General features: G+C 68.9%; 47 protein-coding genes (1 of these 47 running past the window's edge). 15 read left to right on the top strand and 32 right to left on the bottom strand.

Annotated features, from left to right (window positions below):
- The 10 genes from QHF84_RS45810 to QHF84_RS45765 form a co-directional block, all read right to left on the bottom strand.
- Positions 1 to 819: the 5' portion of a hypothetical protein gene (locus QHF84_RS45810; protein ID WP_281319950.1), read on the bottom strand. Its footprint begins 252 nt before the window's first position; 819 of the gene's 1071 nt are visible here — the first part of the coding sequence; the start codon lies at positions 817 to 819; its stop codon lies off the left edge, out of view.
- A gap of 187 nt (positions 820 to 1006) precedes the next feature.
- Entirely contained in the window at positions 1007 to 1441 is a 435-nt protein-coding gene (locus QHF84_RS45805; RefSeq protein ID WP_281319949.1) for an STAS/SEC14 domain-containing protein, read from the bottom strand.
- Between the two features lie 192 nt (positions 1442 to 1633).
- Positions 1634 to 2362: a molybdopterin-binding protein gene (locus QHF84_RS45800; protein WP_281319948.1), complete on the bottom strand. Its 729-nt coding sequence runs from the start codon at positions 2360 to 2362 to the stop codon at positions 1634 to 1636.
- Positions 2363 to 2372: 10 nt separating this feature from the next.
- Entirely contained in the window at positions 2373 to 2645 is a 273-nt protein-coding gene (gene xseB / locus QHF84_RS45795; protein ID WP_281319947.1) for an exodeoxyribonuclease VII small subunit, read from the bottom strand.
- Positions 2642 to 4858 (bottom strand): HEAT repeat domain-containing protein, encoded by a 2217-nt coding sequence (locus tag QHF84_RS45790; protein WP_281319946.1) that lies wholly within the window; start codon positions 4856 to 4858, stop codon positions 2642 to 2644. The genes xseB and QHF84_RS45790 overlap by 4 nt, the downstream gene beginning before the upstream one ends.
- A gap of 58 nt (positions 4859 to 4916) precedes the next feature.
- A complete protein-coding gene (locus QHF84_RS45785; RefSeq protein WP_281319945.1) occupies positions 4917 to 5900 on the bottom strand; it encodes a hypothetical protein in 984 nt (327 codons plus the stop codon).
- 3 nt (positions 5901 to 5903) lie between these two features.
- On the bottom strand, positions 5904 to 6152 hold the full coding sequence (locus tag QHF84_RS45780; RefSeq protein ID WP_281319944.1) for a hypothetical protein: 249 nt from the start codon (positions 6150 to 6152) through the stop codon (positions 5904 to 5906).
- Positions 6153 to 6196: 44 nt separating this feature from the next.
- A complete protein-coding gene (locus tag QHF84_RS45775) occupies positions 6197 to 6697 on the bottom strand; it encodes a DUF2589 domain-containing protein (RefSeq protein ID WP_281319943.1) in 501 nt (166 codons plus the stop codon).
- A gap of 9 nt (positions 6698 to 6706) precedes the next feature.
- The gene (locus QHF84_RS45770; protein WP_281319942.1) at positions 6707 to 6997 is read right to left on the bottom strand and encodes a hypothetical protein; all 291 of its coding nucleotides are present in this window, start codon (positions 6995 to 6997) and stop codon (positions 6707 to 6709) included.
- Between the two features lie 56 nt (positions 6998 to 7053).
- The gene (locus QHF84_RS45765) at positions 7054 to 7689 is read right to left on the bottom strand and encodes a DUF2589 domain-containing protein (protein ID WP_281319941.1); all 636 of its coding nucleotides are present in this window, start codon (positions 7687 to 7689) and stop codon (positions 7054 to 7056) included.
- 915 nt (positions 7690 to 8604) lie between these two features.
- Between QHF84_RS45765 and QHF84_RS45760 the strand changes: the two genes are divergently transcribed.
- On the top strand, positions 8605 to 10473 hold the full coding sequence (locus QHF84_RS45760; RefSeq protein ID WP_281319940.1) for a radical SAM protein: 1869 nt from the start codon (positions 8605 to 8607) through the stop codon (positions 10471 to 10473).
- Between the two features lie 54 nt (positions 10474 to 10527).
- On the opposite strand, the gene QHF84_RS45755 is transcribed toward QHF84_RS45760, so the two are convergent.
- From QHF84_RS45755 to QHF84_RS45745, 3 genes are all read right to left on the bottom strand, one after another.
- Positions 10528 to 10893, bottom strand: coding sequence for a hypothetical protein (locus tag QHF84_RS45755; RefSeq protein WP_281319939.1), 366 nt, complete (start codon positions 10891 to 10893; stop codon positions 10528 to 10530).
- A 140-nt stretch (positions 10894 to 11033) separates the two neighbouring features.
- On the bottom strand, positions 11034 to 12239 hold the full coding sequence (locus tag QHF84_RS45750; protein WP_281319938.1) for a hypothetical protein: 1206 nt from the start codon (positions 12237 to 12239) through the stop codon (positions 11034 to 11036).
- An 82-nt stretch (positions 12240 to 12321) separates the two neighbouring features.
- Positions 12322 to 13656 carry a DUF6688 family protein gene (locus QHF84_RS45745; protein ID WP_281319937.1) on the bottom strand — a complete coding sequence of 445 codons (1335 nt, stop codon included), beginning with the start codon at positions 13654 to 13656 and terminating at the stop codon, positions 12322 to 12324.
- Positions 13657 to 13791: 135 nt separating this feature from the next.
- On the opposite strand from QHF84_RS45745, the gene murA reads away from it, so the two are divergent.
- The 4 genes from murA to QHF84_RS45725 all read left to right on the top strand — a co-directional run bounded on the left by murA (position 13792) and on the right by QHF84_RS45725 (position 19507).
- The gene (gene murA / locus QHF84_RS45740; RefSeq protein ID WP_281319936.1) at positions 13792 to 15063 is read left to right on the top strand and encodes a UDP-N-acetylglucosamine 1-carboxyvinyltransferase; all 1272 of its coding nucleotides are present in this window, start codon (positions 13792 to 13794) and stop codon (positions 15061 to 15063) included.
- Positions 15060 to 15701, top strand: coding sequence for an ATP phosphoribosyltransferase (hisG, locus tag QHF84_RS45735; protein WP_281319935.1), 642 nt, complete (start codon positions 15060 to 15062; stop codon positions 15699 to 15701). Before murA ends, hisG begins: the two co-directional genes overlap by 4 nt.
- A gap of 61 nt (positions 15702 to 15762) precedes the next feature.
- Positions 15763 to 18054, top strand: a complete 2292-nt coding sequence (locus QHF84_RS45730; protein WP_281319934.1) for a hypothetical protein — start codon at positions 15763 to 15765, stop codon at positions 18052 to 18054.
- A gap of 19 nt (positions 18055 to 18073) precedes the next feature.
- Positions 18074 to 19507: an Ig-like domain-containing protein gene (locus tag QHF84_RS45725; protein ID WP_281319933.1), complete on the top strand. Its 1434-nt coding sequence runs from the start codon at positions 18074 to 18076 to the stop codon at positions 19505 to 19507.
- Here QHF84_RS45725 and QHF84_RS45720 read toward each other — a convergent pair whose 3' ends face one another.
- The 7 genes from QHF84_RS45720 to QHF84_RS45690 all read right to left on the bottom strand — a co-directional run bounded on the left by QHF84_RS45720 (position 19508) and on the right by QHF84_RS45690 (position 29304).
- The gene (locus QHF84_RS45720; protein WP_281319932.1) at positions 19508 to 21100 is read right to left on the bottom strand and encodes a hypothetical protein; all 1593 of its coding nucleotides are present in this window, start codon (positions 21098 to 21100) and stop codon (positions 19508 to 19510) included.
- 130 nt (positions 21101 to 21230) lie between these two features.
- Complete coding sequence (locus tag QHF84_RS45715; RefSeq protein ID WP_281319931.1) at positions 21231 to 22754, bottom strand: NCS1 family nucleobase:cation symporter-1; 1524 nt, start codon at positions 22752 to 22754, stop codon at positions 21231 to 21233.
- 24 nt (positions 22755 to 22778) lie between these two features.
- A complete protein-coding gene (gene preA / locus QHF84_RS45710) occupies positions 22779 to 24170 on the bottom strand; it encodes an NAD-dependent dihydropyrimidine dehydrogenase subunit PreA (protein ID WP_281319930.1) in 1392 nt (463 codons plus the stop codon).
- A gap of 3 nt (positions 24171 to 24173) precedes the next feature.
- Complete coding sequence (locus tag QHF84_RS45705) at positions 24174 to 25553, bottom strand: FAD-dependent oxidoreductase (protein WP_281319929.1); 1380 nt, start codon at positions 25551 to 25553, stop codon at positions 24174 to 24176.
- Positions 25550 to 26956, bottom strand: a complete 1407-nt coding sequence (hydA, locus tag QHF84_RS45700) for a dihydropyrimidinase (protein ID WP_281319928.1) — start codon at positions 26954 to 26956, stop codon at positions 25550 to 25552. Before hydA ends, QHF84_RS45705 begins: the two co-directional genes overlap by 4 nt.
- A 24-nt stretch (positions 26957 to 26980) precedes the next feature.
- A complete protein-coding gene (locus QHF84_RS45695) occupies positions 26981 to 27856 on the bottom strand; it encodes a nitrilase-related carbon-nitrogen hydrolase (RefSeq protein ID WP_281319927.1) in 876 nt (291 codons plus the stop codon).
- Positions 27856 to 29304, bottom strand: coding sequence for a CoA-acylating methylmalonate-semialdehyde dehydrogenase (locus tag QHF84_RS45690; protein WP_281319926.1), 1449 nt, complete (start codon positions 29302 to 29304; stop codon positions 27856 to 27858). The genes QHF84_RS45695 and QHF84_RS45690 overlap by 1 nt, the downstream gene beginning before the upstream one ends.
- A gap of 295 nt (positions 29305 to 29599) precedes the next feature.
- Here QHF84_RS45690 and QHF84_RS45685 point away from each other — a divergent pair, with 295 nt between their 5' ends.
- The 3 genes from QHF84_RS45685 to QHF84_RS45675 all read left to right on the top strand — a co-directional run bounded on the left by QHF84_RS45685 (position 29600) and on the right by QHF84_RS45675 (position 32806).
- Positions 29600 to 30805 (top strand): PAS domain S-box protein, encoded by a 1206-nt coding sequence (locus tag QHF84_RS45685; RefSeq protein WP_281319925.1) that lies wholly within the window; start codon positions 29600 to 29602, stop codon positions 30803 to 30805.
- Positions 30802 to 32034, top strand: coding sequence for a PAS domain S-box protein (locus QHF84_RS45680; protein WP_281319924.1), 1233 nt, complete (start codon positions 30802 to 30804; stop codon positions 32032 to 32034). The genes QHF84_RS45685 and QHF84_RS45680 overlap by 4 nt, the downstream gene beginning before the upstream one ends.
- A gap of 118 nt (positions 32035 to 32152) precedes the next feature.
- Positions 32153 to 32806 (top strand): CAP domain-containing protein, encoded by a 654-nt coding sequence (locus tag QHF84_RS45675; protein WP_281319923.1) that lies wholly within the window; start codon positions 32153 to 32155, stop codon positions 32804 to 32806.
- Here the strand turns inward: QHF84_RS45675 and QHF84_RS45670 are convergent.
- The 3 genes from QHF84_RS45670 to purM are packed head-to-tail and all read right to left on the bottom strand — an operon-like array spanning position 32803 to position 35749.
- Complete coding sequence (locus tag QHF84_RS45670) at positions 32803 to 33747, bottom strand: hypothetical protein (protein WP_281319922.1); 945 nt, start codon at positions 33745 to 33747, stop codon at positions 32803 to 32805. The two genes, QHF84_RS45675 and QHF84_RS45670, sit on opposite strands and share 4 nt — an antisense overlap.
- A gap of 5 nt (positions 33748 to 33752) precedes the next feature.
- The gene (locus QHF84_RS45665; RefSeq protein WP_281319921.1) at positions 33753 to 34655 is read right to left on the bottom strand and encodes an SPFH domain-containing protein; all 903 of its coding nucleotides are present in this window, start codon (positions 34653 to 34655) and stop codon (positions 33753 to 33755) included.
- 41 nt (positions 34656 to 34696) lie between these two features.
- Positions 34697 to 35749 (bottom strand): phosphoribosylformylglycinamidine cyclo-ligase, encoded by a 1053-nt coding sequence (purM, locus tag QHF84_RS45660; protein WP_281319920.1) that lies wholly within the window; start codon positions 35747 to 35749, stop codon positions 34697 to 34699.
- 50 nt (positions 35750 to 35799) lie between these two features.
- Between purM and QHF84_RS45655 the strand changes: the two genes are divergently transcribed.
- Entirely contained in the window at positions 35800 to 36222 is a 423-nt protein-coding gene (locus tag QHF84_RS45655) for a (deoxy)nucleoside triphosphate pyrophosphohydrolase (protein ID WP_281319919.1), read from the top strand.
- 44 nt (positions 36223 to 36266) lie between these two features.
- A complete protein-coding gene (locus tag QHF84_RS45650) occupies positions 36267 to 37643 on the top strand; it encodes a flavin monoamine oxidase family protein (RefSeq protein ID WP_281319918.1) in 1377 nt (458 codons plus the stop codon).
- 19 nt (positions 37644 to 37662) lie between these two features.
- On the opposite strand, the gene QHF84_RS45645 is transcribed toward QHF84_RS45650, so the two are convergent.
- From QHF84_RS45645 to QHF84_RS45625, 5 genes are all read right to left on the bottom strand, one after another.
- Entirely contained in the window at positions 37663 to 38304 is a 642-nt protein-coding gene (locus tag QHF84_RS45645; protein ID WP_281319917.1) for a hypothetical protein, read from the bottom strand.
- 128 nt (positions 38305 to 38432) lie between these two features.
- Complete coding sequence (locus QHF84_RS45640; protein ID WP_281319916.1) at positions 38433 to 38588, bottom strand: hypothetical protein; 156 nt, start codon at positions 38586 to 38588, stop codon at positions 38433 to 38435.
- A 57-nt stretch (positions 38589 to 38645) separates the two neighbouring features.
- On the bottom strand, positions 38646 to 40325 hold the full coding sequence (locus QHF84_RS45635; protein WP_281319915.1) for an ATP-binding protein: 1680 nt from the start codon (positions 40323 to 40325) through the stop codon (positions 38646 to 38648).
- A 10-nt stretch (positions 40326 to 40335) separates the two neighbouring features.
- Positions 40336 to 41568: an adenosine deaminase gene (gene add / locus QHF84_RS45630; protein WP_281319914.1), complete on the bottom strand. Its 1233-nt coding sequence runs from the start codon at positions 41566 to 41568 to the stop codon at positions 40336 to 40338.
- A 59-nt stretch (positions 41569 to 41627) separates the two neighbouring features.
- On the bottom strand, positions 41628 to 42797 hold the full coding sequence (locus QHF84_RS45625) for a vitamin K epoxide reductase family protein (protein WP_281319913.1): 1170 nt from the start codon (positions 42795 to 42797) through the stop codon (positions 41628 to 41630).
- 178 nt (positions 42798 to 42975) lie between these two features.
- Here QHF84_RS45625 and rnr point away from each other — a divergent pair, with 178 nt between their 5' ends.
- Positions 42976 to 45315 (top strand): ribonuclease R, encoded by a 2340-nt coding sequence (rnr, locus tag QHF84_RS45620; RefSeq protein ID WP_281319912.1) that lies wholly within the window; start codon positions 42976 to 42978, stop codon positions 45313 to 45315.
- Here the strand turns inward: rnr and QHF84_RS45615 are convergent.
- The 3 genes from QHF84_RS45615 to QHF84_RS45605 form a co-directional block, all read right to left on the bottom strand.
- Positions 45312 to 45773, bottom strand: a complete 462-nt coding sequence (locus QHF84_RS45615; RefSeq protein ID WP_281319911.1) for a hypothetical protein — start codon at positions 45771 to 45773, stop codon at positions 45312 to 45314. The genes rnr and QHF84_RS45615 overlap by 4 nt on opposite strands.
- Before the next feature lie 61 nt (positions 45774 to 45834).
- Entirely contained in the window at positions 45835 to 46803 is a 969-nt protein-coding gene (locus QHF84_RS45610; protein WP_281319910.1) for an FHA domain-containing protein, read from the bottom strand.
- 46 nt (positions 46804 to 46849) lie between these two features.
- A complete protein-coding gene (locus QHF84_RS45605; protein WP_281319909.1) occupies positions 46850 to 49204 on the bottom strand; it encodes a methyl-accepting chemotaxis protein in 2355 nt (784 codons plus the stop codon).
- Between the two features lie 554 nt (positions 49205 to 49758).
- Here QHF84_RS45605 and QHF84_RS45600 point away from each other — a divergent pair.
- Positions 49759 to 51495, top strand: coding sequence for an ATP-binding protein (locus QHF84_RS45600; RefSeq protein WP_281319908.1), 1737 nt, complete (start codon positions 49759 to 49761; stop codon positions 51493 to 51495).
- 82 nt (positions 51496 to 51577) lie between these two features.
- On the top strand, positions 51578 to 54292 hold the full coding sequence (locus QHF84_RS45595) for a hypothetical protein (RefSeq protein WP_281319907.1): 2715 nt from the start codon (positions 51578 to 51580) through the stop codon (positions 54290 to 54292).
- Between the two features lie 9 nt (positions 54293 to 54301).
- Here the strand turns inward: QHF84_RS45595 and QHF84_RS45590 are convergent, their stop codons facing one another.
- Positions 54302 to 55537: an aminotransferase class V-fold PLP-dependent enzyme gene (locus QHF84_RS45590; protein ID WP_281319906.1), complete on the bottom strand. Its 1236-nt coding sequence runs from the start codon at positions 55535 to 55537 to the stop codon at positions 54302 to 54304.
- A gap of 88 nt (positions 55538 to 55625) precedes the next feature.
- Here QHF84_RS45590 and QHF84_RS45585 point away from each other — a divergent pair, with 88 nt between their 5' ends.
- Together QHF84_RS45585 and QHF84_RS45580 are read left to right on the top strand one after the other, a co-directional pair.
- Positions 55626 to 56537 (top strand): hypothetical protein, encoded by a 912-nt coding sequence (locus tag QHF84_RS45585; RefSeq protein ID WP_281319905.1) that lies wholly within the window; start codon positions 55626 to 55628, stop codon positions 56535 to 56537.
- Between the two features lie 44 nt (positions 56538 to 56581).
- Positions 56582 to 57118, top strand: a complete 537-nt coding sequence (locus QHF84_RS45580; protein ID WP_281319904.1) for a thioredoxin family protein — start codon at positions 56582 to 56584, stop codon at positions 57116 to 57118.
- The last annotated feature ends 553 nt before the right edge of the window (positions 57119 to 57671 follow it).

Genomic DNA, 57671 nt, shown 5'->3' with positions numbered 1-57671 from the left:
GCAGGATCCTTCCACGACCGGCTGGCAATCCGTGCCGCAGTCCCCGGGGCAAACCCAGCACGTCTCGTCGCCGTTGCACGCGCCGTCGCCGCATTTCGGGGGGCACACGCCGCAATCCATGGGGCAGCCGGAGCAGGTCTCGCCGCCGTTGCAGAGCCCGTCGCCGCACACGGGCGGGCAGATGCCGCAATCGACGAAGCAGACCTTGCACGTCTCGGCGCCATTGCACATGCCGTCGCCGCACACCGGGGGGCAAACCCCGCAATCCATCGGACAGGTCTCGCAGGTATCGTCGCCGTCACAGATGCCGTTGCCGCATACGGGAGGGCAAAGGCCACAATCGCCGGCGCAGGTGGAGCAGGTCTCCATGCCGTTGCAGGTTCCATCGCCGCAGCTCGCCGGACACATGCCGCAATCGATTGCGCAAACGGCGCAGCTCTCCATGCCGTCGCAGGTTCCATCGCCGCAGAAGGGCGGGCAGATGCCGCAATCCATGGGGCAAACCGCGCAGCTCTCCATGCCGCTACACGTCCCGTCGCCGCAGGACGGCGGGCAACCCCCGCAATCCGCGGGACAAACGGCGCAGTTTTCGGTCCCCTGACACATGCCGTCGCCACACGCGGGGGGACAGTCCCCGCAATCCGCGGGGCAGGACGAGCACGTCTCGGTCCCCTTGCACGTGTCGTCTCCACAAAACTCGGGTATCGGGGGCGGCGGGGCGGGAGGGCTCGTCCCGTCTCCCTCCGCGACACACGCCGGCAGAAGCCTCGAGGCGGCGAGGGACGCGGCGAGCGCCCACGGAAAACGAAGTCGAAGCATGATCGGTCTCCTGGCAGGGTGGACATCCGAGCGAAACGGCAACCCGCGTGCCATCACCAGGAGCCCTCCGAGAGGCGGGAGGCCACACAAAAGGCGGTCGATTCAGCGCCGGAGACGCCGGATCCGCAGGCTGGAGGCATCGGCAGGCGCTTGCTCGGGCCGTCGGTGGCAGCAGGTCTCGCGGCGCTCAGCGCGCGTCGAGCTCGCGCCTTCGCTCGGCGATCCACGCGCGGGCCTCCGCCTCGGTCGTGAAGAACCGCGTGGGATTGTCGCTACCGCCGTACAGCAGGGAGATGGCGCGGGTCACGAGGCCGGCGAGGACCCGCATGTGCGGCGAGGCGCCGACGACGGCCGTGCCGCGCAGCGCGAGGTCCTTGCCGCCCTCGGCCGAAGCAGTGCGCGCCTCGCGCGTGATACGCCCCATCTTCGACATGTCGACGAGGAGAAAGACGCGAGGTTTTCCCAGGGTGAACGCGCGCGACACTCGGCTGAGCTCCGCCGAGGTCGGGCCGTCGAGATCCCCGAAATAAGCCAGGTACGAGAGATCCGGCGGCTCCCAGCGAAAAAGATGGGCGCCGATCCGGATCTCCGACGGAGCGTCCTCGCGGGAATCGTTTGCCATGGCAGGATCAGGACAGGGCGAGCGGACGACTGGCTCCGCATGATCCTACCTCGGCGTGATCCAAAGCTTTTCGGGTTTTCGAAGGAGCCGAGGACGATCGCTCGTCACGGCCTGACGCAGGGGCATTACATCGAGGTTTGGCCGCATCCGACCACACGCATGGAGCCGACAGTCAATGCAATGGCGGGATGATCACTCGACCCGGACAACCGCCTCTTCCGGCAAACTCGCCGCGAACGCATCCCGCGCCGTCCGCACCTTCTCCGCGTCACGCCCGTCGAACGTCAGCTTCGTCCGATATTCGAGTGCGCTCCACCGCGGATACGAGCCGATCTCCACGTCCGGGTGCTCCGAGACCACGCGGTCGAGCATCGGCTTGATCGTCCCCTCGTCCAGCGTCGTGAACACCGCGTGCGAGATGAACGGCCTGTCCGCGCCGAGCTCCTCCGTGATCAGCGGGATCTTCGCCTGGAAGATCTCCGGCACGCCCGGCAGGATCCACACGTTGTTCATCACCACCGTCGGCCACGGCATCGACTTCGACGCGGCGAGCCGCGCGCCGTGCGGCATGCGCGCCATCAAGAGGTGCCCCTCCGTCAGCTTCTCGCCGTAGTAGGTCCGCAGCATCGCCTCCATCGAGGGATCGCTCACGACATGCGTGCCGAACGCTCGCGCCACGCCGTCGATCGTGACGTCGTCGTGTGTCGGGCCCACCCCGCCCGACGTGAAGAGCCAGTCGTGCGTCTTCGAGAGCGTCCGCACTTCCTCGGCGATGACGTCGACCTCGTCGAGCACCATCACCACGCGCCGGAAGACCACGCCGAGCGAACGCAGCGCCCGCGCGAGCACGACCACGTTCGCGTCCGCGATCTTGCCGCTGAGCAGCTCGTTGCCGATGATGAGCGCCGCCGCCGTTCGCACGGGAAAACTCCTAGCTCTCGAACTCGCGCACGATGGGCTTGCCCTGCGCGTCGATGCCGAGCAGCTCCTCGACCCGACGCTCGGCCCGGTCGAGCCGCTCCTTCGCCGCACGCGCCAGGCGCACGCCCTCCTCGAAGAGCGCGAGCGATCGCTCGAGCGGCAGCTCCCCGCCTTCGAGCTCCTCCACGATCGCGGAGAGCCTCCGCGTGGACTCCTCGAACGAGAGCGCAGACGCCTGCTCCGCTCCGGCAGGCTTGGTCATCGAAGCCGTCTCTTGGCTCATGGCGACCCAGCGTCCCCCGGGATGGCCTCGGGCGCAAGCGTGAGCGCGGCAGGGCCGTCCGGCAGGCCCGGGACGAGCACCACGCCGTCCGGATCCGCCACGATCGGCACGGCCACGCCATCCGACCGGACGAGCCGCGCCGCGCGCCCCTGGATCGACGCGAGCGCCGAAGGCGCGTTCGCCACGAGCGAGATCCACGCGACCGGGCCACGAGGCACCGTCAGCGTCGGCAGAAGCGTGCGTCCGGACAAAGCCGCGCGCGCGAGGGCGCGGACCTGGTCGTCCGGATCGAGGTCGCGCGCGAGCTCGAGCGTCACCACGCGCAAGGGCTCGCGACGCGCGGAGAGCGCACGCACGACGGCGCGGCGCACGGTCGGATCGTCCTCGAAGCGATAAGCGTTCGCGAGCAGCGACGTCGCGTCCGGCTCGGGGTCGAGCGCGAGGCCGAGCGCCGTGTGCGCGCGGATGACCGGGTCGGTGCCGGCGAGCAGGCGCTTGATGCGGCTGCGAATCGCCTCGTCGTCGCGGCTCGGCAAGGCGCGCGCGGCGAGCGGCGCGAGCGGGCTCTCCCCTTCGGCCCAGCGCGCGAGCAGCGCCGTCGGCAGGCCCGCGCCGCTCGGATCCGCGAGGAGCGCGACGCCCGCCGCGACCTCGATCGCCGAAGGTGCGTCCCCCTTCGACGCTTGGGGCTTCGGGTCGCCTTCGGCGCCCTGCGCCCCAAACCCCCGCCCCGCCGCCTTCGCGCCGAGCACGCGCGCGAGCTCCGCCGGCGCGTCGTTCTTGCCGATCGCCGCGCGCGAGAGCGAGGCGCGCGCCACCGCGGCCACGATCGCCACGTCGCACGGGCGTTTCTCGGGGCAAGCGGCGTCGAGCGCGGCGCGCACGCTCGTCCGGCCCGTCGCGACCCGGCCGAAGACGCTCACCGCGCGGTCGGCCGGATCCTTCTCGTTCGCCATGGCATCGAGCGCTTCCCCGAGGCCGCTCGGTTCGTCGCCGAGCACGAGCGCGCGCACGAGCGCCGCGCGCGTGATCAGCCGGCGCGGCGCGCCCTTCTTCGCCGACGTGCTCCCGAGCGCCCGTTCGAGGGACGCGCGCGCGTCCTTGCCCGGCATGCGCGCGAGCGCGAACGCCGCCGCCGTCGCATGCTCGGGCTTGCCGAGCTGCGCGAGCAGCGCCGTCGCGGCCTCCGGCCCGCCCGCGCGACCGATCGCCGCGATGGCTTGCTCCCGATCGTCGCCGTCGAGCGCTTCGAGCGCCGCGACGAGTGGTTTGACCAGCGCCGGCGAGGGCGCGGTGAGCGCGAGGCGCACGCCGTCGAGGCGCGTCGGGCCTGCTGCGAGCAGCGCGGCGATCGCCTCGGCCGCGCCGTCTGCGCCGAGCCGCGCGAGCACCTCGGCGCCTGCGCGCTTCTGCTTCACGTCGTCGTTCTTCACCCACGTGCGCGCCGCCGCTTGCGCGCTCGTGTCGCCGAGACGCGCGAGCGCGAGCGCCGCGGCGGCGCGGTAGGTCGGATCCGTGTCCTCGAGCGCCTGCCGGAGCCGCGGGATCGCTCGCACGTCCCCGAGGTCGCCGAGCAGCGCCGCGAGGGCCGGCTCGATCCGACGACGCCCTTCCAGCAGCGGCGCGATCGACGCGGGCGGGTACACCACGAGCGCCGCCGACGCCGCTTCTCCGCCCGGCCCGCCTTGCATCACCGCGCCCACGAGCGCCGACAGGGCCTTCTTGTCGCGGCTCCTCGCGAGCGCGAGCGCCGCGGCCCCGCGCGCGAGCCCCCCGTGCGACGCCGCGCGCGCCTCGGGACCACCTTCCGAGAGCTCACGCATGAGCAGCGGCCGCACCGCCTCGCGATCGGCGTGCGCCGCGAGGATCCGCACGCCTTCGAGCCGCGTGCGTCCGTCGCGCGTCAGGATCGACGACTGCTCGAACGCGTTCGTCAGGGCGTCGATCGCCTCGGGCGTCCCGATCGCCCCGAGCCTGCGCACGCCGCGCAGCCGCTCCTCGACCGAGCCCGACACGAGCAGCCGCTCGGCCACGGGCACGCCGAACGAACCACGGAGCGTCCCGCGGGGCGGAACGGAAACCTCGCCGTACTCGTCTTCATCGACGGCCCTGCGCCCGACGCCCACCGCGATCCCTTGCGCGCTCGCCACGACGGGCGCGAGCGAGAGCGCGGCGAACGTGAGCGACGCGAAGAGGGCGAACGAACGGCGCATGACGGGGGCAACTATCGACGACGGGAGGCGGGTTGTCACGCCTCATCCTCGGGGGGTTCTAGGCCCGAGCGAGCGCGGCCCGGAAGTCGCGGAGGCTTTCGTCGAGCTGCCTCGGCGTCACCTTGACCTCGGCGAAGACGCGCTGGGTCCCTGCGGGATCGGTCTTCAGGTTCGCGATGATCGTGTCGAGATCCTTCTTGGCCTCGAGCACGGCCACGCGCAGCTTGTCCTTGGGCCCGAGGTCGCTCGTCGCAGCGCCGCGAAGCTTGTCCAGGCATTCGGCGAGCTTCACGCCCCGGAGGTTCGCCACACGGGAATCGTCCCTCGGCCCGCCGGCATTCGAATACGCGGTGAGGGTATTGCTCCCGCGCGCGGCGAGGTACTTCCACATCGCGGACGCGACGGTCGGGACCGTGTTCATGGTCGCCTTCGGTTGCAAGCCCACCGCCGCGAGGACCTTCTTGTACGACTTGCTGTAATTCTCGGCCGCGCGCGGCTCGACCACGCTTCCGGGGTCCTTCCCCTGCGCCTGCAAGGACTTGCTGGCGGTATTGCCCGCTCCGGTGAACATCTTGGTGAAGAAGCTCAGCATGTGCTTCACCGAAATGGCGGGGTGTCCTTCGCTCTTCAGGAACAGAGCCGACGAGGCCGATGCGACGCTCTCGAGCTGGACGAGGAGCTCCTTGTATCCCTTGAGGAATTGCCAGCCGTCTCCCGCGGTCTTGCCATGCTCGCTGAGATGGCTGGACCAGCGGCCCGGCAGCGCGTCGTACCCTTGTCTCACCTGCCCCGGATTCTCGAGCTCGATCATGTACGAGCCCTTCTCGAGGGGCTGATGAATCCAGCACGCGACGTACAGGGCCTGAAACCCGTCGCGGTCCACCCCCGACCGGAGGAGCGCGCTCACGGGTTCACTTCCTTCCCCGAACCGATCCTTCAAGTACCTGGACCAATCGGCTGGCGTCTGGAAGTCCGGGCCAAAGATCTTGTCCTTGTCGCTCCTCTTGCTTTCACCCTTGATGAGGTCGACGAGCGTGGGCATCGCTCACCTCGCCCCGGGCTTCTTCGCCTTTGCCATCTGGTCCTCGGCCTGCGCGACGGCCTCGTTCAGCGTCTTCAGCGCGTCGATCGCCTGCGCCGAGCCCTGCCGATCGATGTCGAGCTGCAGGCCACAGCCCGCGCAAAAAATGGAGCTGCCGGTCAGGATCTGCTCGATCGTCGCCTTGATCTTGAAATTGCAGCACGGGCACGGGAAACCATGATTGTCGGACTGAGCCTTCAACCCTTGCAGCATGACGATCCTCTCCTTGCTCGATGGTCCTGGTTCGTGCGATTGCGTTATTCAGGCTTGCCGGCAGGCACACCGGTGACCTGGATGCTGTTGCCGAGCAGCCCGAAGATGCCCGTGAGCCCCGCGGGTACGTCGCAGCGCGACATCGTCAGCGAGAACTTGATGTTGGTCGTCTCGGACGCGGCGTCGCTCTTCGGCTGCGCGTCCGCCGCGATCCTCGCGAGCAGCTTCGGCGCTTGCGAATCCCCCTGGCTCATCTCCACGATCTTCGTCGTGAACGAGATCTCCGCCTTGTCGATGCCGAGAATGGGGATCGGCACGAGCGTCAAGAGCGGCACGGAGACGGTGTATCGCTTGACGCCCACGCCCGGCACGACCTGCTGGTAGCTGAATTGCACCGTGCGCAGCTCGCCCTTCTCGTCGAACCCCACACTCTGGATGAAGTCCGACGTGGCCTTGGCGGCCATTCCATCCGCGTCGACGATGTCGCGGACGAGGCTCCCCACGAGCTGACTCAACGGGATCTGAGAAACGGTGTTCTCCGGCATGACGGACTCCTACACGCTCGCGTGTGGCGCTTCGGCCGTGACCCCGTGGAGCCGCGGCACGCCCGACGCGTCGATCTCGATGGATATCTTCACGACCATGAGCGGCCCCGGCTCCGCTCGATCCTGCGCCGCGATCGGCCATTCGAACGTGCACACGACGTGGGTCGGGCGCAGGCTCGAATGAAAACGCTCCACCTGCTGCGCGCCGGAGAGCTCGCGCGCAGGCACGCGAGCGAGCGCGAGCCCTCGCTCGATTTCATCGAGCACTGCGGTGACCATCCGCTCGACTCGCTCCTGCATCGACGCTCACCCCGAACCGCAACAGGTGGAGATCGCGGCCATCGCCCTCGTTCAGCTCACGTCGTCTTCCCGGGCACCGCCTTGATGGCGTCGTTCAGCATGTTGAGCACCTTCGAGGTGCCCGCAGGCATGTCGTGCCCCGTGGCGTGCACGTTGACGTTGACCGTGTACTCGACGGAGTACTTCGAATCCCTCGTCGAGCTCGAGTCCGACTTGCTCGAGTAGCTCCCTTTGAAATTGACCTTGTCGAAGAGGAAGCCGAAGGATCCGCTGGTCTCGCCTCCCGTCTGGTTCTCCGTGCTCTGCTTCGCTTCGAAGCTCGACGTGGCATTGATGGCCGCCTTGAAGTTGATGTCCATCGTCTCGACCAGCAGGTACGGAATCGGCACCAGGGTCAGGAGCGGCACCGTGAGCTGCGCCGTATCGGCGCCCCTCGAAAACGTGAACGTGACGGACATCACGGCAGTCGGGGCCTTGCCGTCCGACCCGTTGGGGTTGCCGTCCTTGTCCAGGCCAAAGAGGACACCCAGCACGTACTTCAGCGTGGCGTTCGCCGCCAAGGTCTGCGCTTCGACGCCGGCGACGAGCGGGCCGCCGATGATCGCCCCGAAGGGGATCTGGCTGAGGAGCTGCGTTGCGGCTGCTTGATCGCCGTTGTTATTCGAACCGGTACCTGTACCGTTGTCGCTCATGGGAAGACTCCTTTTGGATGCCGCCGGCCGCCGAAAACGGAATAACCACCGGAGCACCGCAAGAACGAGGTACGCGGGTCGAGATACGCCGCTTGGCCGAAAAGAACGATTCATGGCGCCCACGCACGACACACGTCGCCGTCGCGTGGGACCACGCCCGCGAATCACGGCAAAGCAGCGAGACGCAGACCCTCGAGCCAAAGAGTCGCGAGCCCCGGCTGCGGTCATCGGCCGCCCGCCGGTGTTCTACAGATACGGCCGGTCGATCCTCGGGAGCAACAGATTTTCGCCCGTTCACGGGAGCGTAACGAATTCGTACGATCCCGGCGCGCCGAGACAAACAATTTGACAGCGAAACGCGCGAGAAACCGATCCCTTTTCGATCCAGTCAAACGCAGGAGATCCTCTCGTACGGATGGACCAACGATATCGGCGCGTCGCGCTTCGCCGTGTTTCGCCGCGGATTCGATCCCCATTTCGCGCCCGGACGCACACTCCCGGCGCACCCCCCTGGATCACCTCCGATCCACGTGCCAGATCACAACACGGAGCCACGCCCCTCACCGGGTCGGTCGGCAGCGCAGTTTCCGCCGCGATCCGTGGCGTTCCTGCGGGCGGTGACGCCCCCTCGCCCGCGTCGCCATGGGCCTCCGCTCGCGCAGGCTCCGCGCGTCGCGCCCAACCGTTCCACGAGACCGACGCCGGGGCGACCGAGCGATCCGCGACCCGCCGCGCCGGGCCCCGCGTCCCTGTCAAGACCCATCTCGCCGTGTCGCCGTGAGCGCGAACCCCCGTCTCCGTCACGACCACGCAGTTTTCCGTATCGTCAGAACGGAACGAAATTGCTGGTCGGCCCGGCGGCCAGCAACTACGTTACGTCACCCGTCGGGGGGACCGAGGAGGAAAGCAGCAACGATGTTGTCCGTGCGTCATCTGGAGAAATTCGTCACGGCCTCCGCGAATCGGGTCTGGCCGGTGATGCAGACGCTGAACACGCTCGGCCCGGAGGCCCTGCCGTTCAAGCCTCGATGGAGCGATCGCCCCATCCCGCGCGGCAAGGAGCGGACGAAGCCGCCGCTCGGCTGGCCTCGGGTGACGGACAGCTTGTGCCCCACGTGCGTCAAGGAAGCGCGCGCCGAGATCCTGCGCGGCGACGCGGACTGGACGAAGCTCGTCTCGGACAACCCCGGAGAGATCAAGGCGCACATCGTCGAGCGCGACGGCCAGATCCGGATGGAGAAGGAGTGCCCGAAGCACGGCCGCGTGAGCGACGTCATCTCGATCGATCCGAAATTCCTCGCGCGGATCGAGAGCCTCTTCCAGGGCCGCGACGTGGTGATGACGCCCGATCGCATCCACCAGCACGGATCGAGCTCGATCAAGTACGGCCGCGGCGCGGTGCTCACGGTCGACCTCACGAATCGCTGCAACATGATGTGCGACCCGTGCTTCATGGACGCGAATCAGGTCGGCTACGTGCACGAGCTCTCCTGGGAGGAGATCACGCAGATCCTGGACGACGCGGCCGAAGTGCGGCCGAGGCGGCAGATGTCGATCCAGTTCTCGGGCGGCGAGCCCACGCTCTCGCCCCATTTCCTCGACGCGATCCGTTATGCCCGCAAGAAGGGCTATTTCGCCGTGCAATGCGCGACGAATGGCCTGCGCTTCGCGCAGGAGCCCGGCTTCGCCAAGCAATGCAAGGAGGCGGGCCTGCGCATGGCCTACCTCCAGTTCGACGGGGTCACGAACGAGGCGAACAGCCACCGCAAGATCGCGAACCTCTACGACGTGAAGCTCCGCGCGATCGAGGAGCTCGCGGCGGCGGGCATCGACGTCATCCTGGTCGTGACCGTCGTCAATGGCGTGAACAACGACATGGTCGGCCCGATCATCGAGTTCGCGATCGAGAACGCCGACAAGGTCACGGTCGTGAGCTTCCAGCCCGTGAGCTTCACCGGCCGCGACGAGGACATCTCCGACGAGCTGCGCGAAAAGCAAAGATACACGCTGAGCCACCTCGCGCGCGACGTGAAGGCGCAGACCGGCGTCACCGAGCCATTGCGCGATTGGTTCCCGCTCTCGGCGCTCTCGCCGTTCGGCGACGTCGTCGATCTGCTCGACGGACCGGACAAGGATTTCGGCCAGCTCAATTGCGGGTGTCACCCGAACTGCGGCATCGGCACCGTGCTCTTCGTCAACAAGAAGACGAAGCAGATGGTCCCCTTGCTCGAGTTCCTCGACATGGAGGGCATCCTGCGCGATTTCCGGACGATCTTCGACGCGGGCCGGGGCTCGAAATGGACGAAGGCGCAGGTGCTCACGAGCATCCTCCGCCATTACAAGCCGGAGAAGGCGCCGCCCGGGTTCGACGTGAAGACGCTCGTGAAGCAGTTCATGAGCCAGACGGGCGCGGCGCACGCGGGCGAGAACGACGCGAAGGAATACGAGTGGCGCGTGCTCTTCGTCGCCGGCATGTGGTTCCAGGACCTCTTCAATTACGATTTCCGCCGGACGGAGATGTGCATCATCCCCTACGGCACGCAGATGGGCGAGATCAGCTTCTGCGCCTACAACACGGGCGTCGGCTGGCGCAACGTGCTCGAAAAGATCAAGGCGAACGCCACGGTCGCCGAGTGGTACCGCAAATACGGCAGGCACCCGATCTACGCGAAAAACAAGGACCTCGCCCTGCCCGAATTCGAGAACTCCATCACCGTGAAGGAGCACGAGCTCGCCAAGCAGGAGCGGAAGAAGGCCGTCCGCTTGCCGATCGTGTCGTCCTAGGCCCTTTCCGCCGAAGGCGCCGCCCGCCGAACATGGTCGGCGCCGAACCCTCGTTCAGCCACGCCCAGACGGTCGCCCCTCGCTCGAAGCGAACCACGCCTCGATCTGCGCGAGCGTCTGAAACACGCCCGCCCCGTCGTCGGCGGCGCTGTGCGCGACGAGCGTCGCGAGCCCGTGTTGCCGCGGCGTCGAGACGAGCCACGCCGTCCGGATCTGCCGCCGCCGGAGGAGCTTCTGGCACGTGCCGAGGCCGACGCGCGCCATCACCGTGAAATCCGTGAGCCCGCGGATGTCGATGAGCACGAGCTTCGTGCTCGCCTGGCTCGCGAGCGCGTCCACGGTCTTCGCCGTGAGCTCCTCCGCGATCAGATCCCCGAGCGCACCGCCGATCTCGATCGTCACCCGATCGGGCGGAGTCATCGTGAGTTGGAAGCGGTGTTGCGCCATCGAGGCAGACCACCCACCATCCTACGCGAACCCCGCGCTCGTCAACCACCTTACGTCATCGACCCCAACGGATTCCTTCGGTCAGGATTTATTCCGTCCAAGGGACACTCACATCACTCGGGCTCGGGGCAGCCGTCGTCGTCGTCCTTGCCGTCCTCGTCTTCTTTGGTCTTGGGGCACTTGTCTTCGTTGTCCGGCACGCCGTCGTCGTCGTTGTCGCCGTCGGGGCAGCCGTCGTGGTCCTCGAAGCCGTCCTTGTCCTCGGCGAGCTCGCGGCACTGGTCGGCCTCGTCCGGCACGCCGTCCTCGTCGACGTCGCGCACGCGCGGGGCCCAGCCGATGCCGAGCATCACGCGAAGAGGTCCGGTGCCGACGCCGCCGAAAAACCCGCGCGACGCGCCGGCGAGGACCGAAAAGTCCCCGAGCTGCGCCCGCGCCCCGAGCGCCGCCTCGAACGCGGTGAGGGTACGGTTCTGGAAAGGCTCCAGGGGGTAGATCGGCACGTGCCCGTTCGTCTCGAGGAACACGGTGAAACGGCCGGCCTCGTCGATGCCGAGGGCCTGGGGCCGGAAGGAGAGGCCAAACGAGAAGGGGAGCTCGTGCCCGACACGCTGGCGGCAGCCTAAAGGATCGGTGAGAGGGATGTGGGCGCAGGCGAAACGCTCGGTCTCCGCGCGGAGCTTGACGCCCGCGGCGAGGTGGAAGCCGAGGACGAGGAGGCGGTACTCGGCGAGCAGGCGCGTGGTGCTGGTGATCGCGCCTTCGCCGAGGAAGGAGCCGCGATCGCCGGTGGGCACGGTGAACCGCTCGTGGAGGCCGAGGGCAAACCCGCCGAGGTCGCCGCCGGTGGGTTTGACGATGACGAGCTTGCCGGTGAACGCGAGGTCGCCGAGGGCCTGCTGGGGGATGTTCGTCGGTCCGAGCGTGGCGACGGAGTCGAAGTCGGGGGTGTCGCCCTTCTGGTACAGGGCGAAGGGCAAGTCGGCGCCGAAGGAGAGGCGGCCGAGGGCGCCGATGTTGGCGACGAGGTCGCCGGTGAGCTGATGGGTGAGGACGTCGAACACATGCTCGTTCGTCGCAGGATCCCGGAGCGTGATTGGTTTGTACGCGTACGAACCGTAGACGGCGATGTTCCAGTCGCCGTGCGCGGGCGTGGAGACAGGTTCGAGGAAGAGGCCCGCCGCAGGATCGGTGGAAGGATGGTACCCGCGCAGATCGAGCGAGGGCACGGGATCAGGCTCGACGGCCGCGGCCGAGCGCGCCACGAGGGACGCGGCGAGCGCGAGGCCCGTGGCAAGACGCGAAGAGAAGAAAGGCATGACGCGGGCGTAGGTTAGCCCAGGTGAAACCTCGGGGAAAAGGGGTCGATGTTGGTCCCCGGGGTTCTTCGCCCCAAACGGATCACCGATACATCCGATCGATCCGCGCCTCCGGCGACCGCGGATCGAGGAGCACGAGCACGAGGTAGAACACCCACTCCGCCGGCTTCATCAAGAGGTACACGAGGTCCGACACCCACGCGGGACGCAGGTAGTTGCACACGGGCCGGGCGAGCAGATCGTACGTTCGTCGTGCCAAACGACCGAAGCGGGGCCAGCGCTCGTGAAGCAGATCCTCGAACGCGTTCGCCACCGCGAGCTGACGGTTCACCAGGATCGGCACGCCGCCGCGCCGGCCCATCCGGAGCGGGCGCACGAGCCAGGAATGGCCACGCGCCGCCACGGTGCAGAGGTAATGGCAATCGCCGGGGATCAGCTCCACCGGGAGCCGCGAGAGCGTGTAGTCGCACGTCCGCGTGAAGACCTGGAGCGCGCCCGCCGCATGGCCCAGCCAAACCGCCTGGATCACGGCGTGCACGCCGAGCAAGACCGGCGACAAGGCGAGGGCGCGAAGCAGCGTCGGGGCGTGGATCTTCTCGGGCAGGAAGGATTGCTCCGGGCCTTCGCGATACACGGTGAGCGGCTTTCCGAGAGCCCGCGCCTCCGCGCCCCGCAGGCGCAGGCGGTGGCGGAGCTCCGCGCCGTAGAGGATCACGGTCAGGACCGGGGACAAACAGGGCAAGAAGGCCGGCGGGAACACCACGCCAATGAGCACCCATTTGCCGAAATGCACCGCGAGCAGCACGTGGATGGCCATCCCCGCGAGCATGCCCGCGTGCACGAGGAGCTCGGCCATCGGCGGGTGCAACGCCGCGCGCCTGCGCCGCGAGACCACGTACGCGAGCGCCGTCACGAGGTGAAACGCGAGCAGGCCGAAGACCTCGGGCTCGGCGAGCGGGCGGAAGACCTCGCCGCTCGCCTCGCACTCCATCACCTGGCACGTCGCGTTGACGATGTGGTTGTAGAGCAGCCCCCACGCGGGGAGGATGCTGAGGACGAGGACGTCCGCCCACGCCAGAGCCGCGCCGCGCCCGTGCGTTCGGGTGCGACGGTAGAGCTTGATGACGCCCCAGAGCCCCACGCCGACGGCCGCGATCCCGAAACAGACGAACGCGAGGCCGCGGGCTCCCGTGGAGAGCGCGACGAGAGCCGCGACGGTCGGCGAGACGTACCCGACGACGAGCAACGTCACGAGCGCGGCGTCCGCGAGGCGGCTGTGCGTGGAGGGCGAAGGCGCGGGCGCCTCCGCGAGCGGGGCCTCGGGCGGCGCGAAGGGGACCATCGCGGGGTTTGGCTGGGCCCCTGCTTCGTTCGGTGCCTCGGGCCCCTTGTCGCGTTCTTGTTCCCCGGAATCCATGCGCTCTCCGATGCCCATCGTACCTTGCGTCCTGCGAGCTGACACGCGGATCCTACCCACGCCTACATGCGCGGCCCCGGTGAACGCTCGCCAAACGTTCGCCTTCCCGCGCGAATCATGCGAAGAGTCGGAGCCATGGACGTCATCCGGATTCGCGGTGGAAAGCAGCTTCAGGGCAAGATCCGCGTGAGCGGCGCGAAGAACGCGGCGCTGCCGATCCTGTGCGCGACGCTCCTCTCGGACGGCGAGAGCATCCTGCGCAACGTGCCGGCCCTCAAGGACATCGAGACCACGGGCGAGCTTCTGCGCGTGCTCGGGCGCAACGTGATGGTCGACCCGCCCCTCGTGCGCGTCGCCGGCGGCCCCGAGGCGAACCCCGAGGCCCCCTACGAGCTCGTCAAGCAGATGCGCGCCAGCGTGCTCGTGCTCGGCCCCCTCGTCGCGCGGTACGGCCGCGCCAAGGTGAGCCTCCCCGGCGGATGCCAGATCGGCTCGCGCCCCGTCGACCAGCACCTGAAGGGCCTCGAAGCGCTCGGCGCGACGATCCGCCTCTCGAACGGCTACATCCACGCCGAGTGCAAGCGGCTCCGGGGCGCCGAGGTCGTCTTCGACATGCCCACCGTGACGGGCACCGAGAACATCATGATGGCCGCCGCGCTCGCGAAGGGCCGCACGACGCTGGTCAACTGCGCCCGCGAGCCGGAGGTCGAGGAGCTCGGCCGCGTGCTCAACAAGATGGGCGCGCGCGTCGACGGCGCGGGCACCGACGTCATCCACATCGAGGGCCGCGACGAGCTCGACCCGTTCGATCACGCGATCATCTCGGACCGCATCGAGACCGGGACGTACATGGTCGCGGCGGCCGCGGCCGGCGGCGACGTGCTGCTCGAGAACGCGCCGCTCGAGGACCTCGAAGCGGTGGTGTCGAAGCTCCGCGCGACGGGCGTGGAGGTCGGGCGCGAGGGCGACTGCGTGCGCATCCGCCGCGACCCCGACCGGCCGCTGCGCCCCGTGGACGTGATGACCGCGCCGCACCCCGGCTTCCCCACGGACATGCAAGCGCAGTTCATGGTGCTCATGTGCCTGGCGCGCGGGACGTCGCGGATCGTCGAGACGATCTTCGAGAACCGGTTCATGCACGTGCCGGAGCTGCGCCGCATGGGCGCGGAGATCGACACCGACGGGCACACGGCGCACGTGCACGGCGGCCGCCCGCTCTCGGGCGCGAAGGTGATGGCCACGGACCTGCGCGCGAGCGCGTCGCTCGTCATCGCGGGGCTGCTCGCGACGGAGGGCGAGACGGAGGTCTTGCGCGTCTACCACCTCGATCGCGGCTACGAGTACATGGAGCGCAAGCTCGCGCAGCTCGGGGCCGATACGGTGCGCATCAAGGGGCAGCCGGGGTGAACGAGGGTCCGCTCTCGATCGCCGTCCCGAAAGGCCGCATCCTCAAGGCGCTCGCGCCCCTGTTTTCCCGCGCGGGCCTCGACGTGGGCCCGCTCCTCGCCGACGACCGGCGGCTCGTGCGCGACGACGCGGCGGGCCGCCTCCGCTACGTGTTCCTGAAGCCCGACGACGTGCCGACGTACGTGGAGTACGGCGCGGTCGACCTCGGCATCGCCGGGCGGGACACGTTGCTCGAAAAGAAGGCGGACCTCTACACGCCGCTCGACCTCGGCATCGGCAAATGCCGCCTCGCGGTGGCCGGGCCGCGGGGCAAACAGGCGCCGGACCTGCCCCGCGTGGCCACGAAATACCCGCGCGTCACGGCGGAGTTTTTCGCGAAAAAGGGGATCCAGGCCGAGGTGATCCCCGTCTCCGGCTCGGTGGAGCTCGCGCCGCTCGTGGGTTTGTCGGACCTCATCGTCGACGTCGTCGAGACGGGAAAAACGCTCGAGGAGAATGACCTCGAGGTGATCGAGACCGTCGCCGAGGTGAGCACGATGCTCATCGCGAACCGCGCGGCGTACAAGCTCCGCGCGGCGGAGATCCGGCCGCTTTGTGAGGCGATCGGCAAGGCCGTGGCGGAGGCTCGGGCGCCCTGATCCGGCGTTGACCTCGCTCTCCTCGCCGGCCTACGATCGGCGCGAAAGCGAGGGATCCATCATGAACATGCGCGGAACGATGCGCTTCGCGGCGCTCGGCCTGCTCGCGGGCGGAATGGTGTTCGCCTGCAGCGGCGGCGGCAGCACGTCCCCCACGGGCACGAACACGGGCGGCTCCGGCGGCGCGGGCGGCGGGAATACCGGCGGCGGCGGGACGGGCGGAGATGCGGGGGCGGGGGGCGATTTCTTCCCGGACGCCGGATGCCCGTCTTCGCAGATCTGCGGCGACACGTGCTGCCCCACGGGCGAGACGTGCGCGCTCGGGACTGCGTGCGCCCGCGAGCAGCCGCCTTGCACGACGAACGACGATTGCTTGTTCGATAGCTACTGCGACGGGGGGCAGTGCGTCCCTTACGGCATTCCCGGCGCGCAGGCGAACGACCCGGCCTGCACGAGCCCCGTCGAGATCGGCGCGATCGTGCCCTCCGAGCAATGCCGCTGGACGGGGCCGCCGAGCGGCGACGCGCATCCGAACAGCTTCCACGTGATGGCCACGCCCGTCGTCGTCGATTTCGATTTCGACAGCGATCCGACGACGCTCTCGCCGTCCATCGTCTTCAGCTCGTTCCCCACGGCGGGCAGCTACTCGAATCCGGGCGTCCTGCGCGTCATCAGCGGGAAGGATTGCTCGCAGCAATTCAGTTTCGATGCCGCGGAGGACGCGACCATGGCGCCCGCGTCGGTGGCCGTCGGCGACATCGACGGCGACGGGCGCGCGGAGATCGTCGCGGCGCGCCACGGCGGCGGCATCATCGCGTTCCGCTTCGATCCCGCGACGAACAAGTTCTCCCAGCTCTGGCGCTCCGGCACGTGCCCCGGAGGCTCCGGCCCGCCGACCACGTTCGACACGGCGGGCGGCAACGACAAATGGAGCGGGCCGTCGATTCATGACCTCGACGACGACGGCAAACCCGAGATCATTTACGGCGCCACGGTCTACCGCGCCGATGGGTGCCTTGCCTCGAACAGCCTCGGCTTCCCGGGGTACAGCAAAGGCTACGTGCCGGTCGTCGCCGACGTCGACGAGGACGGGAAGATGGAGCTCGTGCTCGGCAATGGCATTCATCAATGGGACGCGGCGACGGGCGACTGGGTCGCCGAGGCTTATTTCACGCCGGGAAACCTCGCCGCCGGTCAGGTCGCCATCGCCGAGCTCGGGAGCTTCCCGCTCGACGCGTTCGGCGGGCAGGATCGCGCCGAGGTCGTGGTCGTGTCGGGCGGGACCCTTCGCGTGCAGACGCTCGCCGGGACCGTCGTGTTCGGGCCGGTCACGATTCCAGGCGGCGGCACGGGTGGTCCCCCCACGATCGCCGATTTCGACGGGGATGGACGCCGCGAATTCGCGAGCGCGGGCGGCACGCAATACGTCGTCTTCGATTTCGACTGCCTCGCGGGCGGCGATCCCGCGAAATGTGGAGGACAATCCCCGGGGACGGGTATCCTCTGGAGCCAGCCCTCGAAGGACGCGAGCTCCAACGTGACCGGGTCGAGCGTCTTCGACTTCGATTACGACGGCAAGGCCGAGGCGGTCTACGCCGACGAGTGTTTCCTCCGCGTCTACGACGGCACGACGGGCGCCGTCATTTACAGCGTCGCCCGTTCGTCGGGGACGACCTACGAGAATCCGGTGATCGTCGACGTGGACGGCGATTACCACACGGAGATCGTCACGGCGGTGAACGACTACGCCGGCAGCCTCAATTGCCCGGCCACGGATCCGCTCTTCGCGGCCGCGACGTTCAGCCAGAACCACGGCATCCTGGTCCTTCGCGACGAGCAGGAGCGCTGGGCGGCCTCGCGGCCGGTGTGGAACCAGCACGCGTACGCGGTGACGCACGTCGGCGATCGTGGCGCGATCCCCAAGACGTCGAGCGTGGCGATCAATTGGAAGGCGCCGGAGCTCAACAATTTCCGCCAGAACGTGCAAGGCGACCTCGAAGCGCTCGGGCAGCCCGATCTCACGGCCGGCGGCGACGTCGGCGCCGTGAAATGCATCGGGACCCTCGCGACGATCGAGGCCCGCGTATGCAACCGCGGCACGCTCCCGATGGTCAGCGGCACCGAGGTCACCTTTTATGACGGCTCGGCCGAGGGGCCCACGCTCTGCACGGCCGCGATCCCGGTCGCGCTCGGCGTTTCGGAGTGCACGATCGTGAGTTGCCAGGCCGATCTCGGCGGCAAGAAGCTCGACATCTACGTCCGCGTCGACCCGCAGACGCAGACGCTCGAGTGCCACGAGAAGAACAACGACGCGCTTTATACCGGCGTCGAGTGCGGCGCCGTGCCGAACTGACGCCCTCCCCTCGATTTCCATGTATCATCCCTCCCCGGAGGTGATGATGCACGCCCCCCGCATTTCCTCGAAAAAAAGATTTCTCGCCGCCCTCGCTTGTCTCCTTCCGACGCTCGGCGTCGCGGGGACCGCCTCGGCCACGGGCATGCAGGGCCATATCTACATGGCCCAATGCGCCGCCGAGCAGGTCACGGAGCCGCGCCTGCGCGCCCTCTTCGACGCCCACCTGAACGACCTCTCGAACGGCGCCTTCTTCCCCGACTCCGGTTACACCGCCGAGGACCACGATCAAGGCGAGATCCCGCACTGGGAGCAATACGTCCAGGGCTACGTCGAGCTCATCCGCAGCAGGTACGGCGACAAACCCCTCGAAAACCCGGACGCCGCGACGCACGTGGCGTTCTTGATGGGCCTCGCCGCCCATGGGATCACGGATTCGACGTTCGATTCGCTCCTCTACGAGCGCGCGGATCAGGTCGATCCGGGGGACATGGATACCTTCGACATGGCGATGGACATCTTCCTCGTCCACGACCATCCGCGGTATTACCTGCCCGAAATCGCGGTCGACACGGAGACGCAAAGCGAGATCTTCGAGCAAAAGATCGCCCACCCCGTCACGCCCGACGCCATCAAGAAGGCCATGTCGACGGCCAGGTCCGGGATCTTCCTGGTCGCAGAATACCTCTACATCGGCGCCGACGAGTACGGGGCGAAATTCCCCTGGGCCCGGCAGAGCCTGCGTGATCCGCGGACGCCCGGCGGATATCCGTTCGGCGCCCGGGTCACGATGGGTTATTACCGCGAGATCCTCCGTCGGCTCGACGGCAATTCATCGGCCGACGGCGTGGTCATCGGCGCCTATCCGGACGAGGCCTACCCGCTCGCCACGCTCGACAATACGCGGCCCGATGGAAGGATCGTGCTGTTCTTCGGCGAGGGAATGGACCGGGCCACGATCGACGACGCGGTCGTGACCGTGCGCGACGACGCGGGGACCGTGGTCCCCACGAAGGCCTCCGTATATCGCGGCGACAAGTGGGCGAACGTCCTCCTCGTCACGGCGCAAGAGCCCTGGAAAGCGGCCACGAAATACACGGCGACCCTGCACAAATCGATCAAGACGCTCGCCGGCGTCTCCCCGACCGAAGATATCGTCTTTCCGTTCACGACCTGCACGCCGGATTCCCCGGGCGGCGATTGCGCCGCGCAGGCCGGGCCGCCGCCCGCCTCGCCCTGCCCGAAGCTCGACGAGGCGTATTCGATGCGGCCCGAGGATGTGCCCCCGGAAGAGGAAGAGCCGCCCCCGCCGACGAACGTCAATCCCGTCGCGGAGCAGGAAAGCGGCTGCACGGCCGCGCCGGCGCGCCGCGAGACGAACGCCGGGTCGCTGCTCGCGCTCGCAGGCGCGTGCGTGGCGCTCGTCGCGCGGCGGCGCGGCCGCCCTTCCTGATCAGCCGCACATCCCGTTCGGCAAGCACCGCTCGCCGATGGCGCATTGCGTGCCGCCGCAGGTGCATTGCCCGTTGCCGCCGCACGTGCCCGCCGATCCCGCGTTGCAATCGGCGTCCGCGTCGCAGCGGCACGAGGGCGCCTGCGGGGCCATGCCGCCGCAGACGAAGCCCGTGGGGCATTCACGGCCGCACGCGCCGCAGTTCATCGCGTCCGTGTACGGATTGACGCAACCCGCCGGGCTCTGGCAGCAGAGCATGTTCGCGCCGCACGCGGCGCCGCCATTACACGAGCACCCCAGGGCCGCGCAGATTTCGCCCGCCGCGCAGGTCGTCCCGAGGCAGCTACAGAGCCCCGTATTGCCGGGGCAGGTGCCGCCCGGCCCGCACTCGTTGTTGTTGTTGCAGCCGCAGAATTTCTGCGCGAGGGGGCCGCGATCGCAGTCGAGCCCGCCGCTGCAATCGTTGCCGCAGCCGCCGCAGTTCGTGTCATTTTGCTGGGCATTGAGCTCGCAGCCGTCGTCGTTGCCCATCGCGGGCATGGCGCAGTTCGCAAAACCGAGGTCGCACGACGAATCACACACGCCAGCCGCGCAGCTCTTCGAGGCGACGTTCGTCCCGGAGCACGCGCGGCCGCAGGCGCCGCAATGGTCGATGTTCGTCGCGGTGTTCGTCTCGCAGCCGTCGTCCATCGCGGGCGCCATGGGCGTCGTGCAATCGCCGGACCCGGCTTCGCACGTGGGTGCACACGCGCCGGCCGCGCACGCGGTGGCCGACGCGTTCGCGTTCGAGCAGGCATGGTCGCACGCGCCGCAATGCATCACGTCCGTCGCCGTATCCACCTCGCAGCCGTCCGAGGGATCACCATTGCAATCGGCCGTCCCCGGCGCGCAGTCGAGCCCGCACATCCCGTCCGTGCAGGTCGCCGTTGCGCCGCCCGGACAGACGTTGTTGCACGCGCCGCAGTTCATCGGGTCGTTCTGGAGGTTCACCTCGCAGCCCGTCGCGTCCATCATGTCGCAATCATCGAACCCGCCGTCACACGCGCCGAGCGTACACGCGCCCATGTCGCACGTCTCGGCTGCGTTCGCGAGGTCGCACGTGTCGCCGCAGAACTTGCAATCGATCAGCGTGCCGAGCATGGTCTCGCAGCCGTCGGCGTTATCCATGTTGCAATCGCCCGTCCCCGGCTGGCACGGGTTCGGCGCGCAACTGCCGTTGCTACAGGTCTCGAAGGTGGTGCAGGCCGTATCACAACCACCGCAATGCTGCGGGTCCGCTCCGGTGTTCGTCTCGCAGCCATTGGCGGCCATAGCGTCGCAATCGGAGAACCCTGGATTGCACGTGCCCACGGCGCACGCGCCGTCGGCGCAGACGGGCGTCGCATTGAGCACGACGCACGGTGCGCACCCCTTGCCGCAGCCCGTGGCCGGATCGTCGACGGAGACACACGTGCCATTGCAGCTCACCTGCCCGGCCTCACACGCGGACGAGCCGCCACTGCCGCCATTGCCAGCGCTGCCCCCCGTCGGCTCGAACTGGTCGAAATCCTGGGTACAGCTGGCGATGCCCAGGCCCGCGAGGGCAAGGGCCATGAGGGCAGACAAAACACCGAACCGCATCGACGCCTCCGTCGGGAAAACCGCGACCTGGGCCACGATTATCCTGAGATGACCCGAGAGTTCAATGCTTTTGTCGATGCGGGGCGTGGCAGAAACGTGAACGTCAGGTCTCGGCCTTCACCGGCGTCGCCTCGCTCCGGCCGAAGATCGGCGCGAGGACGACGTAGAGCGCGCCCGATAGGAAGAAACCCACGAACCAGGCATAGTTGTAGAGCTTCATCCAGATCGGGGCGACGGTCATGACCTTGATCGTCCCGAGGAACCCCGGCAGGTTCGGCAGGATGCCCACCAGGAGCGCGAGGATGGCCGCCGGATTGAAGCCGCCTCGATACCAGTACGAGCCCTCGCGCACGTAGAGCTGCACGAGATCGAGCTTCGTCTTGCGGACGATGAAATAGTCCGCGATGAGGATCCCGCCGATCGCGCCGAGCAGCGCCGAATACCCGACGAGCCACGTGAAGATGTAGCCCGACGGGTCCGAGACGAGCCGCCACGGCTGGATCAGGATGCCGATCACGCCCGTGATGAAGCCGCCGGTCCGGAACGAGATGCCCTTCGGCCAGAGGTTCGCGAAATCATTCGCCGGGCTCACCACGTTCGCCGCGATGTTCGTCGCGAGCGTGGCAATACAAAGCGAGAAGAGCGCGACCACGAGCAGGACCGGGTTCTTGAACTTCGTGATGAGCACGACCGGGTCCCAGATCGTCTCGCCGTAGATCACCGCCGTCGCCGAGGTGACCGCCACGCCGATGAACGAATAGAGCCCCATCGTGGTCGGCAAGCCGAGCGCCTGTCCCACGACCTGATCCCGCTGCGAGTACGCATAACGCGTGAAATCGGGGATGTTCAACGAGAGCGTCGCCCAGAAGCCGATCATGCCCGTGAGCGCGGGGAAGAAAAACGACCAGAACTGGCCCTCCTTCTTGCCGCCCGCCGAAAACGCCGAGGGCGTGTCGAGCATCGGACCGAACCCGCCCGCCTTGCCATAGGCCCACGCGAGCAGCGCGAGCCCGAGCGCGATGAGCAGGGGCGCCTTGATGTTCAGGAGGACCCGGATCGAATCGATCCCCTTGTGGATGACCCACATGTTGATCCCCCAGAAAAACAGAAAGCATAGGAGCTGGGGGAGGCTGATGCCGAGGATGTTCGCGGGCGCGCTCTCCCACGAGGGGACGAAGACGGCGATGATCTTGAAGATCGCCCAGCCCCCGATCCACGCCTGGATCCCGAACCAGCCACACGCGACGAGCGCGCGCAGGATCGCCGGGATGTTCGCGCCGAGAATGCCGAACGACGGGCGGCAATACACCGGGAAGGGAATGCCGTATTTCGTGCCCGCGTGCGCATTCAGGATCATCGGCAAGAGGACGATCGTGTTGCCGAGGAAGATCGTCAGCACGGCCTGCCACCAGCTCATCCCCTCGGCAATGAGCGAGGAGGCGAGCATGTACGTGGGCACGCAGGCCGACATGGAGATCCAGAGCGCGGCGATGTCCTTCATCGCCCACTTGCGATCCTTGATCCGCGTCGGCTCGAGGTCGTGGTTGATGTAGGGCGAGACGATCTCGCCCTCGATCTCGTGAATGTCACCCGAGACGCGGACCGCGAGGCGTGGGTCGGTCGTCATGGAGGGAACCCCCGAATGGTAGGATCAGCCGTTACGCTTGGCGCGCTCCATCTCCGTGACGTGAAGTCCGCCGGGTACGAAATCGGCGCCGCGCTGGACGCGGTCGTCCCAGGTCTCGTGCGGTTTGTCCGAGGCCACTTCCTTCATCGTGATGCAACCCGAGACGGGGCAAACGAGCTGGCAGAGATTGCAGCCGATGCACTCCTCCTCGTCGACGAACGGCACGCGCGCGCCCGGCGTTCCGCCCTTCGCCGTGACCGCGCGGTCCGGGATGAGCTTCGGGATGTGCGTATGCCCCGCCTTGCGCGCCTGCTCCTCCGTGCGGCCGGGCAGGTGGATGCATTGGTGCGCGCCGTCCATGCAGGCGACGTAGCAGAGCTGGCAGCCGATGCATTTGTCGGTCGAGATGTCGGCGACGACGCGATACCCGAGGTCGAGCTCGCCCCAGTTCTTGTATTGCGGCGCGGCCCGGCCCCGGAGCTCGAGGACCGATTTCATGCCCTTCGAATCGAGGAAATCGTTCAGGCCCTCGATCATGTCCTCGACGATGCGGTAGCCATAATGCATGACCGCCGTGCACACCTGCACGCTCGTGCACCCGAGCGCGATGAACTCGGCCGCGTCGCGCCAGTTCGAGATGCCGCCGATGCCCGAGATCGGGAGCTTCGCGATGTACGGGTGCCGCGTCAACTCGCCGACCATGTGCAGCGCGACGGGCTTGACCGCCGGGCCGCAATAGCCGCCGTTCGTCGAGGCGTCCCCGACGCGCGGCAGCGGCACCATCCGGTCGAGGTCGATGCCCATGATCGACTTGATCGTGTTGATCAAGCTGATCCCGTGCGCCTTCGATTCGAGCACCGCCTCGCCCGGCTCGACGATGTCCGTCACGTTCGGGCTCAGCTTGACGATGACCGGCTTCGTGGCGAATTCGACGGCCCAGCTCGCGATCTCCCGGAGCACCTTCGGCTCCGAGCTCACGGCCGAGCCCATGCCGCGCTCGCACATGCCGTGCGGGCAGCCGAAATTGAGCTCGTGGCCGTCCGAGCCCGCCTCCTCGGCGCGCTGGATGATCTCCTTCCACTCCTCCTTCGTCTCGACCATGAGCGAAGTGATGACGGCGTGGTTCGGATACCGGCGCTTGACCTCGCGAATCTCGCGCAGGTTCACTTCCAGCGGCCGGTCCGTGATGAGCTCGATGTTGTTCAGGCCCATCATGCGCGTATTGCCGTAATCGATGCCGCCGAACCGGCTCGATACGTTGACGATCGGATTGCCGAGCGTCTTCCACACGGCGCCGCCCCAGCCGGCGTCGAACGCGCGCATGACCTGGTCGCCCGTGTTCGTGGGCGGCGCCGAGGCGAGCCAGAACGGGTTCGGGCTCTTGATACCCGCGAAATCAATCGATAAGTCTGCCATGTCTCAGGCTCCCACGCCCTTTTCCGCGCCCATCTCCGCGCCCATGAGAAACGCGTGCATGCTCGTGACCGCGATCTTCGCCTCGGCGACCGCGTTCACGACCTCCTTGCCGCCGTTGACGCAATCGCCGGCGCTCCAGACCTTGGGGTTTCCGGTGCGATGGGTCTTCGGATCGACGATGACCCGGCCGCGCGTGTCGAGCTCGACGCCCGGGAACGAGCGCGCGACCTCGGTCGCGCGGCTCTGGCCGACCGCGACGACCACGAGGTCCGCCCGGAGGTCCTCCTCGGTGCCGGGCACGGGCTTTTTGTCCTCGGTCCGGATCACGCGGACGCCCGTGACCTTGCCGATGTTGTCCCGTAAAACCGCGACCGGCGAGCGCTCGCAGAGCACCTTCATGCCGTCGACGCGGCCGCTCGCGAGCTCGTGCTCGTAGGCCGAGAGCTCGTGGTCGCCGCCGCGATAAACCATGGTCGCGTCGATGCCGAGCAATGCGAGCTCGTGCGCGACGTCGACGGCCGTATTGCCGCCGCCGACGATGATCGCCCGGTCGACGCCCTTGAAGCGGAGCGTCGGGTCGGCCTTGAGCCGCTCGATGAGGTGCGTCGCGCCAACCACGCCGCCGCCGTCCTCGCCGGGGATCTTGAGGCGCGAATCCGGGCCGAGGCCGAGGCCGAGCAAGACCGCGTCGTATTGCTGGAGCAGCGTCGCGACCGAAACCTCCTCGGGCGAGCCCGAAACGGGGACGATCTCCACGCCCTGATAAAGCTCGACGTTGCCGAGCGAGAGCACCCACGTGATCTCCGTGAGCGCCTCCTCGACCTTCATCTTGTACGGGGCGATGCCGAGCGTATTGAGCCCGCCCGGCAGGAGCTTCTTTTCGTAAATGGCCACCTCGTGCCCTTCGAGCGCGAGCCAGCCGGCCGCCGCGATCGACGCCGGGCCCGCGCCGACGAGCGCGACGCGCTTGCCCGTGGGCGCCTTGGGCTTGAAGAGCTGCGGATCCTCGGCGAGCGCCGTCTCCACGGCATAACGCTGGAGCCGCCCGATCTTGATCGGATCGCGGTTCCAATCGTTGTAGACGCAGGCGCCGGCGCAGAGGACCTCCACCGGACAAACCTGGCCGCAGGACTTGCCGAGCAGGTTCTGCGTGAGAATGGTGCGCGCCGCGCCCTTGACGTTGCCCGTGCCGATCTTCCGGATAAACGTGGGGATGTCGATCGCGGTCGGGCACGCCTTGATGCAGGGCGCGTCGACGCAATACAGGCACCGGTTCGCCTCGGCGATGGCCTCGGCGCCCTCGTACGGCGGCTTCTTGTCCTCGTAAAGGACTTCGAGCCGGTCCCCCTCGACGTCCGGGATGTGCGGCGAATGATGGGTCATCGGAGCTCCTTCGCAGCAGCCGGCGCCTCGAGCTTGCGCGGGAGATAACGCCCCGCGCCGCGCACGACGTCGAGCTTGCCGTCCTTGTACTGGACGCGGCCGTGGACGATGGTGTGGCTCACCTTGCCCTTGACCTCGAATCCCTCGAAGATGTTGCGATCGCAGCGGTGGTGGTGCGTCTTCGCCGAGATGACGCTCGACCCCTTCGGATCGAAGACCACGAGATCGGCGTCGGCGCCCGGCACGATCGCGCCCTTGCGCGGATAGAGGCCGAAGATCTTCGCGGGCTGCGTGGAGAAAAGATCCACGAAGCGGTTCACGTCGATGTGGCCGCCGAGCACGCCGTAGGTCCAGAGCAGGCCCAGGCGATTCTCGATGCCCGCCGCGCCGTTCGGGATCTTCGTGAAATTGTCCCGGCCCATGTCCTTCTGGCCGACCTGATTGAACGGGCAATGGTCCGTCGCGACCACCTGGATGAGCCCCGAGGCGATGCCCGCCCAGAGCGCATCCTGGTGGCCCTTCGGCCGGATCGGCGGGCTCATGACGTACGCCGCGCCCTCGAAATCGGGTTTGTCGTAGACCGAGTCGTCGAGGATGAGGTATTGCGGGCACGTCTCGGCAAAGACGAGCTGACCGCGCCTGCGCGCGTCGGTGACGGCGTCGAGCGCCTCGCGACACGTGAGGTGGACGATGTAAATGGGCTCGCCGATCAAACGCGCCATCATGATCGCGCGGTTCGTCGCCTCGCCCTCGACGGGCGCGGGGCGCGAGAGGGCGTGGTATTTCGGCTCGAGCTTACCCTCGGCCACGAGCTTCTTCTGCAATGCGACGACGACGTCGCCGTGCTCGGCGTGCACCGTGACGAGCGCGCCGAGGTCCTTCGCGGTCTGCATGACCTGGATGAGCTCGACGTCGTCGACGCCGATCGCGCCGCGATAGGCCATGAACGTCTTGAAGGAGGGGATGCCCTCCTCGCGGACGCATTGCTCCATCTCGGACTTCGTGCGGTCGCCCCACCAGGTGACCGCCATGTGGAAGGCATAATCGGCGACGGCCTTCTTCGCCTTCTCCTTCCACATGGAAAGGCCGTCGAGCAGATGCTGGCCGCGCGCAGGGATGACGAAATCGATGATCGACGTGGTGCCGCCGGCGACGCCCGCCGCGGTGCCCGTCTCGAAATCGTCGGAGCTCTCCGTGCCCATGAACGGCAGCTCCATGTGCACGTGCGCGTCGATGCCGCCCGGGAAGACGAGCTGGCCCGAGGCGTCGATGACGACGTCGTCCGCGCCCTGCTTCACGAGCCCGGACCCGACCGCCACGATCTTGTCGCCATCGCAATATACGTCACCGACAAACTTATCGGAGGCGGTGACGATCTCGCCGTTCTTGATCAGGATGCCCATCTCGTCCTCCCGAACGCCCCTCGATCAGGGCAAGAGCTTGACCATGTCCTCGTACGTCTCGGGCCTGCGGTCGCGATAGAACTGCCAGGTGCGCCGCACCTCCTCGATCAGGTCGAGGTCCATCTCCGCGACGACGAGCTCGTCTCGGTCCTCGCTGCCGACGGCCAGGAAATTGCCCCGCGGATCGCAGAAATAGCTGGTCCCGTAGAACTTGCCGATGTTCCACGGCGCCTCGGTGCCGACGCGGTTACTCGCCGCGATGTAATACCCGTTCGCCACGGCGTGCGCGGGCTGCTCGAGCTTCCAGAGGTACTGGGACAAACCGGCCACGGTCGCCGAGGGATTGAACACGATCTCGGCGCCGTTCAGGCCGAGCAGGCGCGCGCCCTCGGGGAAATGGCGGTCGTAGCAGATGTAGACGCCGATCTTCGCGTACCGCGTCTGGAACGTGGGATAGCCGAGGTTGCCCGGCTTGAAGAAATACTTCTCCCAGAAGCCGTTCGTCTGCGGGATGTGGTTTTTCCGGTACTTGCCGAGGTACGTCCCGTCCGCGTCGATGACGGCGGCCGTGTTGTAATACACGCCGGCCTGCTCCCGCTCGTAGACGGGGATGATCATCGCCATCTGGTACTTCTTCGCGTACTCGCTGAGCCGCTGGACCGTGGGGCCGTTCGGGACCGCCTCGGCCGTGTCGCACCATTTCGCGTCCTGCGAGGGGCAGAAATACGGGGTGTTGAAGACCTCCTGCAAGCAGAGGATCTGCACGCCCTTCTTGCCCGCCTCCTCGATGAACGGGAGGTGCTTCTCGAACATCGCGTCGCGGATCTGGAGCACCGAGGCGCCCGGATCATTGAGCGCGTTACCGCACTGGATGAGCCCGCCGATGACTTTCCTGGCCATTAGAACCACCTCTCGATGACGATCTTGCGCTCGGTGTAGAAATCGATGCCGGCCGAGCCGTGGGCCTTCGTGTCGCCGAAGAGGCTCGCCTTCTGGCCGCCGAACGGGAAGAAGGCCATGGGCGCAGCGACGCCGATGTTCACGCCGACCATACCCGCCTCGACGCGGGCCCCGAACTCGCGCGCGGCCTTGCCGTTCGTCGTGTAGATGCTCGCCGCGTTGCCGAATTCGCTCGCGTTCGCGAGCCGGATCGCCTCGTCGAGGTCCTTCGCGCGCATGAACGACGCGACGGGCCCGAAGATCTCCTCGCGCGCGATCACCATGTCGGGGCGCACGTCCTCGAAGATCGTCGGCCCGATCCAGTTGCCGTCCGGCAGGCCCGGGACAGAGGCGTTGCGGCCGTCGAGGATGAGCTTCGCGCCCTCCTGCAGGCCCTTCTCGACGTACGAGAGCACGCGGTCCCTGTGCGCCCGCGAGATGACGGGGCCGAGCGTGGTGGCCGGGTCCTTGCCGTCGCCGAGGACGATCTTCTTCGCGTACGCGACGAAGGCGTCACGCACGCGCTCGTACGCGTCGCCGACGGGCACGATCACGCTGCCCGCGAGACAGCGCTGGCCCGCGCAGCCGTAGCAGGACTCGACCGCGTTCTGCACCGCGCGCTCGATGTCCGCGTCGGGCATGATCACGATGAAATTCTTCGCGCCGCCGAGCGCCTGCACGCGCTTGCCGGTCTCGCCGCACTTGCGGTAGACGATCTTCGCGACGTTCGAGGAGCCGACGAACGAGACGCCCTTCACGTCCGGGTGCTCGCAGATCGCCTCGACGACCTCGCGGCCGCCGTTCACCAGGTTCACGACGCCGTTCGGCAGGCCGATCTGCTGGATGAGCTCGAAGATGCGGCGCTGCGAGAGCGGCACCTGCTCGCTCGGCTTGAGCACGAAGGTGTTGCCCGTGGCGATCGCGTACGGGAGGAACCAGAGCGGCACCATCGGCGGAAAGTTGAAGGGCGTGATCGCCGCAAAGACGCCGAGCGGCTGGCGCAGGACGCGCGTGTCGATGCCCGAGGCGACGTCCTCGAGGCTCTGCCCCATGAGCAACGTCGGGATGCCACACGCGTGCTCGACGTTCTCGATGCCGCGGCCGAAATCATTGAACGACTCGGCGAACGTCTTGCCGTGCTCGCTCGTGCAGATGTTCGCGATCTCCTCGCGGTGCTGATCGAAGAGGCCCTTCAGCTTGAAGAGGTAACGCGCGCGCTGCACCGGCGGGACGGCGCGCCACGCAGGGAACGCAGCCTTGGCCGCCTGCACCGCAGCGTCGACGTCGGCCGAGGTCGAGAGCGGGACCTTGGCCAAAAGCTCCCCGGTCGCGGGGTTCTTCACGTCGAGCAACGTGGTGCCCGCAGAAGCAACCCAGGCGCCGTTGATGAAGTTCTCGAGCACGCGCATAAAACGACGATCCTCCTCCTGACGTGGGCCTTCGCCCTTCCCCCCTGCGCGGCCAGGCCCGAGCCCCGACGGGGGCCCGCGCGAGACGCGCCGAGCACAATCAACCGTGATTTTCTCCCCGCGACAAGGCCCAAGGGCGAACCCCGTCACGGCCGCCACGTATGCCGCCCCGCGTCGACGTGCAGGCACGGTTCGGGCGCACGCAGCGCCGCGCCGATGCTTGCGAGCGTGCCCAGGATGCTCTTACGCTGGGCTCTACATGTCGGGGGCAGAAGTTTCCGCGTTCCGACGGGCGATGTTGCAAAGGCGCTCGGACGTCCTTGTGCGCCTCGTGGACACGGGCGCGGATCCCTCGTCGTCGGAGCTCGGCGAGGCGCCGCCGGAGCTCCGCGCGGTGCTCGACGCGAGCTTCGACGCGTGGATCGACACCGCGGAAAAACCCGAGGCAAGCGCGGTGGAAGCGTGGGCCCTGCGCCTCGGCGAGCTCGCGAAGGCGCGAGGCTGGACCGGGCGCAGGGTGCTCATGTGGCTCGAGCATATCGGCCAAACGCTGCTCGACGCGGTGCTCGACGCGGTGGAGGAGGGCGTGCCGGGCGCGGACGTGGGCGCGCGGAGGATCGTCGGCGCGATGAACACGGCCGCGGCGGCGTTCAATCGAGCGTTCCGGGCGAAGGCGGAAGAAGCGGCGAAACGCGCGGCGGTGCTCCGCGCGGTCGCAGAGAACGCGCCCGACGGGATCGGGATCGCCAAACCCGATGGGTCGGTGCTCTACGCGAACCCGGCGTTCTGCAGGATGATGGGCTCGGAAGAGGCCGGCCGCGGGCACTTCACGGATTTCGTGCATCCGGACGAGGCCACGAAGCTCGCGCACATCGCCGAGGCCGCGCAACGCGTGGGCTACTGGGACGGGATCCTCCGGTACAAGCGCGCGGACGGGACGTCGTTCAACGCGCGAGCCAAGGCGTTCCGCGTGAAGTCGGAGGACGGCGAGGTGATCGCGCGGTGCGTGCTCGTGCGCGACGCGACGCCGGAAGAGCGTGCCGAGGAGCAGCGGCGCGGGCTCGAAGAGGAGATGCAAAAGGCGCAAGCCGAGGCGCTGCGTGAGCTCGCCGCGCCGCTCCTGCCGCTCGCCGAAGGGGTCCTGGCGATGCCCCTCGTCGGCTCGCTCGACGCGGCGCGGACGCCGCGGATCATCGAGGTGATGCTCGAAGGAATCACGCGGACGGGCGCGGGGCACGTGATCGTGGACATCACGGGCGTGCCGGTGGTGGACGCGGAGGTGGCCGCGTCGATCGTGCGCGCGGCGAGGGCCGCCGAGCTCGTCGGCGCGGAGGTGGTCCTGACGGGCGTGCGTGGCGCGGTGGCGAAGACGCTGGTCGATCTCGACGTGGATCTCGGCGGCATGGATACGTGGAGCACGCTGCGCGCGGGCGTGGCGCACGCGATCGCCCACGAGCGGCAGAAGCGGCACACGCGTCGAGGGGCGAGGCCTCTGCGATGAGCGAGCCCGAGGCAGCGGTGGCCGCGTCGTTCGCGGAGGCGTTCGCTTCACACCGGGAAAAGCTCGTCGAGCGGCTGACGCAGGAGGCGCTCTCGGCGCTCGGCGGGACGCTCGGGGCGCCGATCGAGGCCTTCCGCGCCGATCGCGCCGTGGAGGTCGACATCGCGATCGAGGCGCTCCGCGACGGCCGCATGTCGTTCGCGACCGAGAGCTGGAAGCGCTGGATCGACAGCTCCGTGCAGCGCGGCTGGTCGGCGTCGACGCTGCAAGGCGTGCTCGGCGCGATGCGGCAGGTGTTCATCGACGTGGCCCTCGAGCTACGCGCTTCGGGCGTGCCGGATGCGACACGGAAGATCCGCGCGTTCATCCGCTCGTCGAGCGAGGCGCTCTACCTCATCGACGAGGAGCTCCGGACGCGGGTGGAGTTCCTGCACCGCAAGACGCAGATCTTCGAGGCGTTGATCCACCACGCGCCGGACGGGATGGGCGTGGCGGCGACGGACGGGACGCTGGTCTACGTGAACCCGGCGTTCGAACGGCTGCTCGGGCGCGACGATCTGCTTGGCCACTCGGTCCACGACACGCTCGCGCCGCAGGCGGAGGCCGTGCACCGCGAGCAGGTGCTGACCGCGGTGCTCGAGCGAGGCTCGTGGAGCGGGGTGCTGCCGTATCAGCGCGCCGACGGCGTGACGTTCGAAGCGCAGGTGACGGCGTTCCTCGTGCGCGACGAGCGAGGCCGGGGCATCGCGCGGTGTGCGATCATCCGGGATCTGACGGAGCCGCGGCGCGCGGAGGACGAGCGGCGCAAGCTCGCGGCCGAGGTGATCGCGGCGCAAAAAGCGGCGCTCGAAGAGCTCGGGACGCCGCTCGTGCCGATCGCGGAGGGCGTCGTCGTGATGCCGCTCGTCGGGGTGCTCGAGCCGGCGCGGGCCGAGCGGATGCTCGGCGTGCTCCTCGAAGGGATCGGGCGGCAGAACGCGAGGGTCGTGATCCTCGATCTCACGGGCGTGAAAGAGGCGCGCGCGGAGGCGGCCGAGGCGCTCGTGCGCGCGGCGCAGGCGGCGCGGCTGCTCGGCGCGGAGGTGGTCGCGACGGGGACGGGGCCGGAGCTCGCGCGCGCGTTCGTGGAGAACGGGGCGGAGCTCGGGACGATCGTCACGAAGGGGACCTTGCGCGACGGCGTGGCGTACGCGCTCCGGGTGACGCGGGGACACGGCCCGGTTCGCTGATTTGTTCTACGTCCAACGAGTGCTGCCCACGACGAACCATTACGATTACGATGGAAGCACGAATGCGGCGCCATTGAGGGATTCGAGAAACGAGGATGCGATGATAATGTCCTCGTTCATGAAAAACATTGCATGGTCCCTGCTCTTCGTGATGGGGTCGCTTTCGCTGATTGGCTGCGGCGGCCCCATGGAGGCAGAGGACGAATACGCGGACGAAGCGACCGAGGAAATGGGCGGAGCGCTGGGGGAGGCGCTCGGGACCACCAAAGACGAGGACGCGGATGCGTTTGCCATCGAAGATGGCGCGGCGGACCTCGTGGCCTGGTGCGACGACGTCGTGAGCTGGAATCAGGCCTGGTCGGATTACGAGGCGCAGGTGCTGACGCTGGTGAACCAGAAACGCGCGGCCGGCGCGAGCTGTGGAGGCGTGGCGTATCCGCCCGCGCCCGCGTTGACGCTCGACGAGCGGCTCAGGTGTGCGGCGCGCAAGCATTCGAAGGACATGGGGGTGAAGAATTTCTTCAGCCACACAGGATCGAATGGATCGACGCCGTGGCAGCGCATCAACAGCGCAGGTTACACGTACAAGACCGCGGCCGAGAACATCGCGGCCGGGTACGCCTCGCCGACCGCCGTGGTGAATGGCTGGATGACGAGCACGGGGCATTGCAAGAACATCATGAACGCCAAGTTGAAGCAGCTCGGCGTGGGGTATTACGAGGGGACGACTGGGTACAAGAAATACTGGACGCAGGATTTCGGGACGCCTTAACGGATTTTTGCGGCCCCGAGCGCGGCCACGATTTGGGCGCTGACGTTATCGGCGCCCTCCGCCGTCACGAGCGCGCCCTCCGGCACGCGCAGGCGCGAGATCTTCACCTCGCCGCCGCGTGAAACGGTCCCCTGCCCGCCCGACGTGACCTCCACGAGCACGACGCCCGACGAGCCGATCGCCGCGAGCACGCGTTTTCCCTCGGGCCGCGTCACGGGCACGCACGCGATGCCCTTCTCCGCGAGCGAGAGCGCGAGCCGGACCTCGGGGTCCAGAAGCTCCGGCGCGGGCCCGTCGAGGCGCAGGCCGAAATGAATTGCCGACGCCGGGTCGTCCGCGGTCGCGGCCGCGTCCCGCACCGCCGACAGGAGGCTCTCGGCGAGCGGCGGATCCCGCTCGACCCGCGCAAAGTCGGCCGGGTCGAGCCGGAGCAGAAAGCGGCGCATCGAGCGGGCCGCGGCCTGCACGTAGGATTGCTCCATCGAAGCCCGCCGCAGGATGCCCTCCGCGTCGCGGTTCTTCCGGGCCCTGCAAAGCTCGGCCGCGCCGCCGAGCACGGCCGCGGGTGGGGGCGGCGGCTCAGCGCGCAGGGCCGGCGCGTCGCGGTAGGCATGACGGTGAAACCCCGCGCCCGTGGGCGGGAGCGCGAGCACGAGCGAGAGGCTCTCGAGCTCGGTCTCGGGCGTCCGCGCGGCCGCGGCGAACGCGTCGCGCAAGGTCGCGAGGCGGTTCGGGTTCGTGGTGAGCAGGACGTGATCGGCCGCGGAGACCGTGAGGACCACGCGATACGCGCGCACCTCGCGCGAGCCCATCGACCAGCGATCGGCCTCGCCCACGAGCTCGACCGTGCTGCGCTCGACGAGGGCCGAAAGCTCGGCCTCGCCCCCCGCGTCGAGCAGGCTCCTCGCGCCCGCGGCGAGCGCGCTGCCTTCGGGGATCATCGCGGCTAGATCTTCCGGCCCGCCGCCATGAACTTGCGGGCCTGGAGCTCGGCCTCCGCCTCGGCGATGGCCTCGGCCTCGTGCTGCGCGGCCGTGCGGAGCGCGCCCGCGCCGGGGTTGTCGACGCGCATGCGTTGCTGCTCGTTCGTCGTGGCCGCCTCGGCCATCGCCGCCGCCGTGTGCCGGACGTCGTCGTAGGGCTTGGCGAGGTCGAAGATGACCTTCGTGTTGCCCTGGCTCAGGTTCGCGAGGGCCTCGAAGCGCCGCAGCTCCATGGCGCCCGGCGACTTCGAGAGGATCGCGGCCGCCTCGGCGAAGTTCTTCGCGCTCTCCACGTCGGCCTCGCTCTTGATGACCACGTACTTGCGGTCCCGCTCGGCGATCGCGACCTTCGCCAGGACCTCCTGCATCTGCGGCGGGAGCTGCACGTCCTGGAGGCCGATGAGCTCCACGTGCAGGCCCCACTGCGAGACCGTGGTCTCGACCTGCGCGCGCACCTTCGCGGCGACCTCCTCGCGGTGCGCGAGCAGCTCGTCGAGGCGCGTCTCGCCGACGACGTCGCGCAGCACGACCTTCGCCCGATCCTTCACCGCCGCCTCGTAGTTCTCCACGGCCAGCGTGGCCTTCTCCGGGTCGACGACGCGGTAATAGAGCACGGTGTCGACCATCGTCGTCACGTTGTCCCGCGTGATCACCATTTGCCGCAAAAGGTCGCGGTTTTTCGTGCGCGTGTCGATCTTGCGGAGCGTCTGGAAGCCGGGCAGGAACAGCGTCAAGCCGGGCTGCACCCGGCCCGAGAGCTTGCCGAGCGTGAAGCGCAGCGCGACCTCCCACTGGTTGATCTGCCGGATGCCCGCGAGGAGGTACGCGAGGAGGAGAAACCCGAACACGAGGAGGAGCGGATCCATGGTCGCGCCAATGTAACCGGCGAATCCGCGTCCACCACGGGCTATCGGTCGAATCGCACCCGATCCTCGAACGGCACGTCGGCCCCGACCTCGATGACCTCGCCGAGCCGGAAGACCTGCTCGCCGGCTCCACGCAGCGCGGCCGTCGCGGCGGCCTCGGCCTCGGGCGCGACCACCACGACGAGCCCGACGCCGAGGTTGAACGTGCGGCGCATCTCGGCCTCCTCGACCGGCCCTTGCTCGGCGATCACCCGGAAAATCGCAGGCCTTTCGTACACGGACAGATCGAGCCGCGCGCCGAGCCCCTCCGGCAGGACACGCGGCAGGTTGCCCGGCAGGCCCCCGCCTGTGATGTGCGAGAGACCGCGCACGGCCTCGGGGATCGCTGCGAAGAGCTCTCGCACCGCGTGGGCGTAAATGCGCGTCGGCACGAGAAGCGCCTCGGCCGCCGTGCGCCCGAGCCCGGGGACCTCGTCGTGGATGCCGAGGCCCATGCGCTCGAAGAGCACCTTGCGCGCCAGCGAATAACCGTTCGAGTGCAAACCACTCGACGCGACGCCGAGCACGACGTCGCCCGCCCGCGCCTTCGTGCCGTCGAGCATCTTCGCCCGCTCGACCACGCCCACCGCGAAGCCCGCGAGGTCGTACTCGCCCGGCGCGTACATGCCCGGAAGCTCGGCGGTCTCGCCGCCGAGCAGCGCGCAGCCGGCGAGCTTGCAGCCCTCGGCGATACCTCGCACGACGGCCTCGCCCACGTCGAGCTCGAGCGTGCCCGTCGCGAAATAGTCCAGGAAAAACAGGGGGCGCGCGCCGACGGTGATCACGTCGTTCACGCACATCGCCACGAGGTCCTGGCCGACGGTGTCGTGCACGTTCGCGGCGAAGGCGACCTTGAGCTTCGTGCCGACGCCGTCCGTGCCGCTCACGAGGATCGGGTCGACGAGCCCGCTCGGCAGGGCGCAGAGGCCCGCGAAGCCGCCGACGTCGGCGACGACCTCGGGGATGCGCGTCGGACGCGCGAGCTTTTTGATGCGCTCGACGAGGGCGTCTCCCCGGTCGATGTCCACGCCTGCCTGGCTGTAGGTGATGGGCATGGCGCCGGAATGTCACAGCTCGGGGCGAGGTGCTAGGGTTCGTCGCCGTCATGACCGACTTGCCGCGTCCGCCCGTCCTCGTCTCCGCCGCCGTCCTCGTCGAGGAGGGGCGCGTCCTGCTCACCCAGCGCAAGCGCGGCACACACCTCGCCGGCGCCTGGGAGTTCCCCGGCGGCAAGGTCGAGCCTGGCGAGGACCCGCGCGCGGCCCTCGTGCGCGAGCTGCGCGAGGAGATCGGGATGGAGGTCTCGGTCGGTGATCCCGTCGAGGTGACGTTCCATCGATACCCGGAGAAATCCGTGTTGCTCCTGTTCTTCACGGTGACGCGCGCCGCAGGATCGCCCGATCCGCGGCCGCTCGACGTCGCGGACGTGAGGTGGGCCGGTCCCTCCGACCTGAAGGACGAGCTTTTCCCGCCGGCGGATGTCGCGATCCTGTCGAAGGTGCGGGCCCTGCTCGCGCCCGTCACGTAATCGAAGCACACGGCCGGCCCGAACAGCGGTATCCTGCCCCCGCGATGGAAGAAACTGGGCAAGGAGCGCCGCGCGAGGCCTCCGTGGTGGTCGTGGGCGCGGGGCTCAGCGGGCTCGTGGCGGCCCGGCGGCTCGCGGCCGCGGGCGTCTCGGTCGTGGTGCTGGAGGCGCGGGATCGGGTCGGCGGCCGGACCTTGAGCCACACGACGGCGCACGGCGACCGCGTGGATCTCGGCGCGCAATGGATCGGCCCCACGCAGGACCGAATGACGAAGCTCGTCGCCGAGCTCGGCTTGTCGACGTTCAAGCAATGGCACGACGGCAAGAAGGTGCTCTCGCTCGGCGGGACGCTGACGACGTACAAGACGTCGATCCCGAGTTTGTCCTTGATCGGCGCCGTCGACCTCGGGATCACGATCCAGCGCATCGAGACGCTCGTGAAGGAGGTCCCGATCGAGGATCCGCTCTCGGCCGCGAAGGCCCTCGAATGGGACGGGACCACGGTCGAGGCGTGGAAACGTAAAAACGTGAAGACCCGCGGCGCCAAAGCGATGCTCGACACGGCGGTGCGGGCCGTCTTCGCGGCGGAGCCGTCCGAGCTGTCCCTCCTGTTTTTCCTGTATTACCTCCGTCAGGGCGGCGGGCTCATGCGCCTGACGGAGATCGAGAATGGCGCGCAGGAGACGCGCCTGGCGGAGGGTTTTCAGGAGGTCTCGAAGCGAATCGCGCGTGAGCTCGGCGAGGACCGGGTGGTCCTCGGCGCGCCGGTGCGGCGCATCGCGCAGGACGCGGCGGGCGTGACCGTGACCTCGGACGCGGGGACGTGGCGGTGCAAGCGGGTGATCGTCGCCGTGCCGCCGGCGCTCGCGGGGCGAATCGATTACGAGCCGGCCCTGCCCGCGTCGCGGGATCAGCTCACGCAGCGGTCGCCGATGGGCAGCGTCATCAAATGCGTCGCGACGTACGAGTCGCCGTTCTGGCGGCAAGCCGGATATTCGGGAGAGGCGCTCTCCGACGTGGGATCGGTGAAGCTCGTGTTCGACGATTCTCCCGAGGACGGGTCGCGCGGCGCGCTCGTCGGATTCTTCATGGGCAAGGACGCGCGCGCCATGAGCGGAAAAAGCCCCGAGGAGCGGAAAAAGGCGGCGCTCGATTCGTTCACGCGTTTCTTCGGCCCGAGCGCGGCCGCCCCGATCGATTACGTCGATCAGGACTGGCCCGCCGAGCGCTGGTCGCGCGGTTGCTATTCGATGGTCCTCGGCCCGGGCGTGCTCACCGCGCACGCTCTGGCCTTGCGCGCGCCCGTGGGCCGCGTGCATTGGGCCGGGACGGAGACGGCGCGCGTGTGGACGGGTTACATGGAAGGCGCCGTCGAAGCCGGCGAGCGCGCCTCGGACGAGGTGCTGGCCGGCCTCGGCTGAGGATCGAGGGCCGCCCGATTCAGCGCTTCCGCATGGGCTCGGGCTCGCGCGGCGTGCCGTCCGGCGCCGACACGAAATAAAGGAGCCCGCGCCGCGGATCGTGAAGGCCCGCCGCCCGCTCGACGAACGGCGTCAGCGGCGAGACCACGACGAGCCGGAGCATACGCCGCGCTTCGGCTTCGAGCAGCGCGTCGTCGAGCGTCTTGCGCGGGACGTCCGGGAGCGCTCCGCGCAGAATCGGCAAGGGCACGCCGGGCGCATTGCGATACGCCCCGTAGAGCCGACCCATGGCCGCGAGGATCGCAGAAATCACGTCCGGGTCGGGCGCCTTGCCGCGCGCAGCGAGCAATCGTTGCGCATAGAGCAGGACATCCCCGAGCTCACGAATCTCCATTTTTCGGACGAGCTCGTTCACCTCGTCGAGGGGCGTCCGGAGCTTCCGGCTCCCGGGCCCCGAGCGCGGCTCCGCGGAGAGCGCCTGGACCACGCCCGAGGGCTCCGGCGGAATCGAGAAATAATCCGGCGCCATCGGGCGCATCGCGGATCGAGGCCCGTACCGTTCGGACATCGGTTGCGCCGTCTCGGCCGATCCCGCCGTCACCGTGCCCAGGCGCAACGTGCGGAGCGGCGAACGCGTCTTCGTCCCTGCCTCGTTGTTCATCGGTACTCCGTCAAGCAATGAGCAATGGCCCGACGCTCCTTCGTTCGATGCTCGGCCCGCCAAACTCGACCGCAGAAAGGACCCAAAAAGTCGAGCTCGCTCGGAGGCCGTCCCAGGCGGACTTCGCGCTACGGCCCGGTCTTCACCGAAGAGGCGGCGAGGGCGCGCGACCGCTCGTCGCGCCTCCGCTTGACGTGTTCACCCGCAAGCAAAGGCAAGAGCGCGAATCCACCCGGGGCTACGATCGCCACCACCCACAGAACGATACGGAGCCAGGGCGCCATGAACGGGTGTCCATTGCAGCGGCCGTGCCACGCAGGGTGTCGCCGTCGTGCACGACGCTACGCACCGGCGGAGGAGGATCGCGCCCCCTCCTCGTCATCCGCCGCGAGAGAGCGCTCGACGGCGGCGCGAGCCTCGGCGCTGTCTGCGCGGGGCAGCCGGATCCGAAACCGCGCACCCCCGAGCGGCGACGCCGTGGCCTCGATGGTCCCGCCGTGATCAACGACGATTTTCTTCACAATGGTAAGCCCGAGCCCCGTCCCGTCGCGCTTCGTGGTCACATAAGGATCGAAGAGGACGTCGCGCACCTCGGCCGAGATGCCGGGCCCGTCGTCGTCCACGTCGACGACGTACGAGCCGCCCACGGTCCGCAGCGAGACCACGACCCGTCCCCACGTCCCTTCGCTCTTGCCGGCTCGCTTGCGGGCGTCCCGGAGCGCCTGCGCCGCATTCTGCACGACATTCGTGAGCACGCGGTGGAGCATTTCCCGATCGAGGACCACGGGCATCGCGTCCTCGGGCACGTCGAAGCGCAGATCGACCCGCGAGAGCAGCGCCAGCTCGTCGGAGCTCGCGCGGCCCTCCGTCCGGGCCGAGAAATGGTCGCGCTGCTCGCGCATGAAGGCCCCGAGGTCGACCGGGGAGAGCTCCGCCCGCGGCAGCCGCGCGAAGCTCGAGAACTCGCCGACGAGGCGGCGGAGCGTGCCGACCTCTTCCTCGACGACCTCCAGCGTGGTCTGCACGATGCGCCGGTAATCGGGATCGTCGCCGGCATACCGGCGATGGCATTCCTGCACGGCGAGCTGGATCGGCGTGAGCGGATTCTTGATTTCGTGCGCGAGGTGCCGCGCCATCTTCTGCCACTCGCTCATGCGACGGAGGAATTCGATCCGGGCGCGGCTCTCGTCGAGCTCCGCGAGCATTCGATTGAACGCCCGCCCGAGGTCGCCGACCTCGTCGTCCCCGGTCACCGCGACCCGCACCGTCAAATCACCCGCCGCGACGGGTCGCGTCGCCGCCGCGAGCTCGGCGATCCGCCGCGTCACCGGCCGCGCGACGACGATCCCCGCGAGCGCCGCGAGCAGAATCAAAAGCCCGAACAAAAGGCCGAACGCCCGCGTGTACGTCCGGTCGACGTACTCCTCGCGGTGATGTCGTTCGAGCTGATGGTATGCCTGGACGAACTCCTGCGCGGATTCCATCTCGGCGAACCGCGCGTTTGGCGCGGCGAACGTGGCGACGAGGAAAGGGCCGTCGTCCTCGGAGGTCTCGCCGAGCGGCCTGCGCACGAGCAGCGTGCGCTCCGCGGCCGGATCCACGGGGCGCTCGCGCTCGTGTTTGCCGAGGACCTTGCCCGACGCATCCTCGATTTTCAGCGAGACGAGCGAGGGATGCGCGGAAAACTCCCGCGCGAGCTCGGCGGAGACCCGATCCCCCTCGCCGTCCTTCGCCACGCGCGAGAGCTCCGGCCGCATCGCAATGGCGTCGGCCTCGTACCGCATGCCTTGCTTGATCGTCTTGGCGAGGTCGGCGTACACGCCGAGCGCCCGGTCGAGGTGCGCGCCGAACTCCGGCTGAAACGCGGTCGCGCTGACACGCGCGACCATGGCCCGCGCCATGAGCAGCGCGGCGACGAGCGGGATGACGGCGGTCACGAGCACCGCGAGGACGACGCGGCGCTCGATCTTTCGTCTCTTGATGAGGGGGGCGGGGCGGGGAGGGTTCGGAGCGGCGGACACCCGCGCGATACTAGTTCGCTCCGTCCTCGATGGCGCGCTCGACCGCGGCGTGCACCGGAGAAACGTCGCTCGCGGGCTTCTGCACGTCGAAGCTCACCGGCGGCAGCACGCCGCGCGGCAGCCACGTCTCCTGCTCGCTCCGCGACGACTCGGGCTTGCGCGCCGGCAGGATGCGCCCGTCCGGCTGGAAGCGCTCGAGCTCTTCGGTCACGCGCCGAAGATACGACTGCTTGATGTGGAACGGCATGAACGCGCTCTTGAACCCCGAGACGAGGATCGTCTTGATGTCCTTCAGCGACATGCCCATCTTCGTGTGGCAGAGCCAGAGCTCGTTCGACACCGTCGTGTCCGTGACGAGCCGGTTGTCCGTGTTGACCGTGACGCGCAGGCCCAGGTTGTAATAAAGCTTCAGCGGGTGCGACGCGAGGTCCCGCACCGCGCCGGTCTGCACGTTCGACGACGGGCAGGCCTCGAGCGGGATGCGGTGGTCGTTCACGTAATGCAAAAGGTCGCCATTTTCGCGCAGGCGGCAGCCGTGGCCGATGCGATGCGCGCCGCAGACGTGGATCGCCTGCGCGATCGACTCGGGCCCGTACGCCTCGCCCGCGTGGATCGTGCAGTTGATGTTGTTGTCGCGGACGAGCTGGAAGGCGGCCTTGTGGTGCTTGGCGGGGTTGTCGTACTCGGCGCCGGCGAGGTCGAAGCCGACGACGCCGCGGTTCTTGTAGGCCACCGCGAGCTCGGCCATCTCCAGCGAGGAGTGCGGCGAGATGTTGCGGATGCCGCACACGATGACCGCGCTCTCGATGCCGAGGTTGTCGTGCGCGGCGCGCAGGCCCGCGAGCACCGCCTCGACGACGCTCGTGAGCTTGAGCCCGAGCCGCGTGTGAAGCATCGGCGCGTAACGAACCTCCATGTAGCGGACGTTCTCGCGCGCCGCGTCCTCGGCGAGCTCGTAGGCGCAGCGGAAGAGCGCGTCCTCGGTCTGCAGGACACGCAGCGTGACGTCGAATGCCTTCAGGTACTCGACGAGTGAACCCGTGTTTTGCCCGAGCCGCATCACGCGCCGGAGCTCGGCCGGGTCGTACGACGGCATCTCGATGCCGTGCTTCTTCGCGAGGTCGATGATCGTCTCGAGCCGCAGCGAGCCGTCGAGATGGACGTGGAGGTCCGTCTTCGGAAGCTGCTGGAAGAACTCGAGCGGCAGCGTACTTACGCCGCCGGTCGCTGTATCTGTTTCCATGGTGAAGTCTTACACGGACGGCGCCGTGAGGGGAGGCCGATCCGCCCGGCCCGGCGAGGTCACGCCGAGGGCGAGCGCTCGTTTTTCGACGCGTCTCCGTCCTGGTCGCCGCTCGGCGTCATCAACGTCACGAGCACCGCGAACGCGAAGGCCACGCCGAGCACGAGGAACATGCTCCAGACCGGCAGGGACAAGCGCGGGCCCCCGAGCTCCTGCGTCATGGCCATCTCGACGCGGTCCGGGTTGAACCCGAGCACCACGCGCTTGCCGACGAACGTGAACGGCAAACCGCGGCCCCCGAGGTCCTCGAAGAGTTTTTTGTCGCGCTCCAGATCCGCGATCGTCTGCGGGGCCTTCATGCAGGTCGCGAGGACGTCGGCGTCGAGGCCCGCCTTCTCGGCGAGGAGCTTGGGGATATTTTCGCGCGTGAGCTGCTCGGGATCGGCCGCGTAGAGCTGATCGGCGACGATCTCGCGCTTCGGAGAAGGCGTGCAGAGGTAGGCGAGCGCCGCGGGCTCGGCGCCCGGATGGCCCGAGAGCGGCATCATCTTGCGCACGAGTTTCACGCGGTCGCCGTACTGCTCGGCGACGCCGTGCAGCACGGGGTGCATGCGCCGGCAGAACGGGCACTCGAAGTCGGTGAACCCGACGATCGTGACCTTGCCCGGCTCACTCTCGGCCTGGATCACCGCGGGCAGCGGCGGCTCGACGGGATGACGGCCCCAGACGAAAGGCACGAGCACCGCGAGCATCGCAGCCGTGACCCAGGCGCCCGTGACGGCCTTGCGTTGCGGCAAGAGGACGCTGCCCTCGTCCTTCCACGCGCGGAGAGCGACCCACACCGAGGCGACCGCCGCGACGATCGCGGAGAGGTCGACCGCGACGCACCACGCGCAAAACGCGCCGACCACGTTCTGCTGGACCCAGAGGAGCAGGGCCGCGAACAGGCCGCCGAGCACGGCGAGCGAGGCGACGAGCACGTGCTGCGATTTGCGCCGGGCGACGAGGGTCAGCCCGAAGAGGAGCGCGTACGCGGCGAGTCCGAGGCTCGGCAGCGGCGCGAGGCCGAACAGGCGCGACCAGGGGGACATGCGCACCGCGAAGCAGCCCGACGTCACGCCGCAGAACGCGGGATCGCCCGCGTTCGTGTACTCGACGACGAGCGCGGCGGACGCGGCGATCGCGACGAGCAGGGGCAAACGGAGCAAAAGGACGGGCAAGGTGCGCATCGGCTCATGTTTCGCACAAGCGCCGTGCTTTCGCAGCCGGCTTGGTTCGGGACATGCTAGGAAACCGCCCAGCGCGTGCCCCAAAACGCGAACAGGAGGGGTTTGGGGCGTAGCTCGGCTCGTCCGAGCGTAGCCCCAAGCGCTGAAAGGAAAGTCCGGCCTCCGGGCTCCACGACCCATGACGTCGATCGGCCGCGTAACCATCGCCGATGTGCTCGCCGAGCACAGTCGCCCTCTGCACATCCACGAGATCGCCAGCCGGCTCGGCCTCACCGAAGGCGCCTACGAACCGCTGCGTCGCGTGCTCGACGACCTCTGCTGGGACGGAAGCGTCGTCGCCCTGCCCGGCCAGCGCTTCCGCCTCGCCCGCGCCCGCGAGGAGCGGCGCGCCAAGGAGTACGAGGGGACGCTGAACGTGAACCCGCGCGGCTTCGGGTTCGTCACGGTGCTCGATCTGCCCGACGACGTGTACGTGCCGCCCGAGGCGATGGCCGGCGCGCTGCACGGCGACACGGTGGCGATCCGCGTGGTGACGACGTCGCGCCGAGGCATCGAGGGCGAGGTGGTGCGCGTCGTGAAACGCAAAACGACGCGCGTCGCAGGCGTCTTGCGCAAGCGCGGGCGCAGCGTGTGGATCGAGCCCGACGACTCGCGGCTGCGTGGTCCGATCGTCCTCAAATCCGAGCCGCGCACGAGGCTCGAAGACGGCCTCGCCGCCGTCGCCACGATCACGCGTTTCCCCGAGCTGCCCGACGAGAACCCCGAAGGCGTGCTCGAAGCCGTGCTCGGCGTGCCCGGCGATCCGAACGTCGAGGTCGCCAAGGTGCTCGTGCGCGAGGCGATCGAGGAAGCGCATCCCGCGGAGGCGATCGCGGAAGCGGAAGGTTATGGCGACGAGGTGCCGCACGAGGCGCTCGTGGGCCGCGAGGACCTGACGCACCTGCCGCTGCCGACGATCGACCCGGAAGACGCGCGTGATCACGACGACGCGGTCTGGGCCGTGCGGAACGCGGACGGCTCGTACCGAGCGTGGATCGCGATCGCCGACGTGTCGCACTACGTGCGGCCGGGGACCGCGCTCGACGAGAGCGCGATGATGCGCGGCAACTCGATCTACCTGCCGGATCGAGCGATCCCGATGCTGCCGCGCGCGCTCTCCTCGAACCTGTGCTCGCTCCTGCCGAACGTCACGCGCCTCTGCTTGTGCGTGGAGGTCGACCTCGATCCGACGGGGACCGTGACGGCCGCGCGCATCTTCGAAGGTTTCATGCGCTCGCGCGCGGGGCTCACGTACTCGGCCGTGGCGCGCGCGCTCGGGCTCGCGAAGCACGCGGTGGCGGACCCCGACGCCGAGGCGATGCGCGAGGACCTCGCGGTGTTGTGGGAGCTCTCGCGGCTGCTCCGCGCGCGGCGCATGCGGCGCGGCGCGCTCGATTTCGATCTGCCCGAGGCGAAGGTCGTGCTCGACCTGGAGACGGGCGCGCCGCTCGACGTGGAAAAACGCGCCCACGATCCGGGCGTGAAGAAGGCCTACGAGCTCATCGAGGAGCTGATGCTGCTCGCGAACGAGACGGTCGCGCGCGAGCTCGTGACCCGGAACGTGCCGGGGATCTTCCGCGTGCACGCGCCGCCGAACCCCGAGCGCCTCGAGAGGTTCGTGACGATGTGCGAGACGCTCGACGTGGGCTTCGAGCTCGAAGACGCCTCGGATCCGAAGAAGCTCTCGACGTTCCTGAAGCGCATCGCGAGCCACCCGCAGAAGCAGGTGCTGCACTCGCTCCTGCTCCGCGCGATGAAGCAGGCCGTCTACGACGTGAACAACAACGGGCACTTCGGCCTCGCGTCGACGGCGTACCTGCACTTCACCTCGCCGATCCGCCGCTATCCGGACCTCGTCGTGCACCGCATGATGCGCGCGCTGCTCCAGAAAGAGCGCATCGACACGAGCCCGGAGGCCGAGGAAAAACTGCGCCTCGCCGCGTCGACCGCGTCCGACTGCGAGCGCCGCGGGATGGACATCGAGCGCGAAGTCGTCGACCTCTACCGCGCGCTCTACATGCGCTCGCACATCGGCGAGATCTACGAAGGTACGGTGACGGCCGTCGTGGGCACGGGCCTGTTCGTGGCGATCGACAACCCCTTCGTGGACGTGCTCGTGCGCCTCGACGCGCTCGGCCCCGACGGCTACGAGGTCGACGAGACGGGCCTCTACGTGACGGGCACGCGCAGCGGCGAGCAGATCAAGCTCGGCGACACGATGCTCGTGCAGATCGAGGACGTCGCCGTGCTCCGCCGCTCGATCTACGGCAGGCGCGTGATTGCGGTGGACGAGGAAGGCGCGACCGAGCCGAGGATCCGCAAGGTCCGCCGCACGGCGTCGACGAACGGCCCGGACAAACGCGTCCGAGCCAAGGTGACGAAGGCCGAGGCGAAAGGTCGCGTCACGCGCGGCGGGACGAACGGATCGAAAAAAACGAAGACGAAAAAAGGTTCGAAGGCGAAGAAAACGCGGCACTAGCCGGCGCGGGTATCCTCGCTCGACGCGCGATAAAGCGGCGAGAGGCCTCCGCGCTCCGCGTAGGGTTGCAGGTAGCGGAGCACCGTCTGCGCGCCCGGAAGGAAGCGGTGATAACGCTTCTCCGGGATCACGAGCGCATCGCCGGGGCCGACCCAGATCCGTATCCAGCGCTCGTCTTTCGCGCGGACGTCGTAGACACCTTCGCCTTCGAGGAAAAGTCGCACTTCAGCGATGAGGTGCAGATGCTCGTCGATCTCGCGCGCGATGGTCGCCTCGTCACGCGGGTTCGCCACGCTGAGTCGGACGTCGTCCTGCTTGCCGAAATCACGCTCGGTACGGATGCGATCGAGGAGCGGCTGCATCGATTGCGGATCGAACGATTCGGCGAGGATCCCCTCGGCCCAGAGCTCCTCGGGGCTGCATACGCGCTCGCTCGGGCTCATCCACACCGCTCGCATCCAAACCTCCGTACGGTCGCTCGATTCGATCCCGCCCGCACGGCAACGCGGCGTCAAGCGCCTAACGCCTGATCAACCAGAAGAACCCGACGACGCTCAGGACGAGGACGAAGGCCGCAAAGAGGAGCACCACACCATCGGTGAGGCTCCAGCCAGACTCGGGGGCCGGCGTGACAGCTCGCTGAGGCCGAAGCGGTCGCGAAGCGTCCTCCTCGACGGGCGTCGGCTCGGGCGCCGCGGCCGCGGAAGGCGACTCGTCCTCCGGAACGGGCGGCGGAGGCGCGTCCTCGGGGCGTAGCGGCTCGTCCGCGCACCGCGAGAGCTCCGCGAGCGCCTCGGCCGCGGGATACGCGAACAGCACGACGTTGCGGCCCATGGCGAGGGTTTGTCCGGTACGCCAAGTGACGTCCGTCGCGCCGAGCGGCGTGCCTTCGAGCAGCGCGGCCTTCGCGCCGAGGTCCCGCACGAGCAGGTGTTCGCCCTTGAGGCCCACTTCGACGTGGCGGAACGCGGTCTCCGGATCGTCGAGCGGGAGGTCGACCTCGCGCGCGCGGCCGAGCACGTAACGCCTGCCCGCGTCCGCAAGCGCGAGCGCCTTGCCTTCGTCGGGCCCCGAGACGACGACGAGCTTCGGCCCGGCATCCTCGCCCTGCGAGGCGAGCCCACGCGTGACGAGATCGAGCGCCAGGGCCTTCGTCGCCGCGGGCGTCGCGCGCGCGGTCGCGAGCGGATCGATCTTCACTTCGAGCCACACGCGGCCGAGGCGAAAGAGCTCTCCGGATCGGAGGACGCGGGGCGATTGCGGCGGAAGGAGCACGGATCCGAGGGCCGTGCCGTTCGTGCTGCCCTCGTCGACGATCACGTACTCGTGACCGCGTTGCCGGATGGAGGCGTGACGGAGGCTGACGCTGGGGTCGGGGAGGCGGAGGTCTGCGCCCTCGCCGCGGCCGATGAACACGCGCGGCATGTCGAAGGTGAGCGACAGCTCGTCGCCCGTTTCCCCCGACCGCACCGTGATCGTGACTGCCATGAAACCTCGGGCGAGCGCGCGGCAGGAGGGTTTGCCGCGCGTGCCTTCAGGCGCCGATGCTCCGGCGCACGCGCTCCACGGCGTTGCCGAGCTGGCGCATCGTCTGCTCTTGGATACGCGCGGCCTCCTCGATCTTCTTGGAGGCGTCGAGGAGCTGTTCGAAGCCGCGGTTCTGGTTGCGCTGCGAGGCGTTCAGGTTGTTCACCATCGCAGAGATCTGCTCGATCGAGCTCGTCATCTGACGGCCGCCGCGGGCCTGCTCCTGGCTCGAGCGCTCCACGTGCTGCGTGATCGTGCGCATCTTCTCGGCGCTCTTCATGATGAGCTCCGAGCCGCGCGCCTGCTCGGCCGTGGCCGCTGCGATCTGCTGCACGGTCTCGGCGATGCGGCCGATCGCGTCCGTGACCTGCTTCGAGCCCTTGGCCTGCTCGACCGTGGCGCGCGCGATGGCGCGCACCATGTTCGTGCTCTTCTGCGAGCTGTCGAGGATCTTCTTCAGCGCGCGCTCGGCCTCGTTCGAGACCTCGACGCCGCGGTCGACGTTGTGCGCGCCGCGCTCGACGGCGGCGATCGCGTTCTTCGACTCGGCCTGGATCGTCTTGATGAGGTCCGCGATCTCCTTGGTGCTGCCGCCCGCGCGATCCGCGAGCTCCTTGATCTCGTCGGCGACGACGGCGAAACCCTTGCCGTGCTCGCCGGCCTGGGCCGAGAGGATGGCGGCGTTCAGCGCGAGCAGGTTCGTCTGCTCGGCGACGTCGTCGATGACGGCGAGGATCTGGCCGATCGCCTCGATGCGGAAGCCGAGGTTCGAGATGACGCTCACGGCCTCCTGGCTCGACTCCTTGATGCGGTAGATCTCGCTGATCGTCTTCAGGATCGCCTCGGCGCCCTTCTCGGCGTCCATGGCGACCTCCTCGGACAGACGCGCCGTCTCGTTCGCGTTCGATTGAACCTGGTCGATGGACACGTCCATCTGGTTCATCGAGGAGCTCGTCTCTTCGGCCGTCAAGGACAGGCCGTCGACGTTCTTCGCGACCTCGCGGATCGAGTAGGCCATCTCCTCGATCGAGGAGACCGTCTCGCGCACGCTCGCCGCGAGCTCGCCGACGTTCTCGGCGACCTCGTCGCTCGTCGCCGTCATCTCGAGGATGCTCGACGAAGACTCCTCCGCGCTCGTCGCGAGCATCTCGATCGACTGCGAGAAGGTCGACAGCGATGCGTTGATGTCACGCGCGTGCGCCGTCGCCTGCTCGGCCGAGGTGAGCACGGTGCCGAGGCCGTCGCCGAGCCGCGGCAGGTACTCGTCGATGACGCCGAGGGCCTCGCCGAGCTCCGCGCGCCGCTTCTGCTCGCGTTGCTCCGAGCCCGCGAGGCGCTCGCCGATCGACGCGAGCTCCATGTAGATCCGCGCGACCTCGGGCTTCGCGCCCACCGGCGCACGAACACGCTCGCCCTCGCCTGCGCGCTGCACGGCGTTGACGATCTCGCCTTCGAGGATCTGCATCGCCTCGGCGAGCTCGGCGCGGCGCTTCTGCTCGCGCTGCTCGGCCTGGGTGAGGCGCTCGCCGATCGAAGACAGCTCCATGAAGATGCGGGCCACCTCCGGCTTCGCGCCGGGCGGGGGACGAACACGTTCGCCCTCGGCGACGCGCTGGACCGCGTCGATCACGTCGGCCTCGACGTTCGCCAGCGTCTCGGCGAGCTCGCTGCGGCGCTGGCCCTCGCGCTGCTCGGCGGACTGCGCGCGCTGCTCGGCGGCGGCGAGCCCTTGCTCCGCGGCGATCGCGCGCGACTCGGCGGCCGAGATCCGCGCCTCGAGCGACTGGAGCCGCTGCTCGGCGCTGCCGGCGCGTTGCTCCGCGGCGCTCGCGCGCTCCTCGGCGAACTGGACCTTCTTGTCCGCATCCTTCGTCGCGTCGCGGACCACCTCGGCGACGCCCGAGAGCTCCGCGTAGATACGCGCCATGTCGGGCTTCGCGCCGGCCGGGGCGCGCACGCGCTCGCCGGATGCGGCGCGGCCGAGCGCTTCGATCACCTCGTCGACGTTCACGCTGCTCGTGCCCGCGTTCTGCTCGAGCTTCGCGACCTCTTCGTTGAGCTCCGCGGTCTTCTTCGAGAGACGCTGGATCTCCTCGTAGACCTCCGCGAGCTCTCCGGTCACGCCTTCGGGCAGCGCCGGCTTCTTGCCGCGGGCCGCGGCTTTCAGCGCGTCGACGAGCCCGCCGAGCTTGACGCTCGCGCCCTGGGACGCGGTGGCGACGAACATCGCGACCGCGGCGCCGAGGCCTATCAGGTAGAAGAGCTCGGACGTGAAGTCCTTGAGGAAGGACTTGGTTCCGATGCCGAAGAGGACGGCGGCGACGAGGACGACGGCGGGAGGGCCGAGCTGCCTTGAGTTCATGGTCTGACGCGGCTTGCGGGTGACGCGGGACGGACGACGCTCCGGCCGAAGGGCAGGCGCGAGCCGACACGCGAACGCTCGCCGAGGTTAAGAGCGCCGGGGCCTCGGGTGCAAGGAGAGGGATCATTTCCTCGCGATCGAGGCCTAGGACCCGCCCCGATCCCCGGCCCCCTCGCCGCCCGTCCGCCGCGAGCCCCCCTCTCCCGCGGGCTTTTTCGGCGGCGTGCTGTAGTCCGGCGACGTCCCGAAGGGCTTGTCGTATCCGCGACGATGCGGAGGTCTGCGGGTCGGGGCACTGTCGTTCGATCCGATGAACGTGCCGCACCCCACAAGCATGCTGGAAAGAAGCAGCAAGCCGACGAATCTCCTCATGGAAGAGCCCTCCATGCGCCGATGTTCGCGAACCCCGAACTCCGTGGACGTCGGCGGGCCGGGGCACCCTACGACGCGGGTGGAGAATTTTTCGGTCGCGGCAAGCCTCGCTCGCGAGCGACGTTGCGGCGCGAGGGCGCCCGTGCGCCTATGATGCGGGCCTTTCCAAGACCTCGTCGCCCGTGACCCTCGCTGCCCGGCTGCTCCTCGCCTTCGGCCTCGTCGCCATCTTCGCCGCGGCGCTCGTGGGTCTGTCGCTGCGCGACGCCTCGCGTCAGATCATCGAGAGCGATTTCGAGGACCGGATCGAGGCCGCCGCGATGGGCGTTCGTCGCGAGCTCGCGCGGGAGGCGCACGCGCTCGAAGGGCTGCTCGGGCCGCTCTGCGCGCACGATACGTTCGTGGACAAAGCACACCTTCAGCTCGAACGCGCGCGCGGCGACGAGTCCGCGATCGAGTCGGACGCGCGCATCTCGATGCGGCACTTCGTCCCCGATCAGGCACGCGCGCTCGGGCTCGACGACCTCGTGCTCGTCACCGACAAGGGCTTGATCCTGGCCGCCTCCGACGTCTCGCTGACGGGCACGAAGGCCCCCGAGCTCGCGAAGCTCTTGCGATCACCGGCGGGCGGCGCGCCGCGGCTCCGGCCCGATCCGAAGGGCGGCGAGGCCTCGCTCGAAGTGCACTGCGCGCGCTCGGGCGGCGGCGTCGAGGTCGGGCTCGTCGGCGCGCGCCGCGTCGGCAAGATCCTCGAACGCATCGGCGCCTCACACGGCGTCGAGCTGCGCGTCGAGAGGCCCGATCGCGCGAAGGTCGCGGGCGACGCCGTCGTCCGTCCGATCGACGTCGCCGAGGTCCCGGGCCTGCGTGTCGTCGCCATCGCCACGCGCGACAAACTCCACGCGGCGCTCGCGAAGCTCGATCGCGCGATGCTCTTCGCCGGCTCCGTCGCGCTCGTGCTCGGCCTCGCGATCGCGTTCGTCCTCGCGCGAAGCCTCTCGCGCCCGCTCGTCGAGCTCGCCCGCGAGACGCGCGAGGTCGTGGCCGGCGCGCCGCGCACGGTGAAGGGGCGCGGGGGCCGCGAGCTCGAAGGCCTCGCCGACGCCTGGAACCGCACGATCGCCGAGCTCGCCGCGATCCGCAGGCGCCTCGCCGCGACCGAGCGCATCGCCGCGCAACGCGAGGTCGCGCGGCAGATCGCGCACGAGATCAAGAACCCGCTCGCCCCGATCCGCGCCGCCGTCGAGACGCTCCGCAGGCTCCGCGCCCGCGAAGATCCCGCCTTCGACGAGTACTTCGAGGAGGCGACGGCCACGGTCCTGCAAGAGGTCCACCGGATCGCGAACATCGTCACCGAGTTCACCCGCTTCGCGCGTCTGCCCCCGCCGAACCCCGCGCCGATCGATCTCGTCTCCGTGGCGAAAGGCGTGGTCACGCTGCACGCCTCGGCGGGCGAAGGCGTTGAAAAGACGGGGACGCGGCGGGTCGACCTTTCGTCCGAGCCGATCCCGCAGGTGATGGCCGATCGGGATCAGATGGTGCAGGTGTTGACCAACCTGATCCAGAACGGCCTCGACGCGGCGAGCGCCGTGCGTCCGGATCCGCGTGTGCTCGTGACGATCGGGCCGCTGCCGGACAACAAGGTCCGCGTCGTCGTGCGCGACAACGGCCCGGGCGTACCAGCGGAAATGGTGCCGCGGCTCTTCGAGGCCTACGCGACGACCAAGGAAAAAGGGACCGGCCTCGGCCTCGCGATCGTCCAGCGCATCGTGTTCGAGCACGGCGGGGAAATCACGTACCGCGAGGCGAAGAAGGGCGGCGCGGTCTTCGAGGTGTGGCTCCCCGTGTCCGGCCCGCCGCTGCTCGACAAACCGCCCGCGATCGAGACCACGCTCCGCGGGCCGGACAAGAGCAGTTAGACGCGATTCCCCATTCCCATCGAGGTCTCGAAAAGCGGGCCCTCGGCTGGCCAGCGTCGATCGCCTCTGGCATGGTCCGGCCATGCGAAGCTCGACGGCACGCGCTCGGTTCGCCCTCTCGCTCGTGGCTCTCTCATCACTCGCGCTGGGCTGCGGCGGCGCGCCCCCGAAGCAGCCCCGCACCTCGCGCCCGAAGACCTCGCTCCGCGCCACGGCGAACCCCAAGCCCGCCGCCGCGGTCTCGGGCCCGGCGCTCTTGCCTTCGTACGTGATCGCGCGGCTCGACGACGAGAACGCGGCGCCGTACGTCGCGCGGCGTGGCGAGGACATGCTCGTCTTCTACGACGCGCGTGGCCGGCTCCTCACGCGCCTTTGCGGGCCGGAAGGAAAGCCCCGGACGGCCGAGCCCATCGACGTCGGACCCGCCGCGGCCGAGATTCCCGTCGCGACGATCGAGGCCGTCGGCGACGGCTACGTCGCCGCGTGGGTCGAGGGCATGAAGAGCAACGCCGCGGTGAAGATGCTCTGGCTCGACGCCACGGGCGCCGCGCGCGGCGCGCCCGTCACGCTGGCGCAGTCGGCCGACGAGGTGAGCTGGGTCGAGGTCGTCGCGGGCCCGAGCTCGGCGCTCGTCGTCTGGGAGGTTCCTCGCGACGATCACTCCGACGTCCTCGCGGCGCCCGTGACGCCCGGAAAACCCGCGTCCCCCGCGGTCGTCCTCACGCACGACGCCCTCGGCTGGGATCTCGTCACGACCGATCGCGGCGCCGCGATCGCGAGCGTCGTCGCGGGCGCGGCCAGCGCGCAGAACGAGACCGAGCAAGGCCGCGTCGGCCGCGTGCTCTACGCCGATGTCGATTTCAGCGGGAAGGTCTCGGCGCCCGTCGTCGTGAACCCCGAGGCGACGGCGCAACACGACATCATCGTGGGCCGCGCGGGCGGCCGCACGCTCATCGGCTGGACCGACGTGCGCAACATCGACTCCAGCGTGTACGTCGCGGCCGTCGAGCCCGGCGGCAACATCGTCACGCCCCCGAAGCGCGCCACCACGCCCGTCGGCGAGCAGGCGCTCGTCTCGCTCGTCTCGGCCGGCGGCGCGGGCAAACGCGCGCTCCTCGCGTGGGAAGATCTCCTGCGATCGCCGCGCGAAGGACGCCTCATCCACCTCGCCGCGATGGATCCCGACGGCAAGCTCGGCGCCGAGCGCGCGACGCTCGTCTTCAGCGCGAGCGGCCCGCCCGACATCACCGCCGACGGCGACGGCTTCGCCGCGCTCACGCTCGCGCCCGCCTCGAGCGGCGAGGGCCCGCTGCCCAAGGACGCGCCGATCTGGCCCACGTTCGTGCGCTTCGGCCCCGATCTCCAGGTCCGCGCCGCCGAGCCCGTGCGCGCCGAGGTCTTCGCGGCGAGCGAGGGCATCCCCTACCTCACGCGAGGTTTGTCCTGCCAGGCCGGCGCTTGCACGACGCTCGCGTCGAGCGAAGGCACGCCCGCGACGCTCGCGGTGGTCGGTTTGCCCGTGCGGCAGAGCCCGTGGCGCGCGCCGGCGTTCCGGGATCCCGCCGAGACCCCGCCGCGCCCGCTCGGCGTCACGGCCCTCTACGACGGCGAGCACCTCGCCCGCGTGGCCGCGACCGAGCGCCCCTCCGGCGGCTCGCTCGCTGCATGGGTCACCTACTACATCGAAGGCAGCGGCGACCGCGACGGCGGCAAACCTGCCCGCAAGGACGAACCGCTCGCCACGGTGGGCGTGCGGCCGGTCTCCGCGGCCGGTGTTCCCGGAAAAACCCAGATCCTCTCCCGCCGCGCGCTCTCGATCGGCGGCGTCGCGATCGCCTCCGCGCCCGGCGGCAAGACCGAAGAAAGCGCGCTCGTCTGGGCCGCGCGCGACAAGAACGAAGCGCAGGTCCAGATCGCCAAGCTCGGCCCCGAGGGCGAAAAACTCGCGCAAAAGCCGCTCACCACGATCGCGCGCAAGCCGAGCAAGGACGGCGTCCCGAGCGAGGTCTCCGACGTCGCCGTCGCCTACGCGCCTCCGTCGGATCCGGGCAAGAGCACCGACGACGGCTTTATCGTCGCCTGGGTCGACACGCGCGACGGCAACGCCGAGGTCTACGCCGCGCGTGTCGATCGCACGCTGCGCAAGGTCGTCCAGGATCGACGCATCACCGAGGCCCCCGGCGACTCGACCGAGGTCCAGATCGCGGTGCGCGGCAAGGAGACCTTCCTCGTGTGGTCCGACGCGCGCGGAAACCCGGACGAGGGCGCCGGCGACGTCCACGTCGTCCGCCTCGACACGCGCACGCTGCAAAAAGTTGGTCCCGAGACGCGCCTTTACGCGTCCCCCGCGCACTCGCGATCGCCCACGATCGCGCTCGCCGGTGATCGCGTGGTCGTCGCGTGGATCGAGGAGGCCGCGCCCGACGCGAAGCCCGAAGCATCCGAGGCGGGCGTGCGCATCGCCATCCTCGACGAGCGCGGCGCCCTCGCCGGCAGCCCTCGCCTCGTGCGGGGCGAGGAGCAAAGCGCGGTCACCTCCGTGGCCCTCGCGTGCGGCCCCTCGAAGTGCCGCGGCGTCCTCACCTCGGTGCTCCGCGACAGCATGATCCTCGACGCGTTCGAGCTCTCGCCCGGCGCGCCGCCCGGCCCGCTCAAGGCCCTCGCCACGCTCACGGGCGGCGCCAACGCGGACGTCTCCCCCTCGTTCGCCGGCCGCGAGGGCACCTCGCTCTTCTTCGGCGACGACGCCATCGGCGGCACCGGCCGCGTCCGGTTCATGACGATCGGCTGGCCCTAGATCGTTTGACTACCAATCATCCGAGCGCGGCCGCGGCGCGCCCCTCAGCTCGGCGAGCGCGTCCTCCGTCGACAGGAGCACCTGCTCCGCCTCGTCCACGTTGTTCGGCCAGTGCGGGCTCAGCCGCAGCACGCCGTCCGGGATCGCCGTGCTGATCCCGCGGGCGAGCAGCGCGCGGTGGAGCACCACCACGTCGATGTCCTTCGGCGGCAGCACCGCGAGGATCCCGCTCCGCCGGTTCGCCTCGGGCGCGCGCAGGCTCGTGAAACCTCGCTCCACGAGCCCCGCCTCCACCGCGTCGCCCCAGCGCACCACGTGCGCCCAGATCTTCTCCACGCCGAGCTCGGCCACGAGATCCACCGCCGCTTCGAGCCCCACGAGCCCGATCGCGTTGATGCAGCCGACCTCGAACACGTCCGCGCGCTTCTTGAACGGCCGGTCGTACCGCATGTGCCCCGGTCCTTCGAGCAGGAAGCGCACCGCGTCCTCGTGGCTCAGCCATCCGGCGACGTGCGGGTTCAGCGCCTCGATGCGCTCCTTGCGCACGTACAGCATCCCCGTCCCCTCGGGCCCCATCAGCCACTTGTGCCCGCCCGAGGCCCAGTAATCGATGCCGAGCGCGCGCACGTCCACCGGCACCGCGCCCGTCGCCTGGATCCCATCGACGAAGAGCTCCGCCCCGTGCGCGTGGCAGAGCCGCGCCATCTCCGCGAGCGGCATCCGGAGCCCCGACCGGAACTGCACCGCGCTGACGGCCACGAGCCGCGCGCCCTTCGCGAGCTCCTCCGCGAGCCGCCCGAGCCCTCGCTCGTCGCTCTCCTGGAAATCCGAAAGCGGCAGGAACACCGGCGTCACGCCGAAGAGCTCCCCCGCGCGTTGCCACGGCGTCACGTTCGCCGGGAACTCCCCTTCGAACAGGATCACCCGATCGCCGCGTTTCCACGGCAGCGACAGCGCGATCGCCGTCACGCCCGACGACGTGTTCGGGACGAACGCAATCTCCTCGGCCGACGCGCCGACGAGCCGCGCGAGCTTCTCGCGCAGCCGCGCCCGCTGGGCCCCGTAGGTCCCGAAGGCTTGCGCTCCGCGCCTCCCCCAGTCCGCGATCGCGTTTTGCATCGCGCGGCGCACGGGCCAGGACGGCGGCGAGATGGCCGCGTGGTTGCAATAGACGAGCGCCTCGAGATCCGGGAAATGCTCCCGATCGCCGAGATTCGCCGTGAATTTGACGTCGTCGCCGCGCATGGGCCGAGAGGATGCCCCTCCCCGAGGCCTCCTGGCAAGGCGCGGCGCTCGCGAACGGCGCGAGGCTCGGATACGCTCGTTTGCCGACGTGCACGGCAACGACGGTGCTTATCGGGATCCGCTGCAGGGCCTCCGCGCCCGCGTGCACGACCTCGCGCGCGAGGTCGAGGAGCGCGAGGCCATGCTCACCGACGCGCTCGTCGAGCACCTGCCTCGAACGCTCGCCGAAGCCCTCCTCGACGGCCGCGCCCGCGCGCGCTTGCCCGCGAACACCGAGGCCGAGCTCCTCGCCGCCGAGGCCACGCTCCTCGCCTATCGCGACGCCCTCGACCGCGCGATCGAGCTCGCGCCCGACCTCGAAGACGAGCAACGCGCGCTCCCCGCAGACGCGCCCGACCCGCAGCTCTCGGGCTCGCTGCGCCCCCTGCTCGACCTCTTCATGATGACCGACAACGCGGTCGAGACCTGCCAGGCCGCCGAACGTGGGCTGCGCCAGGCCGCGCTCGCCCTCGACAAACGCGCCGCGCTCTCCGAGGACGCCACATTCGCCTTTCGCGCGAGGTTCCACGCGCACGACGCGCCCTTCTCGATCCTCGCCCAGATCGCCTACTCCCCGAACGAGAGCCCCGCCGAGGTCCACGTCTTCGTCGCGACCTCCGTCGCCGCTGGAACACCGCCATTACGGATTCGTCCCCAGACGCTCTTGCATGGCCTCGGCAAGGCGATCGGCCTCGTGCGTGACGCGGAGGTCGGGGACGAACGTTTCGATGATTTGTTCCTCATCGAAGCCGAGCCCGACGTCGCAAAACGCCTCCTCGGCCCTGCCGTGCGAAAGGCGCTCCTCGGGGTCGCCTCGTTCGACATCCCCGATCTCGACGTGCGTGGCGGCCGCGCCATCCTCCACTTCCGCTTCGAGCCGAACGAGCGCCTCATCCGCAGCGCCACCCTCGCGCTCGCCGGCATCCGAAAATCCCCCGTCTCGGTCTCGCTCTTGCGCTGAATACCCGCGTCTTCCTTCATATTTCGCGTGGTACATTGCGCGGGATGAAGGCCGCATCGAAGTGGAAATCTTTGGCCCTATCGTTCTCCGTGGCCGCGATCCTGGGCCCCGCGGGGTGTTCGAACGACCAAACCCCCACGCCGGAAGCCAAGCCGGCTGCATCCACGGCGTCGAAGGGACGTGTCGAGTGGGTCCGTGCGACCGAGGGGGAGGACGTCGCCACGACCGTGCGGCGCGAGATCGAGCGCGCTCGCAAGGACGGACGTGATCTGCTCGTCTACGTCGGCGCCCCGTGGTGCGAGCCCTGCCAAAGGTTCCATCACGCGGCCGAGAAGGGGGAGCTCGACGACATCTTTCCGCGCCTGCGGATCCTCGAGTTCGACCACGATCGTGACGCCGAGCGGCTCGCGGTCGCCGGTTACACGTCGCGGCTCATCCCCTTATTTGTCGCGCCAAACGATGACGGCACCGCCTCGGATCGGCGCATCGAGGGCTCGGTCAAGGGCGAGGCGGCCGTCATGGAGATTGCGGGGCGGCTCCGCCGCATCTTGCCGCGCACCTCGGCCGGCCCTGCCGGCTGAGCCGCTCGCCATTCATGGCTCTGGACGGCGCGGAAGCGCCGGGCCGACTGCTACGTTCTTTTCGCACCCCTCGCGTCTCGAACGAAACCCGCTGTGGGGGTCCCTTTGGGTGCGTCTTTCGCTCCGCGTGGGGGCGAGTGGTTCGGCGGAACCGATCATAACGATCACGTCATCGCCATCGGCGCGCGTCATCGACTGCACGCGCCGCATCATCGAGATCTTCGGGAAGACGCGCGTGTTCGCTCGCGTTTTGCGCACGTCTGCCGGCCTTCGAGGCGAGCCGTTCGCCTCGGGAGGGGAGCGTGCGCGCATGCATCAACATGTAACACGTCTTACGACGATGAGCTCCTATGACAAACGTGTCTCGGGAGCGGTAACTGCAATGAAACCGCATTTTCCAGTGCCCAGGTTCGTCGGAACAGTGCATAGAACTCATCTCATAAACCGTCGAGTAGGTCCATCGGCTCCAACATCCCACTTTGTAGGATCAATCGAACGAGGCTCGGTCCAGTCGTCGGTACATTTTTGATTGCTGACGACATATGCAGGTGTG

The organism is Polyangium sp. y55x31 (assembly GCF_029946505.1).
GTDB lineage: Bacteria > Myxococcota_A > Polyangia > Polyangiales > Polyangiaceae > Polyangium.
The sequence above is the reverse complement of the archived record's forward strand: the minus strand, read 5'-3'. Positions and strand labels throughout refer to the sequence as shown.

Coding starts and splice junctions, on each gene's coding strand:
- QHF84_RS45645 (WP_281319917.1), bottom strand. CDS start 38,304: ATGAACAACGAGGCAGGGACGAAGACGCGTTCGCCGCTCCGCACGTTG.
- QHF84_RS45595 (WP_281319907.1), top strand. CDS start 51,578: ATGCGAAGCTCGACGGCACGCGCTCGGTTCGCCCTCTCGCTCGTGGCT.
- QHF84_RS45615 (WP_281319911.1), bottom strand. CDS start 45,773: ATGCGAGCGGTGTGGATGAGCCCGAGCGAGCGCGTATGCAGCCCCGAG.
- purM (WP_281319920.1), bottom strand. CDS start 35,749: ATGCCCATCACCTACAGCCAGGCAGGCGTGGACATCGACCGGGGAGAC.
- QHF84_RS45715 (WP_281319931.1), bottom strand. CDS start 22,754: ATGACGACCGACCCACGCCTCGCGGTCCGCGTCTCGGGTGACATTCAC.
- QHF84_RS45725 (WP_281319933.1), top strand. CDS start 18,074: ATGTATCATCCCTCCCCGGAGGTGATGATGCACGCCCCCCGCATTTCC.
- QHF84_RS45605 (WP_281319909.1), bottom strand. CDS start 49,204: ATGAACTCAAGGCAGCTCGGCCCTCCCGCCGTCGTCCTCGTCGCCGCC.
- murA (WP_281319936.1), top strand. CDS start 13,792: ATGGACGTCATCCGGATTCGCGGTGGAAAGCAGCTTCAGGGCAAGATC.
- QHF84_RS45780 (WP_281319944.1), bottom strand. CDS start 6,152: ATGCTGCAAGGGTTGAAGGCTCAGTCCGACAATCATGGTTTCCCGTGC.
- QHF84_RS45745 (WP_281319937.1), bottom strand. CDS start 13,656: ATGGATTCCGGGGAACAAGAACGCGACAAGGGGCCCGAGGCACCGAAC.
- QHF84_RS45730 (WP_281319934.1), top strand. CDS start 15,763: ATGAACATGCGCGGAACGATGCGCTTCGCGGCGCTCGGCCTGCTCGCG.
- QHF84_RS45675 (WP_281319923.1), top strand. CDS start 32,153: ATGAAAAACATTGCATGGTCCCTGCTCTTCGTGATGGGGTCGCTTTCG.
- QHF84_RS45695 (WP_281319927.1), bottom strand. CDS start 27,856: ATGGCCAGGAAAGTCATCGGCGGGCTCATCCAGTGCGGTAACGCGCTC.
- hydA (WP_281319928.1), bottom strand. CDS start 26,956: ATGGGCATCCTGATCAAGAACGGCGAGATCGTCACCGCCTCCGATAAG.
- QHF84_RS45785 (WP_281319945.1), bottom strand. CDS start 5,900: ATGCCCACGCTCGTCGACCTCATCAAGGGTGAAAGCAAGAGGAGCGAC.
- add (WP_281319914.1), bottom strand. CDS start 41,568: ATGGAAACAGATACAGCGACCGGCGGCGTAAGTACGCTGCCGCTCGAG.
- QHF84_RS45765 (WP_281319941.1), bottom strand. CDS start 7,689: ATGAGCGACAACGGTACAGGTACCGGTTCGAATAACAACGGCGATCAA.
- QHF84_RS45720 (WP_281319932.1), bottom strand. CDS start 21,100: ATGGCCCTTGCCCTCGCGGGCCTGGGCATCGCCAGCTGTACCCAGGAT.
- QHF84_RS45610 (WP_281319910.1), bottom strand. CDS start 46,803: ATGGCAGTCACGATCACGGTGCGGTCGGGGGAAACGGGCGACGAGCTG.
- preA (WP_281319930.1), bottom strand. CDS start 24,170: ATGGCAGACTTATCGATTGATTTCGCGGGTATCAAGAGCCCGAACCCG.
- QHF84_RS45685 (WP_281319925.1), top strand. CDS start 29,600: ATGTTGCAAAGGCGCTCGGACGTCCTTGTGCGCCTCGTGGACACGGGC.
- QHF84_RS45690 (WP_281319926.1), bottom strand. CDS start 29,304: ATGCGCGTGCTCGAGAACTTCATCAACGGCGCCTGGGTTGCTTCTGCG.
- rnr (WP_281319912.1), top strand. CDS start 42,976: ATGACGTCGATCGGCCGCGTAACCATCGCCGATGTGCTCGCCGAGCAC.
- QHF84_RS45680 (WP_281319924.1), top strand. CDS start 30,802: ATGAGCGAGCCCGAGGCAGCGGTGGCCGCGTCGTTCGCGGAGGCGTTC.
- QHF84_RS45790 (WP_281319946.1), bottom strand. CDS start 4,858: ATGCGCCGTTCGTTCGCCCTCTTCGCGTCGCTCACGTTCGCCGCGCTC.
- QHF84_RS45625 (WP_281319913.1), bottom strand. CDS start 42,797: ATGCGCACCTTGCCCGTCCTTTTGCTCCGTTTGCCCCTGCTCGTCGCG.
- QHF84_RS45650 (WP_281319918.1), top strand. CDS start 36,267: ATGGAAGAAACTGGGCAAGGAGCGCCGCGCGAGGCCTCCGTGGTGGTC.
- QHF84_RS45805 (WP_281319949.1), bottom strand. CDS start 1,441: ATGGCAAACGATTCCCGCGAGGACGCTCCGTCGGAGATCCGGATCGGC.
- QHF84_RS45655 (WP_281319919.1), top strand. CDS start 35,800: ATGACCGACTTGCCGCGTCCGCCCGTCCTCGTCTCCGCCGCCGTCCTC.
- xseB (WP_281319947.1), bottom strand. CDS start 2,645: ATGAGCCAAGAGACGGCTTCGATGACCAAGCCTGCCGGAGCGGAGCAG.
- QHF84_RS45590 (WP_281319906.1), bottom strand. CDS start 55,537: ATGCGCGGCGACGACGTCAAATTCACGGCGAATCTCGGCGATCGGGAG.
- QHF84_RS45665 (WP_281319921.1), bottom strand. CDS start 34,655: ATGGATCCGCTCCTCCTCGTGTTCGGGTTTCTCCTCCTCGCGTACCTC.
- QHF84_RS45770 (WP_281319942.1), bottom strand. CDS start 6,997: ATGCAGGAGCGAGTCGAGCGGATGGTCACCGCAGTGCTCGATGAAATC.
- QHF84_RS45775 (WP_281319943.1), bottom strand. CDS start 6,697: ATGCCGGAGAACACCGTTTCTCAGATCCCGTTGAGTCAGCTCGTGGGG.
- QHF84_RS45670 (WP_281319922.1), bottom strand. CDS start 33,747: ATGATCCCCGAAGGCAGCGCGCTCGCCGCGGGCGCGAGGAGCCTGCTC.
- QHF84_RS45705 (WP_281319929.1), bottom strand. CDS start 25,553: ATGACCCATCATTCGCCGCACATCCCGGACGTCGAGGGGGACCGGCTC.
- QHF84_RS45750 (WP_281319938.1), bottom strand. CDS start 12,239: ATGCCTTTCTTCTCTTCGCGTCTTGCCACGGGCCTCGCGCTCGCCGCG.
- QHF84_RS45640 (WP_281319916.1), bottom strand. CDS start 38,588: ATGGCGCCCTGGCTCCGTATCGTTCTGTGGGTGGTGGCGATCGTAGCC.
- QHF84_RS45760 (WP_281319940.1), top strand. CDS start 8,605: ATGTTGTCCGTGCGTCATCTGGAGAAATTCGTCACGGCCTCCGCGAAT.
- QHF84_RS45580 (WP_281319904.1), top strand. CDS start 56,582: ATGAAGGCCGCATCGAAGTGGAAATCTTTGGCCCTATCGTTCTCCGTG.
- QHF84_RS45755 (WP_281319939.1), bottom strand. CDS start 10,893: ATGACTCCGCCCGATCGGGTGACGATCGAGATCGGCGGTGCGCTCGGG.